This window comes from Pelatocladus sp. (genome assembly GCF_059505505.1).
Genome location: NZ_JCACKS010000183.1, coordinates 1 through 57,671, shown reverse-complemented (window position 1 = coordinate 57,671; position 57,671 = coordinate 1). Strand labels below are relative to the sequence as shown.

The window sequence follows — 57,671 nt, the reverse complement described above, 5'->3', positions numbered from 1 at the left end:
TGATTAACAGAGTCTAAGAAACCTCTAATTTCCTTGGAGCGGTGGTAGCTAGCCCCATCCCAAAAAATTAGTAATCGTTGGTCGGGAGAGTCAGCTAGTAAGTATTCTAGGTAGTCGATAGTATTTTTTGAGTTTCCCGCATCGTAAGCTTTGAGAACTAATTCTCCAAGGAGATAGTCAACTGCCCCATAGTATGTCTGCTTATCTCGCTCGTTCACAACTGGGACTGCTATTTCTTGGTCACTTTTTCCCCATACGTAACCACTTAAATCTCCCCACATTAAATGACACTCATCCATTAACAGTACTCTCAACTTTCCTGTTTCGATTTCTTCTCGGTGATGTGCCAGCAATGTTTCAATCTCTTTTTTTTTTCTGCAACAGCATCTGGATTGGCTTTGGGGTTCAATTTTGTGGTTTTCTTCCAACTGATTCCTGCTTCGCAGAACAGGTCATAGTAACTTTGTTTTGACTCATAAACCACGTCGTACTTAAAAGCTAGCTTATATTCCAGTTCACCAAGCTCCCAGATATCTTTGGTTTGTAGCCAAGCCAAAACTTCTTCTCGTTGTCCACTCAAAAGGTAGCTTTTCCTCCCTTTATAGTTCAGGCGTAGTCCCTCAACTCCATCTTCTTCGTAGGCTTGCTTCCATCCTGTTATTGACCCTCGTGATACGTCTAAAATTGTTTGGATTTCATCATATAGGTAACCTTGATAAACCAGCTTAACTGCCAACGCTTTCCTTACCTCACGCGCATCTGGACGTAAATCTATAAAATTTTGTAGTTCGGCGATCGCCTCCACTACCATTCCCTCTGTTGACTGTTCCTGCGATACTCCTACCGTCAGTGTGGCTGTTTGTGAATGCTGACTTATCATTGTTCACTCTTAGACTTGTACGCCTCACCGTATTTTCTCTTAGTCTTGTTCAGAAATCAAATAGGAGTCCTATAGGAGTCCTATTTGATGTGATTTATGAGTCAAAACAAAGTTACTACGACTTGTTTGATGCAGCAGGAATCAGCTCGAAGAAAACCACAAAGTTAAATCCCAAAGCAGACCCAGATGCTGTTGCGGCAAAAAAAAAGAGATTGAAACACTTTTGGCAACCCACCGTGAAGAAATTGAAACGGGAAGATTGAGAGTATTGCTAATTGATGAGTGTCATTTAACCCTCTTGTGTCACTCTCCGAAAACTTTTGCAATTTCTGAATTCTAGAGCTTTTATATACGAAGCGTTCACGTAGTGTGCCGTATGGCGTATCGCAAGACTTTTTTCTAATAACAAATAGAACCACCAAGTTTTTGTAATAGGATAGCTTGTATTGATGGACTGATAAAGCTTCTAAAGATTGCCCTCTCGGAAAGTGACATAAGAGGGTTAATGTGGGGAGACGCCATTGGTTATGTGTGGGGAAAAACTGACCTGGAAATCACGGTTCCAGTCGTGAATGAGCCAAAGACTCACTCAAAATGAGCGAACGCCGAGCTACATATTTGAGGGACATACTTGAGGGGGAGAAAGCGCTTGCCGTCGGCAAGCGCTTTCTCCCCCTATCAATGATTATCATTCTTGTTTAAGAACTGTTTCTTGAATTTTTTTGATTAATTTATTTTTTGGAAGTCCCTTGCTCAGCAAAAACCACCATAACTCCAGTCCTATCAATCCTAATCCGCCAGCAGTAACGGCTCCTTTTGCCCATAAGGGTTGTTCGATGCGACGGAACTGACCCGTTTGCTTCGTTTGAGATGGTTGCATCTGTTCGTGGGACATTTGTGCAACTGCTTTGTTAGAAGCAATTCCAAACACCAATCCCAAACTCGCAACACTGCCAATGATTGCTATTTTGTTCATCATTTAAACATCTCCGTTGGCGAATGTTTCTATATTGCAAGCTACGCTAACGCGCCGGAAATAGCTCCTAGCAAAAATCCAAATCCTGCCAAGGTTCCAAAAAATGTTACTTTCTTAAGCATCGTTACTACTCCTTGTGATTTATTCAACCAATTGTTTTAGGTTGAAAGTTACGCAAACGCAGCGCATTTGTTACTACGGAGACGGAACTAAACGCCATTGCTGCACCTGCAATAATGGGACTAAGCAGCCAACCGAAGATGGGGAAAAGAATTCCTGCTGCAATTGGAATACCAGCGACGTTATAGATAAAGGCGAAAAAGAGATTCTGACGAATGTTGCGAATCGTCGCACGAGAGAGTTGAATGGCGGTAACAATACCTTGTAAATCTCCAGAGATGAGGGTGATGTCACTAGCCGCGATCGCTACATCTGTTCCTGTGCCAATTGCCATGCCGACATCGGCTTGAGCTAGCGCCGGTGCATCATTAATGCCATCCCCGACCATTGCGACAATTTTGCCTTCCGACTGAAGTTTCTCGACAGTCTCGGCTTTTTGATCCGGGCGAACTTCAGCAAAGACTCGCTTGATACCCACTTCACGGGCAATAACTTCGGCAGTGCGGCGATTATCCCCAGTCAACATCACTACTTCCAATCCCATTTTCTGCAATACTCGAATCGCGTTCACAGAAGACGGTTTCACCGCATCGGTAATGCCCATAATCCCTTGGATTTTGCTATTTACTGCAATCCAGATGACCGTTTTACCAAGATACTCCAAGCGATCCCAATGTTCCTGCAATGCACCTGTATTAATACTTAACTCATTCATCCAACGATGAGTGCCAATTTGTACCCATTGACTTGACACATACCCTTGCACACCACTACCAGCGATCGCTTCAAAATCCTGTGCATCAGTTAACTGCACACCTTGAGATTGAGCATAATTGACAACTGCTTCAGCCAAAGGATGTTCTGAATTGCGTTCTACAGATGCTGCAAGGTTCAGAAGATTTAGCTCATTGCCATTGGCTGTACCGTTAACGGTTACAAAATCGGTGACAGTCGGCTTACCTTGCGTAATTGTACCCGTTTTGTCGAGAACGACAGTCTTAAGCTTGTGCGCGAGTTCCAGACTTTCTGCCCCTTTGATGAGAATGCCATTTTCTGCCCCCTTACCCATTCCTACCATAATAGAAGTCGGCGTTGCCAAGCCAAGGGCACAAGGACAAGCAATAATTAACACACCGACAGTGGTAATTAGTGCCATCGTCACATTGCCCATGATGTTGTACCAGATGACAAAGGTGGCGATCGCAATGGCAATCACAGCTGGTACAAACCATCCAGTTACTTGGTCAGCTAATCGTTGAATCGGTGCTTTTGAACCTTGAGCTTGCTGCACTAACTTGACAATCTGCGCCAAAAATGTATCTTTACCCACTCGTGTTGCTCGGAATTTGAAGCTACCAGTTTTGTTAATTGTGGCTCCAATCACTTCATCTCCCGGCCGCTTCTTCACAGGCACACTTTCACCCGTGACCATTGCCTGATCGATAGTTGAGGAGCCATCAATAATCTCGCCATCTACCGGAATTTTTTCACCTGGACGCACTAAAACAATATCGCCTTCAATGACTTCGGCAAGTGAAATGTCCACTTCTGTGCCATTGCGAATAACGCGAGCTGTTTTAGCTTGCAAGCCTACAAGCTTACGAATTGCTTCAGAAGTTTGTCCTTTAGCACGATTTTCAAGCACTCGTCCTAGCAAAATCAGAGTGATGATGACTACAGCTGCTTCGTAGTACACATCAGGCGGTAATCCTCGGTCGGTGAAGAACCCAGGCTTGAAGGTGGGGAAGAGGGAATAGACATAAGCGGCACCTGTACCAATCGCTACCAATGTATCCATTGTTGCTGTGTGACGTTTGAGGGCTTTCCAAGCATTGATAAAGAAGGATGCACCACACCAAAACAGCACTAGAGTCGCCAGCACAAGCTGTAGCCAGGGATTGTGCATCCACATGGGAATAAAGGGAATGGACAACCCTGTCATCATCGGTAGTGAACCAATGACTATAATGGCGCTGATCATGCCGCCAATCCAAACTTTTCTGACTAACGCTCGATTTTCTGCTTGGCGTGCCTGCTGTTCTGTATCATCGTCTGCGGTAAATAAATCATCGTCTTGCATGGGTTGAGCAGAGTATCCCACCGCATCTACCGCATCGCAGATTGCTTCTGGGTCAGTTTTTCTCTTGTCATAGGTGACAGTGGCTTGCTCTGCCCCAAAGTTGACGCTACACTCATTCACACCACCAATAGAGCGAATCGTATCTTCAATTGTTTTAGCGCAAGAGGCACAACTCATACCCCGCAGTTTCAGATTCGTGTTTTCCATCTAGACCTCCGCGCATTGTACTCCCGTCAAATCTCCTAACGATGTCCTGAACTGCTTTTGAAAGAATTTAGTTGTAGGTAACGGTATAACCTGCGGCTGTAATTACTTGTGTGATGGCAGCTTCTGCTGCTTGAGTTTCAATCTGGACAAGCTTAGTTTTGGTATCAGCTTGAACAGTTGCGGCTGGATCGACAGTTTTCACCGCTTTTGTGATGCTTTCTTCACAGGCAGAACAAGCCATGTTAGGAACTTTGAGTTGAAGTGTCATTTGATATACTCTATTTAATGAACTAATCCCATTTTGAAATCTCCATCTTGCTGGAGAGTCAAGGGGTAGTGAGAAAAAATTTTTGGAACAAGGCGAAAGTCACTCATTCAAAAGGCACTTCCTAAGAAAAAGTGCTGGTACTAAGCCCCTAAATTTATTTATGGGGATTATCTTTTTACTTTTTACTTTTATCTTTTTACTTTTTAAGAATAGATAGCGTTAATCGACAGGATATTTAGTAATAACAAACACACTCAATAAACTTATAGCTGCACTGATGATAAACGTGGGGGTGTATCCCGTGCGCTGTGCGAGAATCCCGCTCAAAATTGTGGCAGCAATTCCACCTAAAAACATGACTGAAACTTGAATAGTATAATCAGTAGCAGCAGTTGCGCGATCGCTCTTATCCATCATGGCACTAAGCAAGGCTGTATAGGCCATACTTTGAGTTCCACTGACTAGAATACACACCGCATACAGCACAGGTAAACTGGCAATGCCCATTGCTGGTACGATATACAAAAGTGCAGTAAAAGCTGCTATCAGTCCAAACAAAATTAAAGAACGCCTGCGTCCCAAGCGTGTAATCATCACTCCAGCAACCAAGGCTAAGACAATGCGGGCGCTGTAGCTAACTACACCCAATAACCAGCCAATGTCTGATAAAGACAAACCCCTATCTACCAAAAGCGGACGAATCATGGTAGTTGTCATACTTTCACCCGCCATATACAGTAGAACGACGAAAAGCCACGGTAGCATTTTCGGGCGAGAGAAAAAGCGAACAAATGTTTGGAAATAAGATTTGTTAACTTTTGAGTTGGCGATCGCTTGTTCTTTATGAAGCAAAGTTGGTATTAAATTGAGCAGCATGAAAACCGACATTGCAATTAGACTATATCGCCATCCCACTTTTTCTAACAGAATCAGCGCCCCACCACCACCAATAATCGCCCCAAAAAAATTTCCCCCAGCTTGAATTGCATTACCTAATCCTCGTTCTTGAGGTTCGAGCAAATTTACCGCTAATGCATCAGTAGCAATATCTTGGCTAGCAGAGAACAAACACGCCAAAAACATGCAAATGAGCAAGCCAATTAAATTATTTTGAATATCAATAAAAGCACTGAAAAATATAATTGCTATTAACAACAATTGAAAACAAATAATCCAACCGCGATAATGTCCTAAATTCCCTATACGGTAACGGTCAATTAAGGGCGACCAAAGAAACTTTAACCCAGAAGGAAGAATTAAAAAACCCAGAAATCCAATTACCTCAAGCGACATATTTTGTTGTCGCATAAAAACAGGTAATGCCTGAAGAAAAAATGTTGTCGGTATAAACTGAGAAGTATAAAGGGTAGCAAGCAAAATCAGTTTATAAAGCATAGCTTACAAAAAAAGCAGAGGGCAAGTGATAAAACTGATAACTGATAACTGTTAAAGATTCGCACGAAATTGCACACCATAAGTTACTGGATCACCAAATCCCGCCGTCACATTTGGTGGTGGGAAAAAGAATCCAGAAGTAATATAGCGAGTATCAAACAAGTTATTTGCATATAAATAAATCCCATAATTAGTCCCTTCGTAACCAATACGAGCATTTACCAATGCGAATGGATCTTGCTTAATTTGATTGGCATCATCAAAATAATTTGTACCGTAACCGCGTAATTCTAAACGAGCAAAAATTCCACCCGGACTACGATATTGAGCTGCTAAATTATAGGTAAATTCTGGTGAAAGGGGAACGCGATTGTCACTAAAATTTGCACCAGTAAATGGATTTCTATAATCTTGGAATCTACTGTCTACATAGCCAACCGAGCCAATTAAATCTAGTCCCTGCACAGGAGTGGCTTTAAGCTCAAATTCCACTCCGGTGATGTTGACATCAGCATTGGCGACGTTGCGGAAAAACCCGAAGTCATCAGTTAGTAAAACTTGATAACCATCGACATTGGTATGAAATACGGACAAATTTGCTGTTAATCGATTGTCCAGCCAAGAAGACTTTAAACCGACTTCGTAAGTCCAAGACTTTTCCTCTCCATATCGGCGTGTGTTTTCGGTGTCAGCGCGGTAGTTGAATCCGCTTGGTCGATAACCTTTAGAGATTGTGCCATAGGCCATTAAATTAGGGTTGAATTGATATTGCAAACCAAATCGAGGAATCCATTCATCGCTTTTGATATCTGCTCCCCGCAGTTCGGGACTGCTAGGGATGACTCCGCCATTAGGAATTTCAAAGACACGCTGGCGATCTAGGGAGATATTAGAAGCTTCATAGCGCAGACCAGCAAATAGGGTTAAAGGTTCAATTGGTTTGTAGTCTAGCTGTCCGAAAACCGCGTAGGTATTACGAAATTGTTCTGCAATCACGCGATCGCGTCCTGGGGAAAATAAGCCAAATGCTGCGGCTCCAGTTTCTGTGTATTCCAGCGTATCATTATTAGCATTAAATTCGCGAGATTCATAGTATCCACCTAAAAGCCAGCGTAAGCGGTCAGCACTTTCTGGGGACTGAAACCGGATTTCCTGTGACCAGACTGTAGAATTTATACCGATAATCTGCCGCAGAAAGTCGCGCCGGGGGACGTTATCTCCTAAAAAGTTATCTTGATTAGTAAAGCGCCGTGCTGTAATTGAGGTAAATTGGAAACCTGTACCGTCATAGTTAACTTTTAAAGCTTGGGTATCACTACTAACTCGCGCATGACCATCAACTGTTTGCTCACTTTTAAAGGGATCGTCACTGTTGCGGGGGACAAAGGTAGGATTACCACTATCGGTATAGTTAGCGTAAGTATTAAATGAGACGTTCCATTCTGGGGTTGGTGTCCACAGGACTTGCGCTCGTCCGACTAGTTGCGATCGCTCTCCAACTGTGCGATCGAGAAACACATTATCTACCAAACCATCTCGTCCACTGTAGACTCCAGCAAAACGAAACCCAAGCTTGTCAGGAATCACCGCATTGCTAAGTGATAATTGCACTTCCCGGCTATTATAGTTGCCATAACTAGCTGAAAATAGCATTTCTGGGGAATCCGTTGGCTGACGGGAAATGACATTCACCACCCCACCTGGACTGCTTCTACCATAGAGCGTACTTTGTGGACCTCGCAGTACTTCTACTCGTTGTAAATCAATCAAACCCAAGTCTAAAAAGCCACCGTAATCAAACGGCACATCATCGATATAAAAGGCGACGCTATCTTGGCTAGCAAGAAAGTTAAAGTTGCTCAAACCCCGCATACTGTAGTAGTTAAATTCCGCAGCGCCAGAAGATGTCGGAAAAAAGCTAAAGTTGGGTGTGTTGTTGGCGATATCAGTGAAAGAATTAATTTGAGCATCTTCGAGTTCTTGCTGAGGAATCACTGTCAGACTCAGTGGTACATCCTGTGCGTCTTCTGAGCGTTTCTGCGCGGTTACTGTCAGTTCAATATCTGGTTCATTAGGTTTTTGGCTATCGGCTGATGTTTGAGTTTCAGGTGTTATTGGTGTCACCCCCAAAACTAAACCTTCATTGCTGTCAAACAGTTCGACTTTTGGGACCTGTGTTGTTCCCACTACGGTGATTTGGATACTATTTGCATCCTGATTGAGCGCTGCTATTTCCGTAATTCCCGCAACTGGCTTTTCTTGACGGAAGGTATTACCACTTGCTAAACGCAGTTGTGCATTGGGAATATTTGCAATAAAGTTATTACCTTCTATTTTAGTTGTGACTTGCAATTTGTCAGATGTAGTTGTTTCTAAAATAACTTCCAAACCACTAGCAGTCTGATTCAACTTTATCCCTGTTACTAAAAAAGTAGACTGCTCTTGTTGAGCTAGCCACTCCTTAACACTTATGTGAGGAAACTGAATATCTGAAAGTTGAGGAATTTTATTATCTTCTTTTGTCGTAGCTAAAGCTTGTTGATTTATAAATATGGCTAGTATGACAGCTAGTCCAAAATTTCCCAGTAGATACAGTTTCCTCATTTAATCCTCACACCAAAAAATAATCTCAAATTGTCAAGAAAAATTGACAAAATTCAAGCTATTAGTAGCAAATCAACTAAAGCGCTTATGTTGCTCAATTGTTTGCCTTGGCGGTAACAGTGTCAAATGACGAACTGTCAAACTTGTAAATCTGTGTTGAAAATAGGAATAGGGGATTAAGAAATAGATTTTCATGCTTTTATTGTGGGCGCGAGCCTCTTTAGAGAGGAGCTAGGCTAACACCTGTGGAGGTCTAGCTACCATTTCGGCAAGCGCAAAAATCATTTCGGCAAGCGCAAAAATCATTTCGGCAAGCGCAAAAATCATTTCGGCGAGCGCAAAAATCATTTCGGCGAGCGCAAAAACTAACTTCTACTTCCTTGCTTTACAGTGATCAAAGCAGAAAGCCCATGAGGGACCACGCATTTGGCTTGGGAGATAGGGGCAGGCTTAATAACTCCTGCGATACGCCCAATCATCAACTCGACTATACAACGAAGCCTGCCCCTATCTCTAAGATTCGCCCTCGCAAGAAAGGATTCCCACGATTCAAAAAACGTGGTCATTCTGTAGAGTACAAAACATCAGGATGGAAGCTTTCTAATGATAGAAAATACATCATATTTAGTGATGGTTTTAATATTGGTAAGCTTAAGTTAATTGGTACTCGTGACCTAAGTTTCTACTCCATCAAACAGATTAAACGTGTCAGAATAGGTAAAGAACAACATCAACATAGCGGAAACCAAGTAGGAATTGATGTAGGTCTAGAGTTTTTCTACGAAGAATCCCACGCGCTAAAGCCCAGTGGGAGTGTCAATGACCGTCTGTCTTAAAAATACGTGTGGGGGTGTAAGGAGTTGGAATTATATTTTTTGTCTTTTTTCTACCATAAAAATCAAACCCTAATCATCATTATTTTGCTTAATTTATTTATTGATTAATTATTCTTATAGTAAAGATCAGTTGGTTAATATGCTTTCAAAACTCTTAATAAACAAGCATTTAAGATTAATTTGACTTATTGTCAAATATCAAAAATTTTCCATAGTAAAATAAAAATATATAAAATTACTTTTCAGTAAATATACTAATAAAAAATAGTACTACTTGAGACTATGTTTTTATTTTGTGTATCTATGCAAAGCTTGAAAACATATTTATAAACTAATACATAATAAGAGTATATTTTTTGACTTCTAATTAATTTGCATAAAAAAAGTCAAATAGCAAAAACTCATATGTAGTATTTAATACTCGTTAAGAGCAACAGATTTGAGATTGACAATATTCTCAAATCTGTATTAGTTTAAGTTTTAATGCTTATTTTAAAAATATAATTTTCCTATGCATTTCAAATTAATTGATGATAATTAACCACAAAAATAGGTAGTACAAACTGTAGCAAAATAAATACCATGAGTGCGGTGAGATTATTAGACGATGTTGCAAATTTGGTAATTGTAGTAGATGAATAGAAAGTAAATAGTTGATATTATGCCCACGAAGGTGGTTTAAAAAGCTGGGGAATACCTATAAGCTAATGTAATAAATTTTGAGAGCATAAAAAATTTCCCAGCCGTTTTATGTAACTTAGTATAAGTTGTTAGATAAAACCAAGCAACATCTTCACTTTATGCAACTGATAGTAATAGGTTCAGATAGCTTGTTGCAACTGCACAAAAAACCTGATAATTTTTCTGAGGAATGTCGATGATATATAACAGTAAAATAACAACGTTAGCAGATTTGTCACGTGTGCAAGCACGTCAATTTCCAGACACGAAGGCATTGATATTTAAGGATAAATCACTTACTTATTTGCAATTAGATCGGCGAAGTAATCAAGTTGCAAATTCACTTTTAGCCCAAGGAATTCAACCAGGTGCGCGAGTAGCACTTTTAGCTAAAGATTCACTTAAGAGTTATGAAATTTTATTTGCTTGTTGCAAAATCAAAGCTGTTTTTGTACCTATTAATTGGCGTTTAGCTGCTGCTGAAGTTAGCTATATTCTCAGGGATGCTAATGTTGAAATTCTTTTTGTCGGGGCAGAATTTTATCAGTTAGTAGTATCGATTAGAAATGAGATTGATGGCGTTAAAACCATTATTGCCTTAGAAGAAATTGATGGCAATTGCCTGAGTTATGATATCTGGTCTCAGGAACATAGTGACGAGCCACCAAATATCGTTGTTGCAGCCAATGATGTAGCCGTACAAATGTATACTAGTGGCACTACAGGAAGACCCAAAGGTGTCCAACTAGGACATTATAGTTTTTTTGCGATCGCCAAAGAATTTGCTCAACGAAATCAAACTTGGATAAATTGGAACGCCACTGATAAGAGTTTGCTTACCTTATCTTTATTCCATATCGGTAGTTTATGGTGGGCTATTCGTGGTTTAGCAGCAGGAGCCGAAAATATTGTCTTAGACAATTTTATCGGTGTTGAGGTTCTCCAAGCGATTGAAAAGTATCGCATCACTAAGACATTTATGGTTCCAGCCATGATTCAAGTTTTGTTGAACGAACCATTATGCCAAAAAACAGATTTTTCATCACTAGAATATGTTATCTATGGGGGTTCCCCCATAGCTGAATCATCACTCAAAGATGCGATCGCCACATTTGATTGTAATTTTGTGCAAATATATGGAATGACCGAAACTGGCAATTGTGCCGTCTCTTTACCTGCAAAAGACCATACATCTACAAATAAAAACATCCTCAAAGCTGCGGGTAAACCCTTTCCTGGCGTATCGATAGCCATCATCAACAGTGAAGGTCAAGAACTATCTTGCTTTGAAGTGGGTGAAGTTTGTATCAAATCTCCTGCAAATATGATTGGTTATTGGAAATTACCTGAAGCTACAGCAAAAACCTTAGTAGATGGCTGGATTCATACTGGTGATGCTGGTTATTTTGATGAAGAAGGTTACATTTACATTTGCGATCGCTTTAAAGACATGATTGTTTATGGTGGCGAAAATGTTTATCCAGCAGAAATAGAAAATATTTTATACGAACATCCAGCCATCAGAGAGGTAGCAGTCATTGGTGTTCCAGATGAAGATTTTGGAGAAACAATCAAAGCGATTGTGGTTTTAAAAACAGGCATGAAAGCAACCGCATTAGATATTATTAATTTTGTTCGGGGTAAAATTGCTGATTTTAAGTTACCTAGAAGTGTTGAGTTTACTGAATCTTTGCCAAGAACGCCTAGTGGTAAATTGCAAAAGGCCAAGATTCGCGAGAAATATTGGCAAGGGTATGAACGTCGTGTGAATTAAAGGTTTGTAGTGTAGACGCTCATAAGAGCGGCTTCCGTAAGGTGGACTTTAGTCCTCAAATAAGGACTTCAGTCCTTACTACGAACTAGATTTCAATAATTTTATATTACTTCACATAGTTTGTTTTTTTCAAATCTTTCTAATGACCAATTCTAAAGTTCCACTTTGGAAACCGCTAACTGTACGCAACTTCTTACTTCTATACATCGGTGAAACTGTTTCGCTTCTAGGCGATCAGTTTTACATCGTTGCATTGCCTTGGTTAACAATACAGTTAACTAACTCTGGGATCACGCTAGGTACTGTGTTAATGAGTGCAGCAATTCCCCGTGCTATTTTGATGCTATTTGGTGGTGTGGTGAGCGATCGCTTTTCACCACGATTAGTGATGTTTGTTTCTAATGCTTTACGTGGTTTACTAGTAGTTTTATTTGCAACAATCGTTGCGCTGAAAATCACCAAACTATGGCATATTTACTTTTTTGCTGCGAGCTTCGGCATATTTGATGGCTTTTTTATACCTGCATCTAAATCAATTATTCCCAGTCTGGTATCAAAAGAACAATTAATAGCAAGTAATACTTTAAGCCAAGGAACTTCCCAACTGATTTTGCTGATTGGGCCGGCTTTAGGTGGTTTACTGATTGCAACTGCGGGGATTGAAGTAGCATTTGTCATTGATGGGATAACTTTTGCCATCACAACTATCACGCTTTTGCTCATGAAGGGAACCACAGCAAAAGCAACAGCATTGCATGGAGAATTAAATCAAAATTCTGTATCAACTAAAAAAACTATGAATTTGATTGCTGGTATGCGTGAGGGATTTGACTACACATGGCGCAATCAGCCTTTAAGAATCTTTTTGCTGGTAATGGTAATCCTCAATTTTCTATTTATTGGGCCATTACAAGTTGGGATGACTTCACTAGCTCATAGTCGCTTCCCAGGTGGTGCAGTAGCTTTAGGGATCATGCAATCAGCTTGGGGTGGTGGTGGGTTAATTGGGACACTCACACCTCAATTTGTGCCAAATCTTCCCAATATCGGAGTTTTACTGTTAACTATTGCGAGTGTTCAAGGCTTTGGTTTATTTTTACTTGGCTTTATTGGCAATATAGTACTAGCTAGTATAACAATTGCAGTGCTGGGATTTTGCAGTTGTATTTTCACTGTGGTAGGAATTACTTGGATTCAGAAACAAAGCCAACCTGAAATGTTAGGAAGAGTGATGAGTTTGGGAATGTTTTCTGCTTTTGGTATTGCTCCTCTTTCCTTTGCTATAGCTGGGATTTTAGTGAATTTAAATCTGACAATTATGTTTACTGTTGCGGGTAGCATTATGCTAATTACGAGTCTTGCTTTGGCAGCGAATCCATCGGTACGTAAGATTAGTTAACTATAGAAAGCCGGTTTGATTGATTAATTTCTATGTTGAAAACGGGGAACAGGAAAGTTACCGAACAAGGCAAAAGTAAAAAGTTAAAAGGTAAAAGGTAAAAGAAAGAAATAAAAAGAAAAATGGTTTGATGCCCCTAAATTTATTTATGGAAAAAAAGTAAAAACATTTGTTACTCTACGAGAAGCCGCTCCGCGTCTACGAGTTCCGGAGGACAAGAAACAATACGTCGATTACAAATCCCCTCAATTTATTTATGGGGGATTATCTTTTTACTTTTTACTTTTTACTTTTTACTTTTTAACTAGCTTCGCCAAAATTAAATAATCAAATAAAAGTCATATAGCCAGTGATAAAACTATGAAAGTTCAATATCAAGACAATCAGCGAATGGGAGTTGTTGTTTATGACTTCAATCATAAAACTGCTTCAGATCAAGATATTGAGGATGTGAAGCAACTGATATATGAATACAAAATTGTTGTACTCAAGGAGCAAGATTTTTCACCTGATGAGTATTGCGATTTTGGGTATCGTCTTGGGGAGGTAGAAAAATACTATCAGCCGATGTATCACCACCCAGAAAGGGAAGAGATTTTTGTTTCCTCCAATGTTTCCGAGAATAATCAGCAAGTTGGAGTTCCGAAAACTGGGAAGTTTTGGCACGCTGATTATGCGTTTATGCCGAGGCCATTTGCATTTTCAATGGTATATCCTCAGCTCCTTCCTAGTAAAGATCGTGGCACTTACTTTATTAATATGTCCAAAGTATATCAATGTTTACCAGATGACCTGAAAGCGATCGCCAATCAGTCGAGTTGTTATCACAGTGTCAGACGTTTTTTTAAAATTCGTCCTGAAGATGTTTATCGTCCGATTTCAGAAATATTGGACGAGATTGAACGAGTCACTCCTCCTGTAGAGCATCCAACGACCTTTATTCATCCCGTTACAGGAGAAACCATCCTCTACATTACCGAAGGGTTTACCTATCGCATAGATGATTCAGAGGGAAAACCGCGAGATATAAATATTCTCCAAAAGTTGTTGACTCATTCCGGTCAGTTAGACAAAAGTTTTAAATATCCATTAATAGAACATCATGAATTTGAATTAGGAGATGTGCGGATTTGGGATAATCGCTCTCTAGTGCATTGCGCTCACTATGCTGCAAATTCGGAACCAGCGGTTACATTTCGATTGACCTTGCACGATAGCGATCCTTTTTATCAGTTATAGATTATAACTCTTAAATTTTGCCTTATTTAGTCATTTAATCAGGAGAAAATATAATGTTGAAATTTCAGGATTCAAGTCAACAAAGCGTCAAACAAAATAGTATCCACATCAATAATGATGATATTTTACTAGCACAAGTACTCAAGCCTTATAAAGCTAATTGTCAGTATCTTAAATCTGCTGAAGTAATTAAAGAGGGCGATCCTCAGCATGGGGGACGCGTAATCGGACAATGTGAATTTTCGATCCCGGAATCGTGTTATATCGATGACACTGGTCATTTTAATTCAGTGGAGTTTAATATTTGCTACAACCAAATGATGTATTATGTCATAGCTAAATCTGTGAAAGAAAGATTGATGGCATCATTTCAGTCGTGGACTATGGCAGATTATTGGAATAAACAGTTACCAGATATTTATATTGTGAATTTTGAAAGTTCCTTTCGGCGTGCTATGCAGTCTTCTCAATTTTGGGGTGAAATTGAGTTTACTAATATTCGGATTAGGTCTGGGATGATGTATATAGTTACCAAATGCCGTTATTGGGATGATAAAGATGGTAATTGCAGTGGTAGTGTAAAATTAGTGATTGTAAATTCTCCGGGATAGGTTAACTCGAATTAATTTATTTTTTCACGCTCCAGACGCATAGTCGCTCCAGAAGAGAACGCCAATAAGACTTTATTTTGCTGGAACAGTATGTCTAAAATTGCATTTTTTACAACTTATATTCAAGAGGAAATAGCTAAGGTAATTGGGATAGATACATCTGAATTAGATGTCAGAATGTCTTTAAATTATTTAGGACTTGATTCACTAATTGCTGTCAAACTGAGAAATAAGTTTAGAAAAGATTTGGAAGTAGATATTCCAGCAGTAAAGTTCCTAGATGATACTAATGTTGCAAGTTTAGCAATATTAGTAAACGAGTTGAGCGAAAATGCGGACTCAAAAATAGAAAATGAAAATGACGATGAGTGGTTGGAAGGAGAATTATGAATTTAGTTGAGTTTCTCACACAACTCTCGCAACAGAATATAGAATTGTGGGTTGAAGATAATAAGCTGCGTTATCGTGGTCGCAAAGAAGGATTAACTTCCACAGTTTTAAATCAAATTAAGCAGCATAAAACAGAAATTATCGATTTGCTGCGCCAAGGTTTTCATACTTCTAAATCCTATCCCCTGACTCACGGTCAGCAAGGTTTATGGTTTTTGTATAAACTTGCACCCGCAAGTGCAGCTTATAACGTTGCTTTTACAGCTCGCATCCGCTCTCATTTAAATATTCCAGCTTTACAACAAGCATTTCAGAAGTTAGTAAATCGTCATCCAACTCTCCGCACAACATTTACACAAAAAGATGGCGAACCTTTTCAACAGGTTCATGAATACCAAGAAGTTGATTTTGAAAATATTGACGCTTCAACTTGGAACGAAGATGAGTTGACAAGCCAAGTAATAGCAGCATATCAGCGTCCCTTTGATCTGGAAAAAGGTAATTTATTGCGGGTAAATTTATTTACTTGTTCTGAAGAAAATTATGTAATATTACTAACCATACATCACATTGTTATTGATGGTTTTTCCCTGGGAATTATTCTCGATGAATTGCGATCGCTCTACGAAGCGGAAAATACAGGTCGAGTCATATCTTTACCTGCTATTAAGTACCAATATCAAGACTTTGTACAGTGGCAGAGAAATATTTTAGCAAGTTCTGTGGGCGATGAATTATGGAATTATTGGCGCGAACAATTAGCGGGTGAGTTACCCATCTTAAAATTACCAACAGACCGACCGCGACCACCAATTCAAAGCTATCGGGGAGCTTCCCATACTTTTGAGTTAAATCAAGAGTTGACTTCTCAGCTGCGAGAAATGGCGAAAGCTCAAGGAGCAACCCTTTATATGACTTTGTTAACAGCCTTTCAAGTGTTACTTTACCGCTTGTCAGGTCAGGAAGATATAATCGTGGGTGCGCCGATTGAGGGGAGAAGTCAGCCGGAATTTGCGGAAACTGTGGGTTTTTTCGTGAATATGCTGGCTTTACGGGTAAATATAGCTGGTAATCCGACATTTTCTCAGCTTTTAACTCAAGTCCGCCAAACTGTATTGGATGCGATCGCTCATCAAGATTATCCCTCTACTTTACTAATTGAGCGATCGCAACTCAACCGTGATCCGAGTCTTCCTGGTCTTTTTCGCGTTTCCTTTAACTTGTTTAAGCTAAGTGAAATTGCTCAAGATTATGAATTATCTGTATCTGATAAAACTAAAATTAGAGAAAATTGGGGTGGGTTAACTTTAGAACCTTTTGTGATTCCTCAGCAGGAAGGACAGAATGATTTAGTTTTCGACATGATGGAAACGACTGAATCATTAATTGGTATTTTCAGATACAACACCGATTTATTTGATGCTACGACAATTAGCAGGATAGCGAATCATTTTCAAACTTTACTCGCAGGGATTATTGCTAATCCACAACAGCAAATAGCTTCCTTACCTCTGCTAACGGAAGTTGAAGCAAATCATTTGTTGTGGAAGTGGAACAACAACCAAGTTGATTATCCCCAAGATCGAGTTATTCATCAGTTGTTTGAGAACTGTGTGAACCAGCAACCAAACGCGGTTGCGGTGATATTTCCAAATGTAGAGACGCTTCATGAAACGTCTTTACAATTAACGTATCAAGAATTAAACAGCAAAGCCAATCAACTCGCACACTACCTGCGTTCTTTGGGAATAGGTGAAAATCAGCTGGTGGGAATTTGTGTCGAACGCTCCCTAGAAATGATTATTGCATTATTGGGAGTTCTCAAAGCAGGTGGAGCTTATTTACCTTTAGATCCTGCGTATCCCGAAGAACGCTTGAACTTTATGCTGCGTGATTCTCAAGTCTCAGTGCTGCTGACGCAACAAAAATTAGTAGCAAGTTTACCAATAGAGGATTTAACTGTAGTTTGTTTAGATCAAGATTGGCAAAATATTTCCCAGGAAAGTGAAGATAATTTAGTTATTAATACTACATTTCAAGATTTAGCCTACGTGATTTACACATCAGGTTCCACAGGTAAATCTAAAGGAGTGGCGATCGCTCATCATAGTTTAGTAAATGCGTTTTATGCTTGGGAAAAAGCTTATCAACTCCAGTCTCTGACTAGTCATTTACAAATGGCGAGTTTTGCTTTTGATGTGTTTTCAGGGGATGTAATTCGCGCTCTTTGTAGTGGTGCTAAGTTAATTTTATGTCCGCGTCAGTGGCTGTTGGAACCAGACAAGTTGTATAAACTGATGTTGGTGGAGAAAATTGATAGCGCGGAGTTTGTTCCAGCTGTGTTGAGAAACTTGGTTGAGTATTTACAAAGAACTCAGCAAAATCTCCACTTTATGAAATTGTTGGTAGTCGGTTCAGATAGTTTGTATGTGCAAGAATATCAAGAATTTCAGCGTTTTTGTGGCGCGCAGACACGTTTGATTAATTCCTATGGGGTAACGGAAGCATGTATTGATAGCACGTATTTTGAATTGGGGATTGGGAAATTAGGAACTGGGTTGGTTCCTATTGGTCGTCCATTTGCGAACACGCAAGTTTATATTTTAGATCGGTATCTGCAATTAGTTCCGATTGGGGTTGCGGGTGAATTATATATAGGTGGTGCTGGTTTAGCTCAAGGTTATTTAAATCGGGACGATTTAACTAAAGAGAAATTTATCCCTAATTCCTTCTACCCCCACACCCCTATTTTGTACAAAACAGGAGATTTAGCGCGTTATCTTCCTGACGGTAATATTGAATTACTCGGTCGAATTGACGATCAAGTGAAGATTCGGGGTTTCCGAATTGAACTAGGGGAAATTGAAGCTGTTTTGAGTAGTCATCCCCAAGTTCAAGCAGCAGTGGTGATGGTTCGAGAACTGCAAACCGACAATAAATCTATAGTTGCATATGTTGTTTCTCAGCAACAATCATTAACAACTAGTGAATTGCGTAACTTTCTCAAACAGAAGTTACCTGATTATATGATTCCCAGTGCGATCGCCATCCTGGAAACTTTACCTTTAACACCCAACGGTAAAATAGATCGGCTTGCTTTACCAATTCCAGATATCGAACAGAATCGACAAATAGACTTTGTTCCACCGCGCACAGCAACGGAAGAAGCGATCGCTAATATTATCGCTGCTGTTTTGGGACTCACACAAGTAGGCATTCACGATAACTTTTTTGAATTGGGGGGACATTCCCTACTTGCGACTCAAGTGATTGCGCGATTACAACAAACCTTAAATATTGAGTTACCGCTACGCTCTTTGTTAGCATCTCCCACAGTAGCTGGATTGAGTGAAGCACTGACATCTTCGACAAAGACAGAATCTTCAGTTAATTTACCAACAATTGTCCCAGATCCACAACAGCTATATCAACCTTTTCCCCTCACCGATATTCAACAAGCTTATTGGTTAGGACGCAATGAAGCTTTTGAATTAGGGAATATTGCTGCTCATGGTTATTTAGAATTAGATTGCAATCGCTTAAATTTAACAAGATTAAATCAAGCTTGGCAAAAACTCATTTTGCGTCACGATATGCTGCGTGCTGTCATCTTACCAGATGGTCAACAGCAAATTCTGCCAACAGTACCGGCTTATGAAATCGAAGTTTTAGATTTGCAAGATTTAGAGGTGATGCGTGAGCAGATGTCCCATGAAGTCTTACCTGCGGAACAATGGCCTTTATTTAGGATTCGAGCTACACCCATAGATGAACAGCGTACCAGACTCCACCTCAGTTTTGATGCTTTGATTGCTGATGCTTGGAGTGTGTTTCTGCTGATGCGGGAGTGGTTACATCTATATAATAATTCTGAGTTTGTATTATCACCCTTAGAACTTTCCTTCCACGATTATGTGCTTGGGGAATCAACTTTAAAAAATACACCCCAATATCAACGTTCTCAAGAATATTGGTTTAACCGACTAGATACCTTACCACCAGCACCAGAATTACCTTTAGCGAAAAATCCCAATGCGATCGCCAATCCTCGGTTTCAACGTCGCAGTTCCCAACTGTCTCCAGAACAATGGCGCAAATTACAAAATCGCGCTCAACAATTTAACTTAACTCCTTCGGGAGTTTTATTAGCTGCTTTTGCAGAAATCCTCAGTCAATGGAGCAGAAGTCCCAAGTTTACTATTAATCTCACATTATTTAAGCGTTTACCTTTACATCCCCAAGTTAATGAAATTGTCGGAGACTTCACTTCTTTAACACTTTTAGAAGTCGATCGCTCAGTTCCCGAAAGCTTTAGCAACCACGCTCAACAATTACAGCAACAACTGTGGCAAGATTTAGATCACGGTTATATCAGTGGTTTGCAGGTACAGCGAGAACTTAACCGTCAACGCCAAAGTTACCAATTTATCCCAGTGGTATTTACTAGTACGCTAGGTTTAGAATCACTTGGTCAGGATACATCAATATTAAGTCAGTTAGGGGAGATTGTTTACAGTATCAGTCAAACCCCGCAAGTTTGGTTAGATAATCAAATCACAGAGCAAAACGGAACTTTAATATTTAACTGGGATGCGGTGGAAGAACTTTTCCCCGCAGGTTTGCTGGATGAGATGTTTGCTGCTTACTGCGATTTGCTTCAACAACTAATTACCTCAGATGCGATTTGGAGCGCAAGTCAGGGAGAATTACGACAACCCACAATTGCAAATTATCCCACCGCACCCATTTGTGAGGAAACTTTGCACAGTTTGTTTATCAAGCAAGTGCAAATCCAAGCTCATTCTCCAGCCATCATTACCCCAGAGCGTACCCTAACTTATCAGGAATTATACCAACGCGCTCTGCAATTAGCATCTCAATTGCAAGAATTGGGAGCAAGTTGCGATAATGCGATCGCCGTTGTCATGGAAAAAGGTTGGGAGCAAGTTGTTGCTGTACTAGGAATTTTAATCGCTGGTGCGGCTTATCTCCCCATCGATTCTGAATTACCAGCAGAACGACAATGGTATTTACTCACCCAAGGACAAGTTAAATTAATTGTCACTCAACCTCATCTTCAGCTATCTTTGCCATCAGGTGTTCAACAAGTATGTGTGGAAAGTCAACTCATAGGAGATGAGAAAGATATTAAACTAGTCCAAACTCCCGATGATTTAGCTTATATTATCTACACTTCCGGTTCTACGGGTTTACCCAAAGGAGTAATGATCGATCATCGGGGTGCGGTAAATACAATCTTAGATATTAACCGACGCTTTGCAATTAAACCAGGCGATCGCATCTTAGCTTTATCAACATTAAACTTCGACCTTTCAGTTTACGACATCTTCGGTATGTTAGCGGCGGGAGGAACGATAGTCATTCCCTCAGCAGAGCAAACCAAAGATCCTGCACACTGGTTAGAGTTTATTGTATCTCAGCAAATTACCCTGTGGAACTCAGTTCCAGCTTTGATGCAAATGTTGGTAGAATATCTCGCCAACCAACCACAACGACCTCCATCTCTACGTTTAGCTTTCTTGAGTGGAGATTGGCTACCTCTAAATTTACCAAATCAAATCCAAAAATTGTGGTCAAATATCCAAGTCGTGAGTTTAGGAGGAGCAACAGAAGCTTCAATTTGGTCAATTTACTATCCCATTACCCAAGTAGATCCTAACTGGAAAAGTATTCCCTACGGTAAACCACTCGATCATCAACAAGTTTATGTATTAAATCATAATTTACAGCAAACTCCTGTTTGGGTAACGGGACAACTATATATTGGCGGTATCGGTTTAGCAAAAGGTTACTGGAAAGACGCAGAAAAAACAAACGCTAGCTTTATTACTCATCCAGTTAGCAAAGAAAAATTATATAAAACAGGTGATTTGGGACGCTATTTACCCGACGGGAATATAGAATTTTTAGGAAGAGAAGATTTTCAAGTCAAAATCAACGGTTATAGAATTGAACTCGGTGAAATTGAAGCAACATTAAAACAGCATCCCACTGTCAAAGAAGCAGTAGTCACCACAGTCGAACAAACACAACAATTAGTTGCTTATATTTTTAGCGAACACCACATCACACCAACTCCCAATCTAGGAGAAGCTTACCAACCACCTCAACAAGCAGGAGTATTAAGCGATGCTGGAGGACGCATCGAATTTAAACTCCAGCAACCAGGAATCCGCACATCAGAATCATCGCAAATTACTATTCACTTACCGAAATCTGAACTTGAGCAAACACCTTATCTAGAACGCCAAAGTTACCGACAATTTCTACCGCAACAGATTTCCCTAGAACAATTTAGCAAATTTCTCAACTGTCTCCAGCAAATGCAATTGGGTGATTATCCCATTCCCAAGTATCGCTATCCTTCTGCTGGGAGTCTTTATCCGGTACAAACTTACTTATTCATCAAACCCAACCGCATCGAAACACTCCCAGCAGGAATATATTATTATCATCCCAGCGACCACCGTTTAATCTTACTCCACAGCACCAACGAAATAGACAGCAGTGTTTACCTTGAGAATCAACCACTTTTTGAACAATCTGCTTTTGCAATCTATTTGATTGGGAAACTGAGTGCGATCGCACCGATGTATGGAGAACTCGCTAGAGACTTCTGTCTTTTAGAAGCAGGACACATCGGTCAATTACTCATGAACAGCGCACCAACCCAAGAAATTGGTCTTTGTCCCCTTGGTTATTTAGAATTTCCCCAAATTCAAGATTTATTTAAATTAGAAGCAAATCAAGTTCTCCTTTATAGTTTTGTTGGTGGAAAAATAGACCCAACAGATTCTCAGCAATGGTTATTACTTAAAAATCCTCAAACTACCAAATCAAATTCTAGCCAATTTCGAGAATATCTACAGCAAAAACTTCCACAATACATGATCCCGGCTGAATATATTCTCATTGACACCTTACCCCTAACCCCTAACGGAAAAATAGATAGAAAAGCTTTACCAACTCCCAATCTCGCAACATCCAAATCAGCAGCTTTAGTACCTCCGCAAACCCAAACCGAAAAAACAATAGCCGAATTCGTCCAACAACTCCTGCAAATTGAAGCAGTGGGAATACAGCATAACTTCTTTGAATTAGGAATAGACTCACTCAAACTCGTGCAGTTGAAGAATCACTTACAAACTCAACTCCAAGTCAACATTCCCATGCGCCAACTATTGGTTGAAACCACAAATATTCAACAACTAGCATTAGCTATTGATGAGCAATTAATCATAGCTAAAATCACACAAAAACCTTTATCTACAGGACAAGACGACGAGAAAGAAATAATTCAAATCTGAATGTATTATTCGTGTTCATCCAATACTGCTCGGATAAGACAAATCTATTGACACCCTGTAGAGACGTAGCAATGCTACGTCTCTACATACGAAAAATCCTATCCCTTGCAGGATTGCGTGTTCATCCGTGTTCGTTAATCAAAAACAATTTTCTCACCACCCAATCAAACAACGAACAAAAAAATTATGAACAAAAACCAACTTTTAATCGAACTCGAAAAACGAGGAATCAAACTCTGGCTAGAAAATGACCTATTAAACATCGAAGCACCCAAAGGAACATTAACACCAGAACTACGCGATTCCCTCAAAGAACATAAACCAGAAATTATCAAACTCCTAAATCTCAACAACATCAAAACAACCTCCCTACCAATCATCAAACCAAATCCTCAGCAACTTCATCAACCATTTCCCCTAACCGATATCCAACAAGCACATTGGTTAGGACGCAACAAAGTATTTGAATTAAGCCATGTCAGCAATCATGTTTACATAGAATTTGAAACTAATAATTTAGACATATCCCGCCTTACAGCAGCTTGGCAAAAACTCATTCAACGTCATGATATGCTAAGGGCGATAGTATTACCCACAGGAGAGCAACAAATCTTAGATAAAGTTTCCGATTATCAAATTACCATCTTAGATTTACGAGAATCAGAAACCTCAAAACTCGAAACTGAATTAATAGCAATCCGCGAAAAATTATCTCAGCAAAACTTACCTTCACATCAATGGCCTTGGTTTGATATTCGAGCTACTTATTTAAATCAACAACAAATTCGACTACATCTGAGCATGGATTTATTGCTGATAGATGCTGCGAGTATTCGGATTTTATTTCACGAATGGAATCAACTTTATCAAAATCTGGAATTATCATTACCAACATTAGAATTATCATTTCGAGATTACGTCATTACCAAAAATTCTCTCCAAGACTCAGAATTAGTCAAGCGATCGCAAACTTATTGGTTCAATCGTTTAGATACTTTACCACCAGCACCGGAACTACCCCTAGCTTGTTTTCCCAATGAATTAAAAGAGTATACATTCAAACGCCGTGCTGGAAAACTAGAACCTCATATATGGCAAAAATTAAAACAGCGAGGTCAAAAAGCTGGTTTCACTCCTTCTATCATTTTGCTAACCGCTTTTGCAGAAATGTTAACTTTATGGAGTAAAAATCCTTCCTTTACTCTCAATTTAACTGTCCTGGAACGTCTACCACTCCATCCTCAAATCAATCAAATTATTGGCGATTTTACAAATACAAATCTTTTAGCAATAGACAATTCCTCACCAAATACATTTACAAATCTAGCTCTAAAAATCCAGCAACAATTACTACAAGACTTAGATCATATTTATATTAGTGGAGTAGAAGTACTGCGGAAATTGCTCAATCAAAAGCAAACAGAATTGACCGCAGCTATGCCTATAGTATTTAGTAGTGTTTTAGGTTTGGGTAATTTTGCTCAAGGAGATTTAGAATATAACTTTTTAGGAGAGGTGGTGTATGGTATTAGCCAAACCCCGCAAGTTTCCTTAGAACATCAAGTTGCAGAACACAATGGTAGCTTAATTTTTAATTGGGATGCAGTGGAAGCACTTTTCCCTATGGGGATGTTGGATGAAATGTTTACAGTTTACTGCAATTTGCTGGAGCGTTTAGCCCAAGAAGATGAATTGTGGACAGTACCCATAGAATTATTACCACCAATCCAAATTCATCATCCTCATACACCAATCCCGCAAACAGCTTTACTCCACACTTTGTTTTTTGAACAAGTATCTCAACGTCCACAACAACAAGCTGTCATTAGCAGCGATCGCATTCTCACCTATCAAGAGTTAAGCGATCGCGTCACTGAATTAGCACGACAATTAGGCGATCATTCTCAGGTGGCGATCGCGATCATTATAGAAAAAGGTTGGAAACAGGTTGTTGCTGCTTTGGGTATCCTTGCTGTTGGTGGGATCTATGTCCCCATCGATCCAGGATTACCCAAGGAACGTATATGGTATTGCTTACAACAAGCACAAGTCAAACTCATACTAACTGAAACTTGCCTTGTTCATAGTCTGGAATATCCAGAGAACATCCCGACTTTGTGTATAGATTCATTACCAACTTTACCATCTCACCAGCCATTCCAGCAAATCCCAAAACCCACAGACTTAGCCTATATTATCTACACCTCTGGTTCTACAGGAACACCCAAAGGTGTGATGATTACTCATGAAAGTGCAGTCAACACGATTTTAGATATTAACGAACGCTTTCGGATCGATTCAGGCGATCGCATCTTAGCTATTTCTGCTCTCAGCTTTGACCTCTCAGTTTACGACATCTTCGGCACTTTAGCAGCAGGAGGAACAATAGTCATTCCTGATGCTGCAAACAGTAAAGATCCATCTCATTGGAGTGAATTAATTACCACACACCAAATCACAATTTGGAACTCAGTTCCGGCTTTCATGCAGATGTTAATTGAGTATAATTTAAATCATCCTCAAGTTGCATTTCATACTCTCAGATTAGTTTTATTGAGTGGTGATTGGATACCCTTGAATTTACCCACTCAAATCCAAGCATTATCTCCACAAGCCGAAATCATTAGTTTAGGAGGAGCAACAGAAGCCTCCATTTGGTCAATTTATTATCCAATTACCAAAGTTGACCCCAACTGGAAAACTATTCCCTACGGTAAACCACTTAAAAATCAATATTTTTATGTGTTTAATTTATCTTTGAAAAAATGTCCTCTTTGGGTGACAGGAGAATTATATATTGGCGGTATCGGATTAGCAAAAGGTTACTGGAAAGACGCAGAAAAAACAAACGCTAGTTTCATTATTCATCCAGTTACCAAAGAAAAACTATATAAAACAGGCGACTTGGGACGTTATTTACCCGACGGGAATATAGAGTTTTTAGGAAGAGAAGATTTTCAAGTCAAAATCAACGGTTATAGAATTGAACTCGGTGAAATTGAAGCCACATTAAAACAGCATCCCACTGTTAAAGAAGTTGCAGTTATAAAAGTCAAAGAAATACAACAATTAGTAGCTTATATTGTTCCCCAACCGAAGTCAAACATCACCACCAAAGAAATACGTTCTTTTCTGCAAACCAAATTACCAGCATACATGCTCCCCTCTACTTTTGTGTTGTTAGCATCTTTACCGCTCACAGCAAGTGGTAAAGTGGATCGTCAAGCACTACCTATTCCTGAAGGTACGCAACCAGAATTAACACAAACTTTTACCCCGCCTCGTAACCAAGTAGAAGAACTATTAATTACAACTTGGATGGAATTATTTCAACTTCCGCAAATCAGCATTTATGATAACTTCTTTGCATTAGGCGGACACTCATTTTTAGCACTACAATTAATTTCAGAAATCAATCAAAAATTTCACACAAATATACCTCTCAGCACACTTTTTCACTATCCAACTGTAGCCGAATTAGGAAATTTTCTCATCCAAAATCATCACGCTTCCCCAACACCTATATCTTTAGTCCCCATCCAACCACAGGGAACTCAACCACCATTATTCTGTATTCATCCCACAGGAGGACAAGTAATGGTGTATCAACATCTTGCCACCTGTTTAGGAACAGATCGACCTGTATACGCTCTCCAATCCCGCGCTCTCAACAACTCACTGGATGAGCATAATAGCATTGAAAATATGGCTGTAGAATACGCCAAAATCATTCGCCAACATCAACCTCATGGTTCTTATCATCTCATGGGTTGGTCTATGGGCGGAGTCATTGCTGTTAGTGTTACCAAAGAATTAGAACAGCAAGGATGTAAAGTTGATTTTGTTGGGCTTGTAGATGCATTCTTATTTCCAGATCATACACCAACTTTTACACCCGATCCCTTGTATGAATTAGCGTTAGTGTTTGGTGGTACTTTTGTTGATGCTTTGATAACGCTAGATGCTGTTCAACAGCAGCAACTACGAGATCAACTCATAATTTTAACTTGTGTTGAACGTCTGCAATTAATGATGAATTGGGGACAATCACAAAATTTATTTTCAAAAGAACTATCAGAAGTATCAATTGAAATATTGCAAAAACAACTAGAACTAACCGAAATTCACCAAAAACTCTTAAAAAACCACCAAATACCTCAAATCCAAGCTCAACTCTGCATCTGGTGGGCTGCACAACAACTCACACCAAAATTACCCCGTACCAACTGGAGTCAATATACTATCAACACAACTCACACAAAAGTCTTACATGGCAACCACTTTACCATCATGCATCCCCCCTACATCACAACACTTGCCCAGCAATTACAAGTGTACATTTAATTAACGTGGCATAAAATTACACCAGATTTACACTACCAAAAACGGCTAAATGGAGTTTTTTATAAACTTTAAACCCCCGCGAACGCTTGTTTCACGAGGGTTTTGCTTATGATGCCAGGAACCGGACTTGAACCGGTGACACGAGGATTTTCAGTCTTCTCTCAACCTCTATTTATCAGTACTTTCACGCTTTACAAAACTCCTTTACCTTCAAATTACCCCAAAAAATTGCTGACAATATTTACCTTGCCTAATTTATTTGGGTGTTGCCATCCGTGAGAGGTTAAGATTTTAAGTTTACCTTTTCAATATGAATCTTTGTACTATGAAATAGTAATGTTATTAACTCAATTTTGGTATTTTGGCGATTACGAACACTCAATTTACAATCCAAAAATTTACTTATCTACTGTCATAGCTCTCCCAAAATACCGTCGATATAATTCACAACTGATTGCCACCTGATTCCCTCGTAAAGTAACAAGTCCCATACTGTGTAGCTTAAATCCTAAAAGCTGTTCCATCTCTACAGATTGTGATGACTTTAAAACTTGGTTATATGCTGCCGCTAATTGAGGATGTTCTTGGAGATTTCGTAAATGCCGATGTAGGTGATTGCTGTAAATTCCTGCATCTGTAGCAGCCATTTGCACTAGCTGATTGAGAGTTAGGTCATGCCGTGCTAGGTGGTAGAAAGCTTGTTGCACTAAATAAGGATGTCCTGCCACAAGTTGCATTAACTCAGATACTTCACTTTCTGATAGATTCAATCCATAACATGAAAGTAAACTAAAGACTTGTTCGGTTGTAAACGCCTGCAATTCTATTGCCAATCCTACATTAAAAGGAGATTTATTAATATCTAAAGGAATATAAACTTCTGTAGAATGAATAATTATTAAGCGTAAATTTTGCCAGAGAGGATTACCACTATCTCCATAAGCTGCTTCTTCATACCACGATCGCAACAAGGTAAAGAAATCATCAGCAATTTCTGGATGCAAAAATACTTCATCAAGTTGATCCAAAGCTAAAACTAAAATACCGTTTATATCCGGTAGCAAACAGTCTTCAAAGTAAGCTGTACAGTTGCTTTTGCTGCCAAAGGTTTCGCTCCAATAATCCTCTACTCTATGAGGCAAGTGGAGCTTGCGAGTAATAGATGCACAGAACCAACGCAAAAACCGATCCAAGTCAGTGAAAACTGCTCGATCTGCTTGCTGTAAACTAAGGGCTACAGTATGTACTTCCAGTCCATCTTCACTATCAAAATTCTGTTTTTTCGCATGAGCGAGAATTCTCACCATTAGAGAAGTTTTACCCATTTGACTAGGCGCTTTGATGCGAATTAGCGCTCCTGATCGAGTAATTTCTTCATAACAGCGTGATTCTGCGGGAGGACGTTCTACGTAAAAAGTAGAGTCCAATGCTACCAGTCCAAACGGTGCTTCTAATGGCGTTGGGAGATGCGGTGACGCACAGAGTATTTCATCTATATTTCTCCTGTCCCAGTGTTCCTCAATCCCCGCGTCCCTCAGTCCCCGTGTCTCCGTGTCCTCTTCATGAATAGCTCGCTGTGCCAAAACAGCCATTAAATTATTTTTACTGACTTTCTCTCCCAGACTAGATGAAAGGATATGCCATAGTTTTGGCCCGACATCATGTTTTATGTATTCAGGAGCATAACCACTCTCTACTGCAATTTGGTCATATTTTTGACCTAACCAAGATCCCCGCAAAACAGCAACCTCAATGTTTCTCAAATGTCTAGAGTTCTCAGCAAAAACAGCCGCATCTGCTAGCTTCAAGGCTAGTTCAAAAGGTATAATTTTCTCTCCAATACTATCAGTCATTTGTCTTCACTTATACCAGTTGGCAAATTTCCATAATTGCTTTTTCTGCAATCTGCTTAAACATCCCAGTTAAAGGATGATTGGGATATTGCAAGCAAAACAAGCCACAACTACCTAGTTGCACCATATCTTCTGACAGTGGCAAGATACCTGCTAGGGTTATGTTATAAGTTTTTTCTACTTTTTGTTGTAGTGCTGAAAAGTCCATTCTCATTGGTGTTTTATTAACGACTAGCATCATGTTACGGACTTTGAGCTGACGAGCAACATCGATTGTAACTGCTGTTCCCTCAAAGTCTTGGCAATCTGGGCGCATGATCACCAACAATAGGTCAGAAATAGCGATAGATAATAAAGTTTCTCGACTCAGACCAGGGTGAGTATCAATAAATAGGTAATCTAAATTTAGTTCTGCGATTAATTGTCGAAATCCACTATTGAGTAGACTAACGTTGTATCCTTCGTACTCAATTCTGGCAATTTCATCAGCACTTACACTAGAAGGAATTAGGAAAAGTTTACCTTTGCCTTCTATCCCTATATGAGAGCTAATGTCGCAAGCCGTTTCACGAATGACACTACGATGCCACAAATAGTCATTTAAAGTATTTTTAATAACAATCTGATCAGTGTGAAACAGATTATGAATACCTGGAGACTTAAGGTCAGTATCCACGACTGCAACTCGGTTTCCCTTTTGGGCGATCGCCACTGCTAAATTTGCTGTTAAGTTAGATTTACCAGTTCCGCCCCGAAAAGAATGAATAGCAATAATTTTAGACATAAGACACCTCGCCAGCGTTGGGAGTCTACTGAGCGCGGGAGTATTCTCCTAACTGTTCCATTTCTTAGAATCGCGCGATCGCACTAGAATGCGAAAGATCAGTTTTGCGGCGAAGAATAACTTGAAAAACTGGTCTTGACAAAAAATAATTTTTATGGATGTGTTTTTTGAAACAAGACTTGATAGCATAGTAATTAAAGTAATATTTATCACTTTAATTAGACAAAAAGGATGGGAAACTCGTCGTAAAGCCGAGAACGAACGACTAAAACGGGAAATTGCTCAGATGGTTGTGCTATTGCGTGAATCTCTAGTAAGTAAGGATGAAGCTATAAACAACCTCTACGTTGTAGCAGAGCGTATGGATCGGATTCAATCCTTGGTTGATTCAGTGGAAGACGAAACAATAAGCAATACTGTAGGTCTGATACAAAAGTTTAGACGCATCTGGCTTGCAATTAAAGAGATACTTTCGGAATAAACAAGCACGCTCATGAGCAAAAAATCAGTACCAACCACAAGAATTCAAAATAAAACAAAGTTGGGAGAGCAAATTCGCAATATTGCTGACCGACTCAAACAAGAGACTGAGGTGCAGATAAAAGCAACATCTCGTATTTTAGGGGCTGCTGCTCAAATTTCCGAAAATCATGATCGCCTTATTAATGAAGTAGTCGATATGGTTGAAGAAGACCTTAACCAACAAACCCAGACATATCAAAGAGACATTTATACAGTTGAGATTCTCAAGAAACAGTTTAAAATATTACGTGAAGCAAAGGATCACTTTAAACTGAAAGCTAGTAGTTGGGAATCTCTTGCTAACAAACTAAATGATCCAGCATTCCAAAAGCTTATGCCTGAGAATAGACCTCAATCAGATCAGGCTTTGAAAAGCAAAAGCAACGGTATGAGAAAACTTGAACATGATCATAAGAATCTTGAAGGATTGACAGTTCGTTTAGAACCAGATGTCGCAGAAATGTTTCCTAATTCTCAAGCAGTAAATGAAGCTCTACGTTTTCTGATTAGAGTTACGAATAAAAATCGTTGCTGAAACTATAAATTGGACAAAAGTTTTTCAATCTTTACCTCGGATTCACAGGTGAATATTCCCCAAACCGCCACCGTAAGGGAGTAGCATTTCGGGTTTCCAAAATTTGATCTATCCCAAACTCAACTAAACGCTGTGCCTCAGCAAAACTACTTAAGCGCTCTGCATCCCAAATTACTTTTGCCTTTCCTGTTAATTGCAGAGTATGTCCTTGTTCAAAATCAATAAACAATAAACCTGCACCTGCATTTACAGCCAAGTTACCGAAGCTCTGAAACATATTGTTACCAGCGTAATCGGGAAACACCAGCTTGTTACTATTTAAAACTTGCACAAATCCCGGATATCCACCTCGATGCGATGCGTCTGCACCAACTTCCGGATGGGAAGTGGCGATGAAAAAAGTATCGGCTTGGGTAATCCAGTGTTTATCCTTCTCATTCAAAGCCTCTCTAGTAAAGATTGCAGGGTTTTCTAAAGATTCTGTAGTTACTACGTCTAAGTGACGCACTTGAATATACTTAGGACAATTAAAAAACGCTTGCTCAATACTGACGTTTATCTTTCCTCCTGGCTGAATTTCTGCTTTACCGTTAAGACGCAAGCGCCTACGATTTACCAAATCAATTACAAGTAAACCGATTTGTGGATTATCACCCAGGTTTTGATGTAACAAATCGCTTGCTAAGAAAAACTCATCAATCAGTAAAGTCTGCTGGTTTAACACTTGCACAAAACCAGGTTCTCCCGTAAGCAATGATGCCCAAACTCTACCTTTCGTGTCTACCGTACTCGCAATGACCAATTGCTGGGTACGCAAGAATTGTTGAGCAGCTGGTTTAATAACACTGCTAATGAGACTACACAGACGCTGCGCCTCTTCTCGCACTCCCGCTTGGGTTTGGACGGCGATTTCTCCAGAATGAAAAGACATTGGAATTTTAGATTTTGGATTTTTGGATGAGTCAGCAATTCAGTAACGTCGCTTTCTTAATATTTCATTACACAACCTGAATTGCTCAAGATCAGTTTGGCAAAAATTAAACACAGTAAAAACTGATCTTGGCGAATATTTATTAATGTGTTATTGCAAATGACATCCTGGTTCTACAATATTTATACCTAGACAGTTGAGCTTAATTCTCAGCGATTTCTATTCATACTCAGGTCAAACACACTTAAAATATCGTGGCTACTCTCAAAGCTTCTCAACAGGGACTAGCAAAAATTAAGCAAGCCAGAATTGCAAAGGAGTGGTCTGTCGATGATTTTAGATGGATTCAGTCAGCTAGTGAAGTTTTAGGAGTTTCTTGGCAAGAACAAGGGGTTCTGGCGAATGGTATCTCAGAAGGAACTTGGAAGCGCTTCTTAGCAGGAAAACACCCTATTAACGCTGAGGCGTTTAAAGCTTACTGCCAAGTTTTGGGGGTGAATTGGGAAGAAGTTTCACAGAAGGAGTCAACAGTCAACAGTCAACAGTTATTCCCCGCGTCTTCCTCTCATCCTCACGCAGACTGGGGCGAAGCGCCTGATGTCTCAATTTTTTATGGACGTGCAGAAGAATTAAACATAGTTCAACGCTGGATTGTACAAGAAAATTGCCGCTTGGTGACGCTGCTGGGGATGGGTGGAATTGGTAAAACCTCTTTGGCTGTCAAGCTAGCGCAACAAATCTTTGTAGAGACTCAAGATGTAGCGTCTGTTATTTGGCGGAGTCTTCGTAATGCTCCCCCAGCTGAAGATATTTTGGCTGAGTTGATTCAGTTTTTATCCAGACAACAGGAAACAAATTTACCAGCTAACTTAGAAGGGAGAATTTCGCTGTTACTAAAATATTTACGTTCGTTGCGTTGTCTGTTGATTCTCGATAATGCTGAGTCAATTTTACGCTCAGGCGATCGCACTGGTCGTTATCGAAGTGGATACGAGGGATATGGTGAACTTGTGCGATGTGTGGCGGAAACTTCGCACCAAAGTTGTTTGATTTTAACTTCGCGAGAGAAACCACAAGGACTTGCAAGGTTTGAAGGGGAAAGTTTACCTGTGCGTTCTCTGCAACTTACAGGTTTACCAGAGACAGAAGGACGTTCATTATTCAATGTTAAAGGAAAATTCACAGGCTCGGATGCTCAATGGCAAGCTTTGATTTCGCGTTATGGTGGAAATCCCCTCGCATTGAAGATTGTCGCTTCTTCTATTCGCGACTTTTTTGGTGGTAGTATTTCGCAATTTCTGGAAATTTCCCAGCAAGGTGCATTTATATTTGATGATATTCGCGATCTACTTGACCAACAGTTCCATCGTCTCACTACGTTGGAACGAGAAATTATGTTTTGGATTGCAATCAACCGCGAACCGGTTTCATTGTCAGAATTACAAATAGATTTCGTTACCCATATCCTACCGCGTGAATTGCTAGAGTCCCTTTCGTCTTTACAAAGACGTTCTTTTATTGAACTAAGTAGAGACGCGAAATTTCACGTCTCTACATTCACTCAGCAACCTGTGGTGATGGAGTATGTCATTAACCAGATAATTGAGAGAGTATCTGAGGAAATAGTCACTCAAGAAATTTCTCTGTTTGCAAGTCATACATTAATTAAAGCCTTAGCTAAAGATTATGTCCGGGAGACACAGATAAACCTGATTTTGCAACCTATTATCAACGAATTGACTACACAGCTTGGCAGTTCTGAAAATATTTCCTTTAATCTTAATCAAATTCTCTCGAACTTGCGCGGACAAACACCCAAACAAACGGGATATGCAGCAGGAAATACTCTGAATTTATTACACCAAGCACAGGTTGATATCAGTGGCTTTGATTTTTCCGGTTTAACGCTTTGGCAAGCCTATCTACAGGGTGTAAATTTACATGATGTCAATTTTTCAGGCTCAGATTTATCTCACTGTATTTTTACGGAAACTCTAGGTAATATTTTGTTTGCTGCCTTTAGCCCAGATGGTGAATTATTGGCGACCTGTGACACTGATTGTCATGTGCGTCTGTGGGAAGTGAAATCAGGAAAATTATTGTTGATTTGTCAAGGTCATACTAACTGGGTACGCTTTGTAACGTTTAGTCCAGATGGGGAAATTTTAGCGAGTTGTGGTGCTGACCACACAGTTAAACTTTGGAATGTCGCTGATGGTGTGTGTATAAAAACGTTGATTGGACATGAGCATGAGACATTTTCTGTAGCATTTAGTCCAGACGGTCAGATATTAGCTAGTGCTAGTGGCGATCGCACAATCAAATTATGGAATATCCGCGATGGTATTTGCCTGAAAACACTGACAGGACATACAGATTGGCTGCGTTGCGTTGCGTTTAGTCCCGATGGAGAAACTTTGGCTAGTGGTAGTGCTGACCACACAATTAAGCTATGGGATGTAAGTGAAGGTAAATGCTGGAAAACTTTGACTGAACATCAAGGCTGGGTACGTTCAATAGCATTTAATCCAGATGGGCAAACTTTAGCGAGTGGGAGTGGCGATCGCACAATTAAACTCTGGAATTACCACACTGGTAAATGCATTAAAACTTACACAAGACATACGAACAGTGTCTATGCAGTTGCTTTTAGTCCCCAAGGTGAAATACTTGTTAGTGGTAGTGGTGACTATACTGTTAAACTTTGGGACTGTCATACCCACATTTGTATCAAAACACTACACAGACAAACTAATGAAGTTTGTTGTGTCGCTTTTAGTCCAGATAATCAAACCATCGCTTGTGTTAGCTTAGACCAAACCATGCGGTTATGGGATTACCGCAATGGACAATGTTTAAAAACTTGGTATGGTAATACAGATTGGGCGCTGCCTGTGATATTTAGTCCGAATGGGCAAATTATTGCTAGTGGTAGTAATGACAAAACTGTGAAACTATGGGACTGGCAAACGAGTAAATTTCTTGTCAGCCTGGAAGGACATACAGACTTTATTTACGGACTGGCTTTTCATCCCAATGGAGATATATTAGCTAGTGCTAGTACTGATGCCACAGTGCGATTGTGGAATTTGAACACAGGGCGATGTTTGCAAATTTTACAAGGACACACAGATTGGGCTTATACTGTGGCTTTTCACCCCAAAGGTGATATAGTTGCTAGTGGTAGCGCTGATTGTACGATTAAACTGTGGAACTGGCGCACCGGGCAATGCCTGCAAACTTTTACTGGTCATCGAGATAAAATTTTTGCGATCGCCTTTAGTCCAGACGGAAAAATTTTCGCTAGTGCCAGTGTAGACCAAACTGTGAGATTGTGGGATTGTGAAACTGGTCTTCTGCAAACTTTAGCAGCTCATAATGCCAGGATTTACGCTGCGATATTTAGTCCAGATCATCAGATTTTAGCGACTTGCAGCACAGACCAAACAATTAAACTTTGGGATTGGCAGACAGGGAAATGTCTGAGAACTCTCACAGGACATACCAACTGGGTCTTTTCCATCGCTTACAGTCCTGATGGGCAGATTCTTGCTAGTGCTTCCCATGACCAAACAGTGAGAATTTGGGATGTGAAAACTGGGGAATGTCGTCATATCTGCGTAGGACATACTCATTTGGTGTCTGCTGTGGCTTTTAGTCCAGATGGGCAATTTGTTGCCAGTGGTTCACAAGACCAAACAGTGAGGGTTTGGGATGCGGAGACGGGGGAGTGTATAAGAATGTTGAGGGCGAAAAGACTTTATGAGGGGATGAATATTACTGGTGTGAAAGGATTAACAGAGGCGACGATTTTGACTTTGCAAGCGCTGGGTGCGGTGGTGGAATAGCGTTCGCTCTCAACACTCAACTTCTTTGAACATCATGCTTCATCCATTATCTCTAAAACCCATATTCTGCACCCATGCTGTCACAATCGGTAATTACTGAAATAAATTTACCAATAAAGAATCAAAAAATACTTTTTGTTCCAGAAAGAGATTTTACCAAGCGTGAATAACTTGATTTAGTATGTCGAGTCAATTGTCAATCAGGAGCAATAATCACCAAATATATTTTTCCGATAATTGATAAGTAAATTTCTATGCTGACTTACATTTATGATCAAAATTGTAAATATTATGAGGCTCTCGAAAAAATAACTAAACATGATAATTTAGAGCTATTAATAAGGCAAAGTTAGCTCGGATGTGGGACAATAAAGAAGTAGACAAAAGAGAATGTATTATAAATTATGTAAGAAATTGATAGTAACGATGGCAATCTTCAGGTAAAAGCGAAAGTATAAAATCTCTATCTTGGTTCCAATTAGAAATATGTTTTGGATGATTAAATGTCACCAAATGAATAGATGATAACCCGCAACTAGGGTTAATAATCTCATGCTTTCCTTCAAAACTTTTTAGCAGTGTGGGTGACAGGATCAAACTCAAAACGCTCTTGATAGTTGGTGACTCCGTAAAGATTAAACGTAATGGCTGGTTCTTCTCCTAGCACTTCAATATTGTGGATAGCATCTGGTGTAAAGCCAATAATTTCACCAGGAACTAAGATTTTTTCCCCGACATATTCGATGCGGGATGGGTATTCTGATGTGGGTGTTGGCGTAGCCTCTCCTTGAGAGACTCGCCGCCAAAACTGATTCTTTTCCTGCCCACTGACAAGAGCAACAATTCCCCAAGTACTGTGGTTATGAATGGGAGAAATATGACCGGGTAGCCAAGCAACCATCTGCACTGTAAGAGGAAATTCATATTCATCATACAGGAATTGGACAGACCAGCCTGGAACAGCAGGTGGTTCGGTAAACTCCATTTGGAGCCAATAGGAACTAGTCAGTAACTTCCGCACTAACGGCGCGATCGCCCGGATGCGAGCGCAATTATCGTCTACAGTATCGAGGATATCTTCTAGTTCTGTAAGAAATCGATATAAACGATAGGGCTTTTCTGGTAAGGCTAGTTCTTGAAGGTGAAGCGCAACACAATCACCACTATCTTTGACTAGCCAGTCTTGAGACTGAATATCAAGGCTTTTCTGTGCAATCATTGTAAATCTAATGATAAATATTAAATTTGTGAACTTTGCATCACTACAGTTCCGGTAGGACGAGAGACGTTTGGGTCTGTTTCCAGCGTCACAATTAACCCGGAAAATTGTGGGTGATAAAATTCTTTGTACATTTGATTTGTAAATGGTAACTCATATGAAGCAGTTCCCCAGGAATAGGGCTTGACTTCACCGCAGGGTAACTTTTCGTTGGCAACAACTGTCCATAATAGGTAAACATGACCAGGAGGTGGAGCAGGAAGATTTTGGAAAACCATCACTGCTTTTTGTTTTTCAGGATTTATAATTACACTTCCCGAACTGTTATTTGTAGAGTTGACTGCTTTAAAAGTAAACAATCGCGTTTGCGAATTTTGCAGTAGGTTCTTAACCGCTTGAGCTTGAGCAAAATCCTGCCGTAATCTTTGATTGTCTGCTGTGACAACACCCAGATTTTGACGCAACCGATAGTTATCAACCCCTAGAACTACCACCAACAACGCTGCAATACTACCAGCAATTTTTGTCCATTGTCTTTGCGATCGCGTAGCGACTCCTGTGGAGTATCGCACTGGTGCTGAAGTATCAGTTCGCTTAACTTGAATATTATCTACAGTCACTTGTTTGGCAGAACCTTCAGCTTTTTCCAGAATTTTTGGCAACAAATGCACTGGTGCTTCTACCTCGGTAAAGCCATCTAACACTTGTCGCAGAACTTCCTGTAAATCCTCAACTTCGGTAATCAGTTCTGGATGTTCATCAAGTAACAGCCGAAACTCTTCAGCTTCTTCAGGGGTGAGATCATCAGCGACAAATCCCGCAGCGAGGTTTTTGATGTGTTCGGGATCGAAAGATTTATTCATATGCTAATAAATCAGAATCTAGTAGAATGCGCTTGAGTTTTAGTAATCCTTGGCGGGTGCAGGTTTTGACTGTGCCTAGAGGAATATCAAGTTGTTTGGCAATTTCTGACTGACTTAATCCTTGGTTATAAGCCAGTTCGATTACTTGGCGCTGCTTGAGAGGAAGTTGGTGCAAAGCATGATTAATTCGTTGCGATCGCTCTGCAAAACTCGCCTGTTCGACGGGTGTTGGCTCTGATGTTGCTTCATTTGTCATCGTTTGTCCCCATTTTTCCACAAGTTTTAGTTGTCTGCTGCGAGCGCGAAGTTTATCAATCGCTCGCGATCGCGTTATCGTCACCAGATAGCGCACAAAAAAGCGACAATCTGGATTGCTAGATGCTTTTCGCCACAGCGTGAGAAAAATTTCTTGAGTCAAATCTTCGGCTTCTTGGGAGTTTGCCAAAATTTTCAGCGCCAATCCATAAACTAAGCGACCATGACGATTGAATAAAATGCTTAATGCCGAAGAGTCGCCATTTTTGAGCGCCACAAACAAAGCTTCATCCGTCACCTCGGAAAGCTCTCTCGATTTTGACTGGGGTAGTTTAGGCTCCATGCTGTTTTAAAACCAGGTCTAAACTGATACAGTTGCAAGTTAAGGATAAATTTTGTGCCATCACCTCTCTCCACAACTAAACCAAGAGATATTTCCTCTTAAGTGTCATCTATATTTAGATGACGACTGGTATTATGCGATCGGATTGGATGCTCGATGTAGATATTTGGTTATTTTTCTGTATAACTAGTTTTCCGAGACGGTACCAACTACTCATGGCTGAAAATTTTCAAGGCACAGAAGGCATTTTGAATTTAATTAAATCCAATTTTGATAGCTCAGTCGTCTTATAAACAGATGCGTCACAATTGACTACTCCAGTTCCAATCTCAGGTCAGCATCGTGGCAGCATACTTCAATTAAACAATTTCAGCTTGAGGACAGGAAGAATTTTATGCATAAACATGCGAATTTCTTGCTCAAAATTTGTTTGAGCAGCCTTGTTTTTACAGTATCAATGGTCGCAACAACTTCTGCTAGTTTTTCTGCAACTGAAGCTCAATCATCAATTACGAAGGTTGCTCAGGCAAATCCCTGTGCTGGTAAAAATCCTTGTGCAGCTAAAGTCAACTCTGTCGGAGGACCCCTAGCGAAAGAACTTCAGGGTAAACCTGTCGTGGTAGATGTGTTTGCTACCTGGTGTCCTGGCTGCAAAAATATTGCTCCTACCCTATCGCAATTGAAACAGGAATATTCCGGCAAGGTCAACTTTGTGGTCTTGGATGTAACTGATAAAGCCAAGCTCAAACAGACGGAAGCAATGGCGCAAAGATTAGGTCTGGGGAAATTCCTAGAAGCTAACAAGAGTAAAACAAGTACAGTAGCGATCGTTGACCCGGCGACTGGCAATATTTTAACTATCTTCAAAAACAATCCCAACAAGGCTGACTATACCAAAGTCCTCGACACTGCTCTAGCGAAAAAGTAGTTGAGTGACAGCATCGCTCCTATAAAGATAGGGGCGATGCTAGGTTTTCGTGGTTGCAAACCCTCGCTAGCGTACTGATACCATCTGGAAAAATGTTTGCGACAGATGGATTGCGAAAACTAAGGAGAATTCCATGAAACAAATACCTCAGTCGTCAACTGAGCAAACCTCTTGCCAGCGTTCTAAAATCTCGAAAAAATGGCTAGTTTACGGTGGATTGGGGTTACTATCACTGATTTTGGTTCTCACCCTCGGACCTGTAATCAGTCATCCGATTGAGCGAGTAATTTCGATTGTAGAAAACCGTTATCAGCAGTGGTTTGACCAACAGGACACAGCAAATCCCTTTGTGTTGCTGCCTTTGGCGTTTATTGGTGGGGTGATTGCTAGTGTCTCTCCCTGTATCTTGGCGCTTTTACCAGTCAACCTCAGTTACATCGGCACGCTGAAAATTAAATCCCGTTGGGATGCTTTCACTAAGGCTGGCTTGTTTGTCCTGGGAGCAGTGACGATTTTAAGCCTGTTTGGTTTAGTTTCATCCTTCGCCGGAGCCGTAATGGTGGAGTATCGAGGCTATATCAATATTGTTGTGGGACTGATTATGGCTGTGATGGGTCTGTGGTTGATGGGGGTGGTAAAGCTGCCCCTACCACAGATGAATGTGAATCTCCCCCAGGCAGGGCCTTATGGGGTGGGGTTGACTTTTGCCCTGGTAAGTTCACCCTGTGCCAGTCCGGTGCTGTTTGCGGTGCTGGCGGCAGCCGCAGCCACAGGTTCGCAGGTATTGGGTACGCTGACGATGGTTAGCTATGCTCTGGGTTATACTATCCTGATTTTTCTAGCGAGTTTATTTACGGGACTGGCGAAACAAAGTAACCAGTTGTTGAAACATTCCGAAGGGATTATCCGTTTTGGTAGTCTGGCGCTGATTTTGACTGGGGGATACTACCTGTTTTCTGGTACTCAATGGTTTGTGGGAGGTTAGTTAAATCATGGTGGAGAATCTGGTGATTATTGGCTCTGGTCCAGCGGGTTATACTGCCGCCATCTATGCGGGACGCGCTCAACTCAAGCCCTTGGTATTTGAAGGGTTCAGTGCTGGGGGAATACCCGGAGGTCAATTGATGACAACCACTGAGGTGGAGAACTATCCCGGTTTCCCTGAAGGAGTTCACGGTCCAAAGTTAATGCAGCAGATGCGCCAGCAAGCATTGCGCTGGGGTGCTGTATTAATCGCCGATGATGCAATTGCTGTAGATTTTACTCAATACCCCTTTGCGATCGCCTCTGCTGATCTGCTGGAAGTTAAGGCTCGCGCTATGATCATCTGTACGGGAGCCACTGCTAAAAGACTGCATCTGCCAGGTGAGGAGAAGTTTTGGAATAACGGTATCTCTGCCTGTGCGATCTGCGATGGGGCAAATCCTTTGTTTGAGAATGCAGATATTGCTGTGGTTGGTGGGGGGGATTCGGCTGTGGAAGAAGCTCTTTATCTGACTAAGTATGCCCGTAGAGTTCATTTACTGGTGCGGAGCGATCACCTGCGGGCTGACAAGACGATGCAGGAGCGTGTATTCCATCACACCCAAATTCACATTCACTGGCATAGCTCACCCATCAATGTGGATGGTGATGAGGTACTACGTAGCGTCCAAATCCGAGATACACAAACGGGTGCAGTTTCCGATTTAACAGTGGGCGGGTTGTTCTACGCCATTGGTCACACCCCCAACACGCAACTGTTTCAGGATCAATTAGAACTGGATGAAGCAGGCTATATCAAAACTCAGGGTAAGAGTACAGCTACTAATATTCCCGGAATTTGGGCGGCTGGAGACGTTCAGGATTGTGTTTATCGTCAGGCAATTACCGCAGCCGGTACGGGTTGCATGGCAGCCCTGGAAGCTGAACGGTGGTTATCAACAGATGCGATCGCCTCCGGCGAGGGGAACGCCATCGCTTGCTAATTTCGCTTCCTAGACCATGTTTTTTATACCAGTATTTAGGAGATAAATATGCAAGAAACTTTTTCTGTTGATCAAACTTTCTTTACAGGGCGAGCAGCTTTTGAATGGTTGATGCAGGAATCTAATCGGCTAATTATTGTCAAGTTTGTGGCTCCCTACTGTCCTTCCTGTGAAACACTTAAACCTGTGCTACATCAAATAGCTGTTGATAACACAGGTAAATTGCATTTGGTTGAACTCGATATGAGCGAAGAACCTGAACTTGCTATTAGCTTTGGTGTCAGAAGCGTCCCAACAGTAGTATTACTTAAGAAGCAGCAAATATTAGCACAGATTGTAAGCTTGAAACCTAAAAAAGAGTATGCAGATATTATTACCAAATTAGCTACCGGATAATACTATGCAAACTCTGCGAGAGGTTGCGCTAGGGGCGTAGATCATCGCATAAACCCCGCTCATCCTCTTTAACATTTGCGCTATTCTTCAAATAATTTTGCATAACTACTTATTTTGTTGCGTTCCATTTCCTCGTCGCATAAAAGCGCGTGAGGCTTTTTGCCCCACGCAGCCTAGATTTTATGTCTTATTCGATTGCGTTAACTAATTCACTCCCTCCACACCGAAATAATTAGCCAACACCAACACAACCTCCTGAGTCAAACTCTCTGATAACTCTGGCAAATAGACACGAATTGCATTCCTGACAGCAGCATCGAATTCTCCAGCATTAGCCGTAGCATTACGGACAAATGGCTCAATTAACTTGATTAATTCGTAACTGCTACTTAAGTCCGTATTCTGAATTGCCCGGTCTAGTGGTGGTGCTGTGGGGTCGGGGAATTCTGGAAGAATGCGGCTGACGAAGGTGACGCGGTGGAAGACGCGCCAGCAAGCGGGGCCGCCTTCGGGTTGTCGTGCTTGGCGGAGTGCTTGAGCGTTGGGGGAATTATTCTCTTCTAACCAGATGAGATCGACGACTTCATTAAAGAAAGCGTCGTAATTTTGGGTATCTGGGGTGAGGTAGAAGCTCAAGAAACGATAGGCGTTGACTTTACCGGGAGCATCCAAAGGATTACCATTGGCATCATATTCGCGGATGGGGCGATCGCCTTCATCTCGCACTAAGTTACCGCGTTCATCTAGTCTAAATCTCTGTAAGTCGCCTGGGGTGTTGTTTTTCAGGTCGATTCTAAAAGATTGGCTGGCTTCTTTGGTTTTGGATTTAGTCAGGTTTAAACTACCACCAAAGGATGCTTTAGTTTCTACGTTTAAACTGATACCAACTACTTCCCCGGTGGCGGCAGCACTGAAGGTGGCGTTACCTGTGAAATTATACGCTCCACTGGTAGATTCTTGCTGTACATCTGTGGTTTCTGTCGATTCAGCGAAGAGTCCACCGTCGGCTGTCCAGATGTAGCTGTTGACTAAGTTACGTTTACTGTATTGCTCTGGTAAATCGTTGTTGGAAGTCAACGCATCGATTAAACCACCAGCAGCAATTCCCGCAGCGGCTACAAAGGGTGCAGCTGCGCCGGCAACTGAGGCTCCGGCGATCGCACCTGTGAGTCCTCCAGCTAAAACACCAGTTGCACCGGGGGGTGTGGTGCGGAAGTCTTCGTAGAAGGTACGCAAGCGGGTTTCTTCGGCTTGGATACGCTGACGTAGGGCGTAAGCTTCACTGGGTTTGAAGTAGCTGTACTCGCCGTAGGTTGTAGCTTCGGGATAATCTGGATCTAATACCTTGCCGTTTTGGTCATAACCGACAGCACCATCGAGTGTGCCTTGTTTGGTGTAACCAGGTTTGATGGGGAAAGGAATGATGTTGGTATCCTTGGGAATATTGGGATTAGGAACCATCCTGAAGGTAACGAGGGCGCGGTTATGTGCCAAGCGGAGGGCATAGATATCAGCAGTTTCCGACTCTACTAGAGCAAAGCCGACGTTGGATGGTTGGTAACGGCGAGGCATGGCTTTATTCAGCCGTCTGTTAATATTTGGATCTTCCCAAGCGCCACCTAAACCAACAGATGTCATTTTGCTGACATTGGTTTTGTTAGTTTGTTGCTGGTTACTCGACCATCTCAACTCAGTATCTAATTTGACTGAGCCACCAAATTTAACACCGCCAGCAATAATATCTCTAGTGATAATACCGAAGCCTAAAGGAGCAACTACACCATCGATATTTTGGCTCACTTCTCCAGTGATGGATGCTTCAAAGGAGGAGTTGAAACTACTGCTTTTACTCGCAGAAAGTGTGTAGGAAACGCTATCAGCTTCGACAAACTCTACAGAAGTGGTATCAACGTAAGTGCTGGAAGAATCATCAATAGGCCCGGCGGTGAGGTTTTCGGAAGGAACGGGGGGCGCACCTTCGATGTAACCTTTGATTTGCGGGTCGAATTGGACTTGACTAATCCATTCGGTAATTAAGTTACCAACTTTGTAACCTGTGAGCAAATACCAATGACCGTTTTGAATGAAACTGTAGCAGCGTTTGTGAACTCCAGTGATTTCGCCGTTGTCGGCGGTTTGGATGTCTGCGTATTCGGCGATCGCAGGACGGCTGGTAATATTACTGTTGTATCTGTTACTTACACTACCCAGAGCATTCCTGACTAAAGGTATGTCATCAGAAAGCGGTGCGCGGGAGAGGGTATGTTGAATATCGGCATTCTGGCTAGCAGTAAGGCGATTTCCCCGGAGACTGCTGTCGTTGACGGTGCTGACTCTACCTGCTGTTGTAGGATCAGATTCAAACTCGTAGTAAGCTAGCAGGTTTTCCCGTTCGCCTTTGAGTTGTCCAAATAGGTTATCGAGAATTTGTTCTTGAGTGCGGAACTGTTTCCAGATGCGGACTTCATCAATTGCTCCCCGGAAATCTCGACCCACGGTAAATTGGTTATTTGGCAAGGTGACAGCATTGATGGGGGCAATCTGGGCAGGGATACCGTTGATGTATAATTCTAGTCTGGTAGCTGTGGGTGAAGGGTCAGCAACCCAAGTAGCACCGATGATTCTGGCTTCATCGTTACCGATTAAATTGGCGGTAGTGTTACCGAAACCTTCGTTAATGCGCCACTCACCGGCTAATTTATTGCGATCGCTATTATTTTGGTGTAATTCACCCATACTTAAAGCACGGTTCCACACCCGCAAGCTGCTGATAGTTCCCAACAGATAACGGGGATAACCATTAACAATGCTTGACCCTTGGGGTATACCATTACACCTACCTACTTCCAGAGGTTGTAAACTGGTCACTGGTTTACCGCTACTAGTTCTAGTTACCTTAAATTGTCCGTTCCAGTACAAGTTAACTGTGTAACCATCGTCAGTTTGTGTACCTGTGACGGCAATGTTCACCGGAGTACCAGGGGTAGGGGCGTTAACGGGGGCAATTACTAGGCGTGGTTCTTGATTATCTTCATAACCAAAACACAGGCTGTAGTTTGTCGCCGAATCTCGTCTGACGTATAACCAAGCAGTGAGTTCGGGGTTGTCTCTGCCAATTCTACCTTTTTGCAACAAGGGGAAGAACATTTGATTGTTGTTAGGTAGAGTTACAGTCATTTCAATTGTCAGTTCATTGTCTACCCCTAAGCCAACTTGATTACCACAGTCTAGGTAATTATTTACACCGTTAAATCTTAAGGCATAGGCTTCGGCGTAGGTGGCAGCAACGTGTTCCCAAGTAGTTGTCCACATTGGTTCATTGGTGGTAAGGTAGCGATCTCTCACCCCAGCGACAACGTTGTAGGCGGTGAGTCCTGATTCTACTCTGGGGAGACTGCCGAAAATTTGCCCATCATTGCTGGCGTTACCAGTGCGATCGCTTGCTGTTCCATCTTCAAAGTGATAGTAAGCCCGCAGCCCTGGTTCATTGCCTTCTAAACGACAGTCTTTAGTATCATTAATCTCAGATTGGCTACGTACTTTTCCCCAAATCCGGATTTCATCAATTGCACCTTGGAAATAAAACTCTTTGGAGGGATTCTCTATTGTTCCCATCAGTAATGCCCCTGTACCTTGATAAGCTGCGGTGGCAATATCATCAGCAACACGAGTCCCATCTTTATAAACAATGCGTTTGCGACTTTGGGCATCAAAAGTACAAGCCCAGTGATGCCAGTTAGTATCGTTTACTACATTAGTTGGTGTATTCAAATCGTTGCCATAAAAGGCGAAGGTAAAGACTCCGTTCTTACGAAAACCGAAGTGCAGTTGGTTATTATTGGTAGGCCTTCCTTGGGTGAGAACTGCGGAAAATAAGGCATTAAGGCTAGCAGAATCTCGTTTTGCCCAAAATTCCACTGTGAAGGATTGATTCGCCAAGTTAAGGTTAGCGGCTTGGATATAGTCACTGACTCCATTGAATCGGAAGGCAGAATTTACAGGCTTTCCTTGAACTCCCAAGGAATATCTAGATGTGGGGGAATTTTGGGAGACAATCCAAGTGATGTTACGAGAGATGTCTTTATCAGGACGAATCCAAGCTTCTAGAGAAATGTCGCCTTGGTTTGATAACTCGGTAGCATCACCGCTTAAATTTCCACTGCGAATTTGCAGCGCATTTCCTGGCGTGTCGGAAATCCAGGCGTTGGGTTGAGATAAGCCAGTTAGAGGACGAGTGGCAAGATTTTCAATGTTACCTGTGTTGGATACTCCAGCCACTTCTACCAAAACCGAACCGTATTTCAGATTATAAGGAGCATTCATCAGCTCGCCTGTGTTGCTGAAGCTGCTGTAACTGTCATAATCGTATTCAACCAAGTTGATGGTTGTACCAGCAGGTAGAGTATCTGTAAAGGTAATTTCACTAATGCTAACTTCTTTGTCGCCGGGTGCGATCGCCTTTCTTAAAGTCAGAGTTCCTGCACCAATTACTAAAGTTGCACCTTGTTCGTAGCGTTGAGTTGCAGGTTCCGCCAAGGTAATTGTATCAACTTTGCCTGTGACAGCTGCGCCCAAACGACCGAGATAAACCACATCCCGCGCCTGTCCACTCAACACCCGTGCAAAACCCATCGGGTTGCGGGGGACTCGTTGCCAAGTTTCGGTAATTTGCAACAAGCTATTTTCTAGGGTGACATTGCAAGTATTAGCATCTGACTCATCGCTAATCTTCACAGTAGTGGTTTCAGGGTTAGCATCACTAGCCATAATCACCTTGACTTCACTGCGTCCCAACCCTGGAGAACGTTCTTGTAGTTGCACGCTATTAGAAAGTAAAATATTCGCACGAGCAACATTAGTGTTGTAACTCACAGCAAAAAATTGGTCTGCATCACCTCGGAAATACAACCGCAGCATTCCGTTAGCACTTTCAAATAATTGCGGTGCGTCATTTGTCCAAGCAAAATCTAGCAGTCCACCCACTACATTTAAACCATTGGGGTCAATATGAATTAAGCGCATGGGGAAAGCAAATTTACCTTGCAATTGGGCGCGTAAATCTGCTAATTGGGCTTTGAGGTTTTGCAGATGTTCCGTTTGTGCTACTAGTTGCTTATTTAAGTTGGGAAGAATTACCGTTTGAATGTTGGTAATTTGGGCGTTGATGTTGTCAATTTCTGAGTTGTATAAGTTAATTTGTTGCTGAAAACTCGCAGTAGTTAATACCTTCGCACTTCTGTAATTACTCAGAAAATAAGTGCCGCCTAATCTACTATTATCCTCATATTGGGCGCGAGAAGTTCCTTGGAAGTTTGGTTGTTCATAAAGGATGACATATAACCCTGGATCGGGTTTTACCGAGTTAATGGCAATATTTAATGTGGGATGATCGCCAATGCCTAATCGCTGACTAGCACCGAGAAATCCAGTTTGAGAATATCCTGTAACACCCCTACTATTTTGTAAATTTGCTCTCAGTCTTGCGCTATTTGCTCTATCAATAATTAATGTTTGAATTGCTGCTTGTTGCGTCACAATTTCTTTACTGAGAGAGTCAATTTCCCGTTGGATATTGGGAATTTCGGTTTGTTCTAACTCAATGATTTTGTTGATAAAGGTATTCGGGTCTTTTGTCTTTGTGTCTATCAACGGTAGATTGATATTGTCGGGAATTTGCGATAAACGCCCCCGTTTACTGACAGCAAAATCAAGGACAGCTATTTTTTTCTGAGTATCATTTTCATCGGCTGTGGCTACCCCCACCAACACACGGGCATTTTGTTTGATGGGTGCAGGTGTTCTATCATGTCCAGTAGGTAGTTCCTCTTGCTGATAATACAGTAAAGCAGAGATACCTTTACCTGCCACAGTGCGATCGCCAAATCCAAAACTCGTGCGTTGAATACCAGGATTATCGCCTATAGGCGCGTCAGACTGTATCCACTCGGCTTGCCCTTCGACAATACCATTGTTGAGGGTGTCAGTGCGATCGTAAACAGTTGTGCCGTTACCTTCATCAAATTGCCAATAGGTAATTAAACCAGGTTCATTTCCCGCCTTACGGAACTTTTTAGTCTCTCTAACTTCCAGTTCTGAACGTTCCCGTTCCCAAATCGATAATTCATCAACAGTGGCGACAATAGGTAAAGCGGGTTGTGTTCCACCATACAGCGAAGCAACATTTCTCCCCACAACCATATAAGTTGTCGTTGCAGCAGTGGTAGGAAACAATAAATATTGATTGTCTTCGCCTTCACCATTAACAACTGCATCCCCAACTTGAATTTTTACCACACCAGAATTAGCTGGCGCATTCATATTATCGGGAGCCGGAGCCAGAGAAATACTAATATGATTCCATTCCCCCATTTTGATCGCATTAGCCGCAGAAGTGACAGTCTTGGAGTTAGCGCTTACCTGTAAACCGTACCCAGGAAGAACTTGTCCATTAGTATTTAACTGAGTTTCTACCAAGCTAATTTGGAAAACTGCTGCTGGTGTTCCTTCTGAATAAATCACACCAGTAGTTTCTGGTTTAATCCAAGCCGAAATATTAAACTCTTGTTTATTGAGAACTTGCGCTTTACCTGCAATATAGGTATCAGCATCCAGCTTTAACGCTGTTTCTGCATAACCCATTTTCGCAAATGTCTCTGGACTTTCTGTACCTTGAGTATTGAAAAAGCCATCAGCAGAACGTTCGATATTGTACGCATCAATTCTGTTAGTCTGTTGATTATGAACAAATATCTGCCAACGTTTAATATCTGGAATACCCGTTGGGAGTTGTAAAACTGTAAACCGTCCATCAATCAAATTCCCAATAAAATTTAACTCCATAGTTGGCTCAAAAAATGGACGATTATCCATATCTGTAGCGCCGAGAGTATCTTTAGCACCATTTTTGAGAATTTTATGGCGACTGCGACGATAGCGGACTTCTCTAGCTGTTTTGAGTTGCGTACCAGAAAGGATAAATCTATCTACTAAGAGAGTTTTGTCAACAATAGGAATAGATGTTTGTCCATCTGAATTTATGACAGTGACGTTATCAGGATGATTACCATCTATAGACTGACGGAAGATGTAAATATATTGTCCATCACTCAAGGCTTGAAATGGTTCATCTGCTGTTAGTCTAGCGGTGGTAGAACGAAAGAAATCGATTTCTGAACGATTAATTGCAGGTTGACCATTGCTTCTCACAGTTGGTAAAACTTTGTTGGGCAGAATCCCAAAACCAACTTGAGTAATTTCGTTAGGAAAAATCAATTCTTGGGGCGTTAATGACCAATTTCTGGCATCAATAGGGTTGGGGTCATCTTGCTGATCGAGAACAGTATAATAAATGCGGCGATCGCTATCCATCGCCAAGGATATCAACACCCCTGTATGCTCTACTAAAGTTGTGTACTGATAAGCTTTGTTGGTGTATGTTTGTAAATAATTATCCCATTGTGGTTGCATATTTTTTCTCCTAGTTATTAGTTCAGATAATGGGGATTCAAACAGTTTCGGTGTCAAGAACTTACACTTAAAAATTTTGTGTAAGTTCTATGATTTGGAATAACTACAGCCGGGAAAACTTAGATAAATTTAATTACCAGCTTGATTGAGTGGATAGTTCACAGAATTATCTACATTAGGTTGTGTAGATATCATTCGAGAAGGAGGTGGCGCACAAGCTTGTGTCAATAACAAAATGCTGATTGGTAAGGCTAATGTAAGTATTCTGTTCTGGCGCATATTGTGCATAGAATTCATTACACGATTCATCAGTTCAACTCCTTGATTACAGGTGTGATGTTATCTTTATAGAATTTGCCAAGGTAAAAGTCGATACAGAAAAGTTAAGGAATTAAATTTAGAAGCTAACTTAACTAGAGACTTAACTTTTACAACATCACTCTTAACTAAAGGCGAATCTGCAATTTTTGATGCGATAAAAATGGTCTTTCCAGCAATTGCAAGGCAATTCTTTTACCTGTACACCAACCGTAATATCCATAAGTTGCGGATGCGCCTACAATTTTCTCAAAGCCTACAAAGTAAAGTGTGGGATCAACAATAGATTGGCATTTACTATCTGTTTTTGGTAATAACCTATCATTCACATTTAGATACAATTCAGGCTGCCTCAATATTTTATTGATGCTAGGACGAAAGCCAGTACCTAAAATAATTGCATCGTAATCTTGTGCTACACCATTGGCAAAAATTACGCCTGTTTTTGTGAGTTGTTGAATATTACTAGAGATTACTTGAATATTTCCTTTTTTGATTTGTTTGACAGTACCTCTATCTACCCACGCGACACGACCCTGATTAACTTCCACATCCATTGGCCCTTTATCTTCTGGATAGATAGAGTATGCACTCAAATCTAAAGCAAAACGCTGAATAAATTTATCAGTTTCCTTGATGTATGTTTGTAATTCTTCTGGAGAAAAGTCTATGGCTCTCTCCATAGCTTCTATTCTCGTATCTGTTGTAGTTTGATTAAACAACTGTTTAAAATATGACCTGCTTCGCCATAACCAATATTGTAGCGATCGCAGTCTCGGATAAAGAGGAAATACCCAGCGTTGACCACGTATTAACATATCTACACGAGCAGCACCATGTTCATATAAATCAAGTGCTATTTCTGCTGCTGAATTTCCCGAACCAATGACTAAAACTTTTTTACTTTTATAAGAAAAACCATTTTTATAGGCACTACTATGAATAATTCTCCCTGAAAAACATTCTTGCCCACAAAAGTTTGGTATCACAGGTTCATTATTTAGTCCAGTACATATAACAAGAATCTTGCTGTATAGAATGTCTTTAGTTGTTTGTATCTGCCAGTAATTATCTGTTTGATTTTGATTATAAATCTTGGTAATACTTTGCACCTCCTCACCAAAGCGAGTATGAGAATCAACTTGAAAATGATATGCATATTCTGTTAAATACTGCACCATTTCATCTTTGGTCTTAAACGTGGAATATTTTCCCTTGCCCTCAAAGAAAGGTAGAGTAAAATAAGGATTTTGAGTAACTAATCGTTCGTAGGCATTTTTCCAGATAGTTGCGACAGTTTCACCCTTCTCTATCACAATAAAATTATTAATCCCAAATTTTTTTAAACTTGCAGCTACAGTAATACCGCAAAAACCAGCCCCAATGACGATCACGTCTAGTTTAGCGTTCATAAAATTGACTTTGATGGCAAATCTTAACTGTTCTCTTTCTTTGTAAAATGTGGGGCTGCAATAGTCGATGTAGATTAGTTAGGGAATTTGAGCCGTTGCCAATCTACTGAAATCTCGTTTCTACCTCCTCTATTCAATTGTTAAGTTTGTAAGTTAAGTCATTTTCATCCCTATTTCCTTAACTTTTCTGTATCGACACTGCGATCATCCAACTTCTATATATAAACAGCAAGACTATCTATCACAAAAGAGTTGGCATGAACTTAATAACTTTACTGTTACGTTCTTCTTGGAGAATCCTGATTCTTGCTGCCTTCATGGGTTTATTAAGTGGGGTTAGCACCGCTGGATTACTTATTACAATCAACACTCAAGTTAATCATTCATCACAGATGACAGCATTAATTTGGAGTTTTGTCAGTCTTTGTTTTATAAAATTTATTACTAACATCATTTCTAAATATTTATTAATAAATCTAGCAGAAAAAGCAATTTTAGAATTACGACTCATTTTGAGTGAGAAAATTTTAGCTGCACCACTGTATTATTTGGAGAGTTTAGGAAAACATCGCATTTTAGCTACACTAACTGATGATGTTTTGGCAATTTCTAACACGGTTTACGTTATTCCTACATTGTGTATTGACATTACTATTGTAGTGACTTGCCTTTTTTATTTGTTGTGGTTATCTCCAACGATATTTTTGCTGGTGGTCATTTCTTTACTACTAGGAATATTTAGCTATCAACAGGTAGCACACAAAGCAACCTCATTCTTTATTTTAGCTCGTCAGCAAGAAGATAAATTATTTAATCATTTTCAGAGCATTGCTGAGGGAAGCAAAGAACTGAAGCTTCACTATCAGCGACGACAAACATTTTTAAAGAAAGAACTGAGAGAAACTGCACAATTATATCGGCGTAACAATGTAGTTGGGATGACTATATTTGCAGCGGCTGCTAGTTGGGGAAATATTTTATTCTTTGTAGTTGTTGGACTGGTAATTTTTGCTCTGCCTAATCTCCAAACTATCCCCATTCATATTTTATCTGGATATGCGCTGACTATTCTCTACCTGCTTTCACCTTTAGACTACATGATGAGTGCTATTCCTACTTTCAGCAAAGCAACTGTTGCTTTAAAGAAGGTTAATTCTCTCAAAATATCATTGTCCAATCACTGTTATGCAAGTAATTTAATGAATTGGGATGAAGCAGATAATTTTTGTCACCGTTTAGAATTTGTGGGTATCACTCATACCTATCATCAAGACTCAGAAGATACAGCTTTTACTCTTGGCCCAATTGATTTGACTGTTTCAGGCGGTGAAATTATTTTTATTGTCGGTGGTAATGGTAGTGGTAAGTCTACTCTTATTAAATTAATCACTGGTTTATACATTCCTGAAAGTGGAAAAATCTATCTCAATGGCAAATTAGTTACTACAGAAAATCAAGAGTGGTTTCGCCAACATTTTTCAGTTGTATTTTCCGATTTTTATCTCTTCGATAATTTATTTAATTTAGGTAAAACTATTGCTGACGAGCAAATATATGATTATCTAGTCAAATTACAACTCGATAAAAAAGTTCAAGTTAAAAATGGTAGACTTTCGACTACCTTATTGTCTCAAGGACAGCGAAAACGTCTTGCTTTATTGACTGCTTATTTAGAAGATAGATCTATTTATGTATTTGATGAATGGGCTTCAGACCAAGACCCTATATTTAAGAAGCTTTTTTACACACAATTATTATCTGAGCTAAAAAATAAAGGTAAAACTGTGGTAGTGGTTACTCATGACGACCAATATTTTTATTTATCAGACCGGATAGTCAAGCTAGATTATGGCAAGGTAGACAATGTTTATAACTGTGTGGTGTCTTAAGTGTTAATTTTTGCGGGATTATAGCTACGAGAAGCTTGATGTGTAAAAAGTTAAGAATTGAAATCAAGAGTTAAGTCAATAAAATCCTTAACTTTTCTGTATCGACTATTGTTTGTCTCAAACCTATAAGTAGAGATGTAAGCGTTATACATTCCCTAGCAGGAAAACACTATGCAACTAACTTATCGAACTGCCAATTACGAATCTAACCCTTATGAAACTTACATCACCGAAGAATATAGAATTGGTCTCTATAGAGGTGTAAAGGCGAGATTTCATTTACCCAAAGTTGTAAAACAACAACAGTTACCACGCCAATTGAAGTATCGTGGTATCAGTTACGTCAACTGGCGATGAAATTTGCTGACAACTTGTATAAGACGAACTGATTCATTTAGGTGTATTTAAAACTATGCAAATATTTAATCGCGAGGTAGATTCTCAAGCTAACCAGCCTCTTAAACCTGAAGCAAGTATCTGCAAAGTAGAAGCTTCTACAGATGCTAGCGAACCAAAGAAAATTAAACTCATCTACCGTGCTTTGATCTTTGAGCGTCTTCTTACTCCGGAGTGTCCTTATCGCCAACCCCGTGCTGTTAAATGGCGATTTCGCATTCCTGGCAAAAACTATAATTTGACTTCTATTTCTGAACTTGTACCTTTACGCCCCTATCCTCAGGCTCGTGCTGTTAACTGGCGATTTCAACCCCGCTCTCAGTCTTGAATTAATTAAAATCTCTTCCCTAATCCCCGATCTCCGATCCCTAATAATTCTAAGTTCTCTCTGTCTTCAAAATCCTTAACTTTTCTACATCGACAATTGACCGCTCAAACCCTAAAAATAAAGTCAGTCAACCTTTGATCAATGACGCAGGCAATCAGAATGCACGAACTGTTGTCACCCTACGAATATCAAGTTGGTGGTCGCCTGCCAGTAGATGCACTTAGCTATGTCATGCGCCAGGCAGATCAAGAACTCTACCAGGCTTTGAAAGCAGGTGCTTTTTGCTACGTTCTCAACTGCCGCCAGATGGGGAAGTCTAGCCTGCGGGTACAGGTGGCGAAGCAACTGCAAGAGGATGGCTTTGCCTGTGCAACGGTTGACTTGTCTGGGATTGGGAACAAGAACATTACACCAGACCAATGGTATGCTGACATTATTATGCGTCTGGTGCGAAGTTTCCGTTTATCTAGCCAAATTAACGTCCGCAATTGGCTAGCAGAACGACAAGATTTATCACCCGTAGGTCGCTTGGGGGAATTGCTGCAAAACGTACTGCCAGAATTAATCGCCCAACCGATTGTGATTTTTTTCGATGAAATCGACAGTACCCTCAGCTTAGCATTTAATACTGATGATTTTTTTGCTCTGATTCGCTCTTGTCATGAATATAAACGCCTGACTTTTGCTTTGTTGGGAGTAGCAACCCCCTCAGATTTAATTGCAGATAAAACCCGGACACCTTTTAATATCGGTCGGGCGATTGAGTTGAATGGTTTCCGTCTGCATGAAGTAAAACCATTAGAACTAGGACTGGCTGATTCGGTAAATCCAAAGTCGGTACTCAAGGAGATCCTGGCTTGGACGGGAGGACAGCCATTTTTAACTCAGAAGCTATGTCAGTTGGTAGCACAGAAGGAAGATGGGGAGAAAAGCAAAGAATTTCCAACTCCTCAATATCCATTTCTGCAAAAGTTGATGGGGGAGATATTAACGCAGCATGAGGAGATTGCTGATCAAGTATCTGCAATTGTGCGATCGCGTATTATTGAAAATTGGGCAGCCCAAGATGAACCACCGCATTTAAGAACAATACGCGATCGCTTACTTAGCAACGAACAACGCGCTAGCAGGCTGCTGGGACTATATCAGCAAATTCTCCAAGATGGTAGTGTCCCTGCGGATGATTCTCCAGAAAAAATAGAGTTACTTTTGTCGGGATTAGTTGTTAAACAACAAGGTGTATTACAGATTTACAACCGCATATATGAGGAGGTTTTTAACTGTGAATGGGTGGAAAAGCAACTCAAGAAGCTGCGAACTTACGCAGATTTACTGAATGCTTGGGTAGCATCTGATTATCAAAATGAAACATATCTTCTGCGAGGAGAAGCGCTTAAAGAAGCTCAAGCTTGGGCAAGGGGAAAAAGTTTAAGCAACCAAGATTATCGGTTTTTAGCTGCCAGTGAGGAACTCGATAAACGAGAGGTACAAAATGCCCTCAGCACATCCGAACAAGCAAATCAAATTCTGCTGAACGCCCAACAGCAAGCGAAGAAAACCATTCGGCGCGGACTGATAGGGTTATCGGTGCTTTCAGTAGTAGCTGTGACTTTAGTAGGACTGTCAGGATTGCTGACATGGCAAACAGCACAACAAAAACGACAGGTAACTATTGGTGAGATTAAAGCGCTCACTCTTTCATCAGAAGCTGCTTTTGAGTCTAATCATAACTTAGATGCTTTGCTTGCAAGTATGAAAGCAAGTATGAAATTAAACCAAATGGGATGGAATAATGCGGACACAGACTTAAAAGTACAGGTAGAAAAGGCGCTACGGCAGTCTATTTACTGGGTACGCGAAAGTAACCGCCTAGTGGAGCATACAGATGTGGTCACACGGGTAAAATTTAGCCCAGATGGGCAGAAGCTTGCTTCTGCTAGTTGGGACAAGACAGTGAAAATTTGGCAACGTGATGGTAAGCTACTTCATACCCTCCGAGGACATACTGATGGGGTGTGGAGTGTTAATTTTAGCCCGGATGGTAAAATGTTGGTTAGCGCCAGTCGAGATAAAACTGTTAAGGTTTGGCGTGTTGAAGATGGTCGAGAACTTCTCACTTTACCTCACAAGGATTGGGTAGCGTGCGTAGGCTTCAGCCCCGATAGCAGGATGGTGGCGGGGATGGAGTGGAATGGCACAATGCGGTTATGGAATTTGGAAGGTAAAGAATTGCGATCATTCCATACCCATAATGCACCTGCTGTGGCGATTAGTTTTAGTCCCAAAGGAAGAATGATTGCTACTGCGAGTCGGGATGGTACTGCAAAGGTTTGGAGCCTTGATGGTCAAGAACTATTGACGCTCAAGGGACATCGCGATTGGGTAATGTATGTTAATTTCAGTAGGAATGGTAAAATAATTGCCACTGCCAGTAAGGACAAAACCGCAAAACTCTGGAATTTAGAAGGAAAAGAACTAGTAACCCTGCATGGACATACTGATACAGTTGGTAGTGTAGTATTCAACCGCGATGGTCAGACCATTGCTACTGCTGGCTGGGACAAAACTGTGCGACTCTGGAATCGCCAAGGAAAACAATTGGAAGTTCTCCAAGGTCATACAGATGCAGTTTGGGGTGTCAACTTTAGTAAGGATGGTCAGCTGCTTGCGAGTAGTGGTGAGAATGGGATGGTAAGACTGTGGAATTTGGACACTAAATCTCACCCTTTCATACTCAATCTTGGTGAAGCTGCTGCTGCAAGTGTTAGTTTTAGTCCTGATGGTCAGATCCTTGGTACTGCTGGTCGCTATACTATGGCTAAACTGTGGAACCTACAGGGACAACTACTAACGAAACTTGGCGGTCATGACGATACATTGAGAAGTTTACAATTCAGTCCTAATGGCAAATTCATTGCCACTAGCAGCCGAGACAAAACTATTAAACTGTGGAATCTAGCTGGTCAGGAATTGGCAACATTGCGGGGTCATCAGGGGGATGTAAGAAGCGTTAGTTTTAGCCCTGATAGTCAGATTATTGCCAGTGCCAGTTGGGATACAACCGTCAAATTATGGAATCTCAAAGGTAAAGAATTGTTGACTCTACGGGGACATCAAGCAGGTGTAAGGAGTGTGAGTTTCAGCCCCGATGGTCAAATTATTGCTACCGCCAGCGAAGACAGCACAGCTAAACTTTGGAGCCGGGATGGTAAAGAATTATTAACATTGCACGGGCATCAGGCAGGAGTAAATTCAGTTAGTTTCAGTTCCGATAGCCAGACGATCGCTACTACTAGCAAGGATAAAACAGTTAAGCTGTGGAACCGACAGGGTAAAGAGTTATTAACTCTCCGGGGACATGAGGGTGAGGTAAATGCTCTAGTTTTCACTTCTAATAGACAGACTATTGTCACGGCTAGTGAAGACATGACAATCAAGCTTTGGAATCGTAAGGGAGAAGTATTGCAAACCCTTGGTGGTCATACTGCTGGGGTCAAAAGTCTGAGTTTCAATGCTGATGGTCGGCTGCTAGCTTCATCAGATTCACTGGGTAATGCCATTCTCTGGAATTTAGATTTTGATTCCAGCCCAGAGAAATTATTCATGCAAGGTTGCAATTGGGTCAAAGACTATTTGCAAAATAGCGCAAATGTCAAACAGGAAGACCGTCATTTATGCGATTGACACCCGAAAGGGAGTTTAACAAGGACAAGTCAAGCGTTCTGGGCGTGGTCGTCCACGTTGGCCAGGATTTTCATAAGGGATGTACAAAGCCGAATCACAGCGCATCTTAGATATTTGCCACAGCCAGAACTGATACAGCAGGCGGTCGAACTACTGACTTTTGAATCCCATCAACCAACAGAGCAAGCTTTAGCACCAATCATTCAAAAAATGACTTTGGCTTCGGAACTGGTCAGAGAAAGTGCTACTGATAAAACCCACCTTCCGCACCCTCAAGTGTCACAGAGAGAAAATACTGAGAGAAAAAAGGAAGTAAGAATAAAAACAAACATCTGAAGTCAAAAAAGACATTTGAGTAGCCATGAATCAACAAAAATGGCATTCAAAGCTATTGTCAATAAGGAGCAATAAGACCTCCAGGTAGGGAGATTCGTCTGAGATAAATAAATGAAGATGTTAAAGACTAAAATCATAAACTCCAGTTATGAGTTGAAGTGACAACCCTAAATTTTTGACATAGTAAATTAGAGCAATGAATCAAAACGATTAGGCGTAGATATAGCGGTGCGATGTAGAAGTTGAGTGTTAAAGGATGAAACAA

General features: G+C 40.7%; 35 protein-coding genes and 2 pseudogenes (1 of these 37 running past the window's edge). 21 read left to right on the top strand and 16 right to left on the bottom strand.

What is annotated here, in order from left to right:
• Together AC5JMK_RS14170 and AC5JMK_RS14165 are read right to left on the bottom strand one after the other, a co-directional pair.
• Nucleotides 1-353, bottom strand: partial view of a transposase gene (locus AC5JMK_RS14170; protein ID WP_495910393.1) — the 5' portion only. The gene continues 160 nt to the left of window position 1, outside the view; only the first 353 of its 513 coding nucleotides appear in the window; it begins with the start codon at nt 351-353; the stop codon falls past the left edge of the window.
• Nucleotides 311-880, bottom strand: coding sequence for a helix-turn-helix domain-containing protein (locus AC5JMK_RS14165; protein ID WP_495910392.1), 570 nt, complete (start codon nt 878-880; stop codon nt 311-313). The genes AC5JMK_RS14170 and AC5JMK_RS14165 overlap by 43 nt, the downstream gene beginning before the upstream one ends.
• An 83-nt stretch (nt 881-963) precedes the next feature.
• Here AC5JMK_RS14165 and AC5JMK_RS14160 point away from each other — a divergent pair.
• Nucleotides 964-1,172: pseudogene (locus AC5JMK_RS14160) on the top strand (winged helix-turn-helix domain-containing protein); the annotation flags it as partial.
• A gap of 396 nt (nt 1,173-1,568) precedes the next feature.
• Here AC5JMK_RS14160 and AC5JMK_RS14155 read toward each other — a convergent pair.
• From AC5JMK_RS14155 to AC5JMK_RS14135, 5 genes are all read right to left on the bottom strand, one after another.
• Entirely contained in the window at nt 1,569-1,859 is a 291-nt protein-coding gene (locus AC5JMK_RS14155) for a hypothetical protein (RefSeq protein ID WP_495910391.1), read from the bottom strand.
• A gap of 142 nt (nt 1,860-2,001) precedes the next feature.
• Complete coding sequence (locus AC5JMK_RS14150; protein WP_495910390.1) at nt 2,002-4,263, bottom strand: heavy metal translocating P-type ATPase; 2,262 nt, start codon at nt 4,261-4,263, stop codon at nt 2,002-2,004.
• 67 nt (nt 4,264-4,330) lie between these two features.
• On the bottom strand, nt 4,331-4,531 hold the full coding sequence (locus AC5JMK_RS14145; RefSeq protein WP_096678098.1) for a heavy-metal-associated domain-containing protein: 201 nt from the start codon (nt 4,529-4,531) through the stop codon (nt 4,331-4,333).
• A 219-nt stretch (nt 4,532-4,750) separates the two neighbouring features.
• Nucleotides 4,751-5,926: an MFS transporter gene (locus AC5JMK_RS14140; RefSeq protein ID WP_495910389.1), complete on the bottom strand. Its 1,176-nt coding sequence runs from the start codon at nt 5,924-5,926 to the stop codon at nt 4,751-4,753.
• A gap of 51 nt (nt 5,927-5,977) precedes the next feature.
• Nucleotides 5,978-8,530: a TonB-dependent receptor domain-containing protein gene (locus tag AC5JMK_RS14135; RefSeq protein ID WP_495910388.1), complete on the bottom strand. Its 2,553-nt coding sequence runs from the start codon at nt 8,528-8,530 to the stop codon at nt 5,978-5,980.
• 515 nt (nt 8,531-9,045) lie between these two features.
• Between AC5JMK_RS14135 and AC5JMK_RS14130 the strand changes: the two are divergent.
• The 8 genes and pseudogenes from AC5JMK_RS14130 to AC5JMK_RS14095 form a co-directional block, all read left to right on the top strand.
• A pseudogene (locus tag AC5JMK_RS14130) lies at nt 9,046-9,243 on the top strand (RNA-guided endonuclease TnpB family protein); the annotation flags it as partial.
• Nucleotides 9,244-10,237: 994 nt separating this feature from the next.
• Nucleotides 10,238-11,821, top strand: a complete 1,584-nt coding sequence (locus AC5JMK_RS14125; RefSeq protein ID WP_495910387.1) for a fatty acid--CoA ligase — start codon at nt 10,238-10,240, stop codon at nt 11,819-11,821.
• A gap of 142 nt (nt 11,822-11,963) precedes the next feature.
• Entirely contained in the window at nt 11,964-13,220 is a 1,257-nt protein-coding gene (locus AC5JMK_RS14120) for an MFS transporter (protein ID WP_495910386.1), read from the top strand.
• 360 nt (nt 13,221-13,580) lie between these two features.
• The gene (scoE, locus tag AC5JMK_RS14115) at nt 13,581-14,459 is read left to right on the top strand and encodes a (3R)-3-[(carboxymethyl)amino]fatty acid oxygenase/decarboxylase (RefSeq protein WP_495910385.1); all 879 of its coding nucleotides are present in this window, start codon (nt 13,581-13,583) and stop codon (nt 14,457-14,459) included.
• A gap of 53 nt (nt 14,460-14,512) precedes the next feature.
• Nucleotides 14,513-15,070 carry an FcoT family thioesterase gene (locus AC5JMK_RS14110; RefSeq protein ID WP_495910384.1) on the top strand — a complete coding sequence of 186 codons (558 nt, stop codon included), beginning with the start codon at nt 14,513-14,515 and terminating at the stop codon, nt 15,068-15,070.
• Nucleotides 15,071-15,160: 90 nt separating this feature from the next.
• A complete protein-coding gene (locus AC5JMK_RS14105; protein WP_495910383.1) occupies nt 15,161-15,460 on the top strand; it encodes an acyl carrier protein in 300 nt (99 codons plus the stop codon).
• A complete protein-coding gene (locus tag AC5JMK_RS14100) occupies nt 15,457-22,788 on the top strand; it encodes an amino acid adenylation domain-containing protein (protein ID WP_495910382.1) in 7,332 nt (2,443 codons plus the stop codon). Before AC5JMK_RS14105 ends, AC5JMK_RS14100 begins: the two co-directional genes overlap by 4 nt.
• 186 nt (nt 22,789-22,974) lie before the next feature.
• Nucleotides 22,975-27,132 carry a non-ribosomal peptide synthetase gene (locus tag AC5JMK_RS14095; protein ID WP_495910381.1) on the top strand — a complete coding sequence of 1,386 codons (4,158 nt, stop codon included), beginning with the start codon at nt 22,975-22,977 and terminating at the stop codon, nt 27,130-27,132.
• 398 nt (nt 27,133-27,530) lie between these two features.
• On the opposite strand, the gene AC5JMK_RS14090 is transcribed toward AC5JMK_RS14095, so the two are convergent.
• A complete protein-coding gene (locus AC5JMK_RS14090) occupies nt 27,531-28,985 on the bottom strand; it encodes an AAA-like domain-containing protein (protein WP_096678117.1) in 1,455 nt (484 codons plus the stop codon).
• A gap of 10 nt (nt 28,986-28,995) precedes the next feature.
• Complete coding sequence (locus AC5JMK_RS14085) at nt 28,996-29,769, bottom strand: MinD/ParA family ATP-binding protein (RefSeq protein WP_096678118.1); 774 nt, start codon at nt 29,767-29,769, stop codon at nt 28,996-28,998.
• Nucleotides 29,770-29,923: 154 nt separating this feature from the next.
• Here AC5JMK_RS14085 and AC5JMK_RS14080 point away from each other — a divergent pair, with 154 nt between their 5' ends.
• Both AC5JMK_RS14080 and AC5JMK_RS14075 read left to right on the top strand, forming a co-directional pair.
• Entirely contained in the window at nt 29,924-30,250 is a 327-nt protein-coding gene (locus AC5JMK_RS14080; protein WP_495910380.1) for a hypothetical protein, read from the top strand.
• A gap of 12 nt (nt 30,251-30,262) precedes the next feature.
• Nucleotides 30,263-30,826 (top strand): hypothetical protein, encoded by a 564-nt coding sequence (locus AC5JMK_RS14075; protein ID WP_096678120.1) that lies wholly within the window; start codon nt 30,263-30,265, stop codon nt 30,824-30,826.
• Nucleotides 30,827-30,857: 31 nt separating this feature from the next.
• Here the strand turns inward: AC5JMK_RS14075 and AC5JMK_RS14070 are convergent, their stop codons facing one another.
• On the bottom strand, nt 30,858-31,757 hold the full coding sequence (locus AC5JMK_RS14070; RefSeq protein WP_096678122.1) for a pyridoxamine 5'-phosphate oxidase family protein: 900 nt from the start codon (nt 31,755-31,757) through the stop codon (nt 30,858-30,860).
• A gap of 254 nt (nt 31,758-32,011) precedes the next feature.
• Between AC5JMK_RS14070 and AC5JMK_RS14065 the strand changes: the two genes are divergently transcribed.
• Nucleotides 32,012-35,605 carry a WD40 domain-containing protein gene (locus AC5JMK_RS14065; protein ID WP_096678124.1) on the top strand — a complete coding sequence of 1,198 codons (3,594 nt, stop codon included), beginning with the start codon at nt 32,012-32,014 and terminating at the stop codon, nt 35,603-35,605.
• A gap of 562 nt (nt 35,606-36,167) precedes the next feature.
• On the opposite strand, the gene AC5JMK_RS14060 is transcribed toward AC5JMK_RS14065, so the two are convergent.
• From AC5JMK_RS14060 to AC5JMK_RS14050, 3 genes are read right to left on the bottom strand one after another with little or no spacing between them, the layout of a single operon-like run.
• The gene (locus AC5JMK_RS14060; protein ID WP_096678128.1) at nt 36,168-36,824 is read right to left on the bottom strand and encodes a cysteine dioxygenase family protein; all 657 of its coding nucleotides are present in this window, start codon (nt 36,822-36,824) and stop codon (nt 36,168-36,170) included.
• A gap of 20 nt (nt 36,825-36,844) precedes the next feature.
• Nucleotides 36,845-37,687: an anti-sigma factor gene (locus AC5JMK_RS14055; RefSeq protein WP_096678130.1), complete on the bottom strand. Its 843-nt coding sequence runs from the start codon at nt 37,685-37,687 to the stop codon at nt 36,845-36,847.
• On the bottom strand, nt 37,680-38,285 hold the full coding sequence (locus AC5JMK_RS14050; protein ID WP_096678132.1) for a sigma-70 family RNA polymerase sigma factor: 606 nt from the start codon (nt 38,283-38,285) through the stop codon (nt 37,680-37,682). Before AC5JMK_RS14050 ends, AC5JMK_RS14055 begins: the two co-directional genes overlap by 8 nt.
• A gap of 394 nt (nt 38,286-38,679) precedes the next feature.
• On the opposite strand from AC5JMK_RS14050, the gene AC5JMK_RS14045 reads away from it, so the two are divergent.
• The 4 genes from AC5JMK_RS14045 (at nt 38,680) to AC5JMK_RS14030 (ending at nt 41,576) form a co-directional block, all read left to right on the top strand.
• Complete coding sequence (locus tag AC5JMK_RS14045) at nt 38,680-39,213, top strand: TlpA family protein disulfide reductase (RefSeq protein ID WP_096678134.1); 534 nt, start codon at nt 38,680-38,682, stop codon at nt 39,211-39,213.
• Nucleotides 39,214-39,346: 133 nt separating this feature from the next.
• The gene (locus tag AC5JMK_RS14040; RefSeq protein WP_096678136.1) at nt 39,347-40,198 is read left to right on the top strand and encodes a cytochrome c biogenesis CcdA family protein; all 852 of its coding nucleotides are present in this window, start codon (nt 39,347-39,349) and stop codon (nt 40,196-40,198) included.
• 7 nt (nt 40,199-40,205) lie between these two features.
• Nucleotides 40,206-41,180: a thioredoxin-disulfide reductase gene (trxB, locus tag AC5JMK_RS14035; protein WP_096678138.1), complete on the top strand. Its 975-nt coding sequence runs from the start codon at nt 40,206-40,208 to the stop codon at nt 41,178-41,180.
• A gap of 48 nt (nt 41,181-41,228) precedes the next feature.
• Nucleotides 41,229-41,576, top strand: coding sequence for a thioredoxin family protein (locus AC5JMK_RS14030; RefSeq protein WP_096678140.1), 348 nt, complete (start codon nt 41,229-41,231; stop codon nt 41,574-41,576).
• A gap of 204 nt (nt 41,577-41,780) precedes the next feature.
• Here the strand turns inward: AC5JMK_RS14030 and AC5JMK_RS14025 are convergent, their stop codons facing one another.
• The 3 genes from AC5JMK_RS14025 to AC5JMK_RS14015 form a co-directional block, all read right to left on the bottom strand.
• Nucleotides 41,781-49,043 (bottom strand): LamG-like jellyroll fold domain-containing protein, encoded by a 7,263-nt coding sequence (locus tag AC5JMK_RS14025; RefSeq protein ID WP_495910379.1) that lies wholly within the window; start codon nt 49,041-49,043, stop codon nt 41,781-41,783.
• A gap of 129 nt (nt 49,044-49,172) precedes the next feature.
• A complete protein-coding gene (locus AC5JMK_RS14020) occupies nt 49,173-49,352 on the bottom strand; it encodes a hypothetical protein (protein WP_190623289.1) in 180 nt (59 codons plus the stop codon).
• Between the two features lie 137 nt (nt 49,353-49,489).
• A complete protein-coding gene (locus tag AC5JMK_RS14015; protein ID WP_096678145.1) occupies nt 49,490-50,773 on the bottom strand; it encodes a flavin-containing monooxygenase in 1,284 nt (427 codons plus the stop codon).
• Nucleotides 50,774-51,030: 257 nt separating this feature from the next.
• Here AC5JMK_RS14015 and AC5JMK_RS14010 point away from each other — a divergent pair, with 257 nt between their 5' ends.
• The 5 genes from AC5JMK_RS14010 (at nt 51,031) to AC5JMK_RS13990 (ending at nt 57,406) form a co-directional block, all read left to right on the top strand.
• On the top strand, nt 51,031-52,662 hold the full coding sequence (locus AC5JMK_RS14010; protein ID WP_096678147.1) for a cyclic peptide export ABC transporter: 1,632 nt from the start codon (nt 51,031-51,033) through the stop codon (nt 52,660-52,662).
• 171 nt (nt 52,663-52,833) lie between these two features.
• The gene (locus tag AC5JMK_RS14005) at nt 52,834-53,019 is read left to right on the top strand and encodes a DUF4278 domain-containing protein (RefSeq protein ID WP_096678149.1); all 186 of its coding nucleotides are present in this window, start codon (nt 52,834-52,836) and stop codon (nt 53,017-53,019) included.
• A gap of 55 nt (nt 53,020-53,074) precedes the next feature.
• Entirely contained in the window at nt 53,075-53,386 is a 312-nt protein-coding gene (locus AC5JMK_RS14000; protein WP_096678151.1) for a hypothetical protein, read from the top strand.
• A 159-nt stretch (nt 53,387-53,545) separates the two neighbouring features.
• Nucleotides 53,546-57,070: a WD40 domain-containing protein gene (locus tag AC5JMK_RS13995; RefSeq protein ID WP_096678153.1), complete on the top strand. Its 3,525-nt coding sequence runs from the start codon at nt 53,546-53,548 to the stop codon at nt 57,068-57,070.
• A 114-nt stretch (nt 57,071-57,184) separates the two neighbouring features.
• Nucleotides 57,185-57,406, top strand: a complete 222-nt coding sequence (locus AC5JMK_RS13990) for a hypothetical protein (protein ID WP_495910378.1) — start codon at nt 57,185-57,187, stop codon at nt 57,404-57,406.
• The last annotated feature ends 265 nt before the right edge of the window (nt 57,407-57,671 follow it).

What these genes read in the sequence shown, in the direction of transcription:
- AC5JMK_RS14000 (WP_096678151.1), top strand. Translation starts at nt 53,075, where the DNA reads ATGCAAATATTTAATCGCGAGGTAGATTCTCAAGCTAACCAGCCTCTT.
- AC5JMK_RS14055 (WP_096678130.1), bottom strand. Translation starts at nt 37,687, where the DNA reads ATGAATAAATCTTTCGATCCCGAACACATCAAAAACCTCGCTGCGGGA.
- AC5JMK_RS14015 (WP_096678145.1), bottom strand. Translation starts at nt 50,773, where the DNA reads ATGAACGCTAAACTAGACGTGATCGTCATTGGGGCTGGTTTTTGCGGT.
- AC5JMK_RS14050 (WP_096678132.1), bottom strand. Translation starts at nt 38,285, where the DNA reads ATGGAGCCTAAACTACCCCAGTCAAAATCGAGAGAGCTTTCCGAGGTG.
- AC5JMK_RS14075 (WP_096678120.1), top strand. Translation starts at nt 30,263, where the DNA reads ATGAGCAAAAAATCAGTACCAACCACAAGAATTCAAAATAAAACAAAG.
- AC5JMK_RS14105 (WP_495910383.1), top strand. Translation starts at nt 15,161, where the DNA reads ATGTCTAAAATTGCATTTTTTACAACTTATATTCAAGAGGAAATAGCT.
- trxB (WP_096678138.1), top strand. Translation starts at nt 40,206, where the DNA reads ATGGTGGAGAATCTGGTGATTATTGGCTCTGGTCCAGCGGGTTATACT.
- AC5JMK_RS14025 (WP_495910379.1), bottom strand. Translation starts at nt 49,043, where the DNA reads ATGCAACCACAATGGGATAATTATTTACAAACATACACCAACAAAGCT.
- AC5JMK_RS14045 (WP_096678134.1), top strand. Translation starts at nt 38,680, where the DNA reads ATGCATAAACATGCGAATTTCTTGCTCAAAATTTGTTTGAGCAGCCTT.
- AC5JMK_RS14100 (WP_495910382.1), top strand. Translation starts at nt 15,457, where the DNA reads ATGAATTTAGTTGAGTTTCTCACACAACTCTCGCAACAGAATATAGAA.
- AC5JMK_RS14085 (WP_096678118.1), bottom strand. Translation starts at nt 29,769, where the DNA reads ATGTCTAAAATTATTGCTATTCATTCTTTTCGGGGCGGAACTGGTAAA.
- AC5JMK_RS14165 (WP_495910392.1), bottom strand. Translation starts at nt 880, where the DNA reads ATGATAAGTCAGCATTCACAAACAGCCACACTGACGGTAGGAGTATCG.
- AC5JMK_RS14155 (WP_495910391.1), bottom strand. Translation starts at nt 1,859, where the DNA reads ATGATGAACAAAATAGCAATCATTGGCAGTGTTGCGAGTTTGGGATTG.
- AC5JMK_RS14150 (WP_495910390.1), bottom strand. Translation starts at nt 4,263, where the DNA reads ATGGAAAACACGAATCTGAAACTGCGGGGTATGAGTTGTGCCTCTTGC.
- scoE (WP_495910385.1), top strand. Translation starts at nt 13,581, where the DNA reads ATGAAAGTTCAATATCAAGACAATCAGCGAATGGGAGTTGTTGTTTAT.
- AC5JMK_RS14030 (WP_096678140.1), top strand. Translation starts at nt 41,229, where the DNA reads ATGCAAGAAACTTTTTCTGTTGATCAAACTTTCTTTACAGGGCGAGCA.
- AC5JMK_RS14020 (WP_190623289.1), bottom strand. Translation starts at nt 49,352, where the DNA reads ATGAATCGTGTAATGAATTCTATGCACAATATGCGCCAGAACAGAATA.
- AC5JMK_RS14005 (WP_096678149.1), top strand. Translation starts at nt 52,834, where the DNA reads ATGCAACTAACTTATCGAACTGCCAATTACGAATCTAACCCTTATGAA.
- AC5JMK_RS14145 (WP_096678098.1), bottom strand. Translation starts at nt 4,531, where the DNA reads ATGACACTTCAACTCAAAGTTCCTAACATGGCTTGTTCTGCCTGTGAA.
- AC5JMK_RS14140 (WP_495910389.1), bottom strand. Translation starts at nt 5,926, where the DNA reads ATGCTTTATAAACTGATTTTGCTTGCTACCCTTTATACTTCTCAGTTT.
- AC5JMK_RS14095 (WP_495910381.1), top strand. Translation starts at nt 22,975, where the DNA reads ATGAACAAAAACCAACTTTTAATCGAACTCGAAAAACGAGGAATCAAA.
- AC5JMK_RS13995 (WP_096678153.1), top strand. Translation starts at nt 53,546, where the DNA reads ATGCACGAACTGTTGTCACCCTACGAATATCAAGTTGGTGGTCGCCTG.
- AC5JMK_RS14010 (WP_096678147.1), top strand. Translation starts at nt 51,031, where the DNA reads ATGAACTTAATAACTTTACTGTTACGTTCTTCTTGGAGAATCCTGATT.
- AC5JMK_RS14070 (WP_096678122.1), bottom strand. Translation starts at nt 31,757, where the DNA reads ATGTCTTTTCATTCTGGAGAAATCGCCGTCCAAACCCAAGCGGGAGTG.
- AC5JMK_RS14135 (WP_495910388.1), bottom strand. Translation starts at nt 8,530, where the DNA reads ATGAGGAAACTGTATCTACTGGGAAATTTTGGACTAGCTGTCATACTA.
- AC5JMK_RS14110 (WP_495910384.1), top strand. Translation starts at nt 14,513, where the DNA reads ATGTTGAAATTTCAGGATTCAAGTCAACAAAGCGTCAAACAAAATAGT.
- AC5JMK_RS14090 (WP_096678117.1), bottom strand. Translation starts at nt 28,985, where the DNA reads ATGACTGATAGTATTGGAGAGAAAATTATACCTTTTGAACTAGCCTTG.
- AC5JMK_RS14125 (WP_495910387.1), top strand. Translation starts at nt 10,238, where the DNA reads ATGTCGATGATATATAACAGTAAAATAACAACGTTAGCAGATTTGTCA.
- AC5JMK_RS14120 (WP_495910386.1), top strand. Translation starts at nt 11,964, where the DNA reads ATGACCAATTCTAAAGTTCCACTTTGGAAACCGCTAACTGTACGCAAC.
- AC5JMK_RS14080 (WP_495910380.1), top strand. Translation starts at nt 29,924, where the DNA reads ATGGATGTGTTTTTTGAAACAAGACTTGATAGCATAGTAATTAAAGTA.
- AC5JMK_RS14060 (WP_096678128.1), bottom strand. Translation starts at nt 36,824, where the DNA reads ATGATTGCACAGAAAAGCCTTGATATTCAGTCTCAAGACTGGCTAGTC.
- AC5JMK_RS14040 (WP_096678136.1), top strand. Translation starts at nt 39,347, where the DNA reads ATGAAACAAATACCTCAGTCGTCAACTGAGCAAACCTCTTGCCAGCGT.